The sequence below is a fragment of the Kordiimonas sp. UBA4487 genome, from assembly GCF_002389025.1.
GTDB lineage: Bacteria > Pseudomonadota > Alphaproteobacteria > Sphingomonadales > Kordiimonadaceae > Kordiimonas > Kordiimonas lacus.
In genome coordinates, this window is sequence record NZ_DGNR01000012.1 from 173,015 (window position 1) to 230,685 (window position 57,671).

Genomic DNA, 57,671 nt, shown 5'->3' on the forward strand with positions numbered 1-57,671 from the left:
CAAGGTCGCGGAACGGTATGAGGGATTGAATATCCCAAGCAAGCTGGGGCAACAGTTTCCGGATTTCGGGCGCATGCTCGCCCCCGGTGAATATGACGGCCGGGTATTCCGCCTGAGCCAGGATTATCCGCGCAAAGAGCCGAATATGAAGAAGGACAAGGCGGTCCAGAAAATCCTGAAAATCGATTTCAAGGAAGACTGGTACTCATACGCCATGGCCGTGCGGGACTATGTATTCGAAGGCAATGCCCATGCGGATGACATTGAGAACAGCTTCAACCTTGAAGATAACAAGGTGCGCAACTGGTATCATATCCCCTGGCAGCATTACGGGGTGAATGGCCGCGAAGGTTTTCATGGCCTGACAAAAGAGGGACCGATCCTCAAGCAGATGCTGGCGCCCGAGCAGGTAACCCCCAGCTTTGCCTATGCCGTTGGTTTCTATAATGAGCCAGGCGGTTACACTATCGGGCAGGTGTGGCCGACACCCGCCTATCCTGACCTCTCTTACATGAAGGCCGGCAAGGGGTTTCCGGTTGGCACAATTGTGGGCAAGGTGCTGTTCACCACGCTGGACGCCGATGAAGTGCCGTATCTGGTCGATCCCATCAGTTGGAAAGGCTACATCTATAATACGGACATTCCAGGCAGCACGGGCAAGCAGTGCGGCGAAAACCTGCCGGAATGCCAGTCGGTCACCACGGTCAATCTGATCCAGATGGATATCATGGTGCGTGACCCCCGCGCGGACGATACCGGTGGCTGGGTGTTTGGTACCTTCATCTATAATGGCACGCTTGGGAACGACAACAAGTGGGACAATATGATCCCTGTTGGCCTCATGTGGGGCAATGACCCAGAGTATCGCGAAAGCTCCAACAACCCGACACCCACCAAAACCATCATCAACCCGGTGCTGAAGGAAACGGTGATCAACCAGCGCATGGTCGACGGCAAGCCGGAACTTCCCGCAAGCCACCTTGGTTGGGGCGGGCGCCTGAACGGGCCGGTGGACAACCCGAATTCAAGCTGTATGTCGTGTCATTCCACATCGCAGTATCCAACGATCTCGGCGATTATGCCGTTTCTGAATGAACCGCAGGTGTCTGTGCCGCCGGTGGGCACAGAAGCGCCGGATGACTGGATGATGTGGTTCCGCAACGTGAAATGCACCACGCCGTTCAACGCGGGCGAGGCCATTTCGCTGGATTATAGCCTGCAGCTGTCGCAGGGCATCAACAACTATATGCAATCGCTGGTGACCCGCGAAGATGGCTTGTTCTCCTACGAATATTGGTACAACAGCACCAATGACGGCAACCAGCCGGGGCAGGACGATACCCCGAACGAGAAGAAGGTGTACCCAGTGTTGCGCGGCGCCAAATAACAGTTGCGCGCAGACACCCAAATAACCGGGAACGGGCCTCACCTTGTGGGGCCCGTTTTTCATGAGAAGGCGGAATTGAGCCACTTTCATCTATATTGGCACGCTCGCACCTGCTATCCTGACTGTTCTGCTAAGCAGAAATGTGGGGACTTCAGCTGGCTAGAGAGACATATGCTAATCAGAATTGGATCCAAGATCGGGGCCGCGCGTATGGCGGCCAGGTTCGGTGCGACACATGCCGTGCGCATTGGGCCGACCGCCATGGGCGCCTTGAAGTTCTGGCGCCTTCCTGCCGAAAACATCCTGCTCTTGGATATCGAAAGCAACAAACGGGTGAACCCGAAGCATATTTCGACGCTGCTTGATTTTGTCTATTCGCTGCCGGCGGACGCCCGGCTTTTCATCCACTGTGCGTCCGGCATGACACGGTCTGCCGCTGCCGCGATTATCACAGCCTGTGCACTCGAGCCCGACAAAAGCCCGGCGCAGCATTTGGCTGCCATGCTTGAGGCAAGTCCGCGTATTGTGCCGCAGCGCCGTATGCTGGAAATTGCCGATGATCTTCTGGGCCTGGATGGGGCGCTCAAGAAGGCAGGTGATGACGACTGGAACAGCCGTCTTGAAAACCTTGAGCCGTTTGAGGTTAGGCCTACAGTTAAGGTGGCTGGTCGGCGCATACAGCGGCCCTCCCGGCTGGTCGGCAGATTGAAGCGATTGCTGCATCTGGCAACCAACGCGTCCGTGCCCCGCCAGGATGTCTGCGACCGCTGAATGGGCGTGTCGGGGCCCGAGAGGTAGCCAGGATAGGTTGCGGGGTGACGGTTTTCGATCAAGTCGATAAAATCTTCACTTTTGGGCAAGGACTTGTGGTGCACTATGGGTCCAAGAGGAAAAGGTAATCAGGGGCATTCGTTGAAAGGCGCCATTGCAATCACTGCTGGGATAATGCTGGTCACGATGACTTGCGCTGCATTTTGTGACGACGAGCCGGTGCGCGCAGGGCGTACGAATACAAGCGGGCTGGCCCCTGTGTGGGAAGCCATTGTGGCAGAGGCAGGCATCGATGTTGTTTATGTTAATCTGCCACCCAAGCGTAAGCGCCGGTCTTTTGTAGAGGGGTATCTGACACTGGATTGCTGCCACCCCAAAATTTATCGGGACACCCCCGAAGAACAGATGACTCACCTGTTCTCCGACCCCATCTACTATGCCAGGGCGCACTATGTGTTCCGCAAGGGCGAAGTGGTGCCAATTGAAACAGGGGAAGACCTGCGCCCCTTCAGGGTGGCTGGTATCCGGGGCTTTGACTATCGCTGGCAGGACTATTTCGGTGTTCGTCTGGATGGCCGCGACCATACGGATGTCCTCAACCTGGTGGTAAAGAACCGTGCCGATATTGGCATCATCACAGGCCTTCAGTTTCGTATAGAACAAGCCACCAATCCGCAGCTACTTGAGCTTGGCGGCGTCAGCGCCGAGGGGGCGCTGCTTGCAAGTGTGCATGTCTCCCGGCCCGACTTGCTGCCGCGCCTGAATGCTGCCATCGCCGCCATGAAAGCAGACGGCCGGTTGAATATGCTGTTGCTTCTAAAGGAGCGCGGCGAATGAATTTCCGGCGCATGCTTCACAGCGCCGTTTGGTGCGCGCTGGTCCTTTGGGGTGACCTATATGGGGCAGCGCCGGTCCAGGCAGAAGGTGAACCGATCCGTGCCAGTCGCTTGGAAGCCAGCGTGTTCCGTGATGTATGGCACGCTATCTTGGAGGAATCCGCGATCCCGGTGGAGCTGGTTGAAGTTCCGGGTCATGAAGACCGGCGCCGCCGTTTCGTAACCGGGGAACTGGTGCTTGACTGTTGCTCGATCAAGCAGTGGCGCGATAGCGAAGAAGAAATCGCTGTTCAGCTGTGGAGCCGGCCGGTGTTTTATACAGTAGATCACCTGGTGCTGCAGGACGGCCGTAAATATGATTTGCCTGACCCCACAGATCTGAGAGCCTTCAAGGTCGCGGTTGTGCGCGGCTTCAGTTATCAGGGCGACGATTTGTTCGGGCGCACGGTGGTATTAGCGACGATTGAACAGGTGATGGACGCTGTAGCAAGCGGCGAGGCGGACCTGACGATTGTCAACAGCCAGGAGTTCAGGCGATTACAGAAGCTCAAGCGCCGTCCACTCCAGTTAGGACCGGAGCATAATGAATTGGTGCTGCGGGCGCGGGTGCATCAAAGCCGCCCGGACCTGTTGGCGCAAATCAACGAGGCGATCAAACGCCTGCAGTCATCCGGGCGGATCGCGACGCTGACCGGCGCGCGGTTGCGGTCTGGAAACTAGGGGCGAAGGAGATGCGGTGGTGATCAGTTCTGCATGTGCTCAAGGAGCCAGGAGGTGTCTGACAACAAGGATGTGGCGCTTTTTTATGGCCTTTTGCCTGGTCAGCGCCGTGGGCCTGCCATCTTTCGCCAATGAGGAAGTGAAGGCTGGCCAAAGCGACTCGATCGAATTCGACAGGGTCTGGTCTGCCATCCTGACCGAAGCCGGGCTCGAGGCGGAAATCATCAGTGCGCCCCATGAGCGCAAGCGTGAAATGTTTATCAAGGGCGACATCGTTCTGGATTGCTGCGCGATTCCCGAGTGGCGGCAGCGGCCGGCGGAACAGGCAACACAGCTGTTTTCGGATGTCTTTTTCCAGTCTGCCGAACATTATGTTTTCCGGCGCGGTCACGCGGTCGACCCTGTTGAAAACGCGGCCAAGCTGCGGTTCGTCAAGGTGAAGGGCTTTGTCTATGACCTGAAGGCCCAGTTCGGGACGGTGATTGAAGTTCACGATATCGAGGAGGTACTGGACCATGTCGCCTCAGGCGAGGCGGACATCGCCATCGTCAACAGGCAGGACTATGAGCGCCGCCTGCGGTTGAAGCCAAGACCCCTTGAGCTTGGCCCAGTGCATACGGTCGCAGACCTTCGCGTGCGGGTTCACAAGTCGCGTGCGGACCTTCTGCCTGCCCTTAATGAAGCAATTGCGACGCTCAGGACCAAGGGGCGCGTTGCGGATATCCTGAAGGAGACTGACGCGGAAAAGGCCGGTCGGGGCGAATATGTCGGCGTTTTAATGGTGGGCCGCAGCGATACCATGGGTACGCAGCGCATGTGGCGCGAAATTCTGGCTGAAACCGGGGTCAAAGCGGTGTTTGTGAACGCGCCCCAGGCCCGTAAACGCCGCATGTTTGCAAGTGGGCGCATCTTGCTGGATTGCTGTGCCGCGCCGATCTGGCGCACGCGGGACGAGGAGGTCGCCGTCCAAAGCTGGAGTGATGTATTCTACACCTCGCGTGAGATCTGGGTATTCCGAAAAGGCGAGACCTTCCCGGTTGCAACAGCAGAGGACCGCGGAAAACTCAGGGTCGCTGCTGTTCAGGGATTCGATTTTCACGATCAGGAAAGCTTTGGTATTCGGGTGCCAGGCCAGGATATCGACGATACGTTACGTCTGTTGGCTGCAGGGCGCGCGGATGCGGCGATCCTAGGTGCATTGGATTATGACGTGCGGATTGGCGCCAATTCCACCCTATTTGAACAAGGGCCAGTGCGGGTCGAGGTCGGATTGAGTGTGAGGGCGCACAAGAACGTTGTGCATTTGCTGCCTCAGATCAACGCCGCAATCGCGCGCCTGAGAGAAAGTGGTCGCATCAAGGAGATTATCCGGGAAGTGGCGGCCGAAAGCGGCTCACCCTTCAAGAAACAGGTCCCTTAGCCGGGCTTGACGCATAGGTGTCAGGCCAAGCGTGTCTTCAAGATAGGCATCCACTGACCCGGTAGCCCGCTCAATGCTGGCATAGGCGGCGTCCAGGAACGCGGGCTCAACACCCACAAGCGGATGAACGTCATCGGGTGCGATCGCACGCCCCGCCTTTTCAGACAGGCGCTCCGCAATCATGGCGCTGGTGGCCGGGAGGTCTACGGCATCGTTTGTCATCAAAAAGTCTGCTGTAATATCAGGCTCCGACGCGCCAAGGGCCCGCATCAGCAGGGCACCCGCGATGCCCGTGCGGTCCTTGCCAGCGGTGCAGTGAAACAGCACTCTATCATCGGGCTTGCCTTCAAGAATGATATCGAAAAACCGCTTCAGGCCGTCCGCGTTGGCGACCGGGATGGTCTCGAACGCCAGGATGAACTGATCCCGCAGTTCCTTCGCCGGGAACGGGCTGGTGGACAGGCGCTCATAGAGGTCCTGCACCCAGGCGGCTGCATTGCCGCCAATGGGGGTGGCGTGATAGGCCGGTGCCCAGCCATCCGGCCAACCCACTGGGTGGCGCTTTTTCTCCACGTCAGAGCGGAAATCGATCACGGTGGTGATGCCATATGCGGGGGCCCCGGTCTCTGGGGTTCCGGTGAACTCGGCCCAGTGGCCAGACCGATACAGTTTGTCCCAGCGCATGGTGCGCCCGTCGGCCACTTTGTAGCCGCCCATGTCGCGGAAGTTTTTCACGCCGGGCATGGGGATGATACGGGGCGGTGTGGGCATTAATCGGTCCTAACAGTTGCGGTGTCGAAACGGGTTGTTCAGCTGCGGCGCCCTTTTTGGGCTGCGCGCCTGTACCCTGTTGAATAAGGCGAAGTCGGCCAAGGTCAAGCGAAAGCCCTGTTTGGGTAGCCTCACGAGCAAAGCCATAAAAGCGGCAAGCGGCTGGATTGGTATTTTGGCTTGAGGAATTTCCCTGCCATGCTAGGGAGAAAGGAACACCATCCACGGGCTGGAGACTTTTGTGGCCACAACCGAGACCCCGCTTGAAGCTTACCGCCGCCTGGAAAGCGAGGGCGAAGTACGCGCAGACGATGATCAACTGCGGGTGCTGAAGCATTTCGACCGGCTTTACCAGGATCTGCTGGATTACCCGGAAGTGGCGACGAAATCCCGCAGCCTGTCGATCAAAAGCTGGCGGCTCTCCACCCTGTTCAAGTGGGGCAATAATGAAAAGGGTGTGCCGAAGGGGCTGTATGTCTATGGCGGCGTGGGGCGCGGCAAGTCCATGCTGATGGACCTTTTCTATGAACTGGCGCCGGTGAAAGCCAAAAAGCGCGTGCACTTCCACGAGTTCATGCTGGATATTCATGCGCGGCTCAAGGAATGGCGCGGTATGTCAGCCAAGGAACGCGCCGCACGCGGTGGCCGGGTGGTGGGCGATGACCCGATCCCCCCGGTGGCCCGCCAGATCGCCATGGAAGCAACGCTGCTGTGTTTTGATGAAATGCAGGTGACAGACATTGCCGATGCCATGGTGCTGGGGCGGCTCTATAAGGAGCTACTGGAGCGCGGTGTGGTGATTGTGGCCACATCCAACCGGGTGCCCGACGACCTCTACAAAGGCGGGCTCAACAGGCAGCTGTTCCTGCCGTTTATCGAGATGATCAAAAGCCAGTTCGAGGTGGTGCCGCTGGATGGCCCCACCGACTATCGCTATGACCGCCTTAAAGGTGTGGATACTTATTACACACCCATTGATGAGGTATCGACAGCCAAGCTGTCAGAAGCCTTCTTTCGCCTGACCGACCGCGATGTTGAGAACCGCGACAAGGTGCCGTCTGACGAACTGACCGTTCAGGGTCGCAAGCTTTTCGTGCCCAAGGCCGCGCGCGGCGTGGCGGTGTTCAGCTTCAAGCGGCTGTGCGCCAACGCGCTCGGCTCAGCCGACTATCTGGCGATCGCGCGGGCCTACCATACGGTGATCATGGTGGCGATCCCGCAGATGGGGCCGGAAAACCGAAATGAAGCCAAGCGGTTTGTGACCTTCATCGACGCGCTCTATGAGCACGGCGTGAAATTCCTGTGCTCTGCTGCCGTCCCGCCCGCTGACCTTTATGAAGCGGGCGACGGCCATTTCGAGTTCGAACGCACGGTCTCACGCCTGATGGAAATGCAGTCGGAAGACTATCTGCACCGCGGGCACGGCAAGGTGGCATAGGGCGTCACTTCCTCAGCCACGGCCTGAACAGGCGGATGAGGATAGGCATGATGATATAGACCATTGAGGGCGTGATGATCGCGAGCGATGCCAGCGTGGCCAGCAGCGGTTGGGTAGTGATGTAGGCCTCCACGAACCCCGGGACCAAATAGACCGGCGCGATCAGGCCCAGGAACGTGACGACTGCCATCTTTTCCCGTGACGGCGGTTTGCCCCCATCGCCCGGTGGGAACATGAACTCCAGGCTGCGGTAGCGGCTGATGCGCGGCGGGGCGGCGCAAAAAGCCTCTGCATCTTTAAGAAGCGCCTGCCGTAAATCCGATTTCATCCAGGCTTCCAGATTGCCATAGCTGTCAAATCGAAAAATGCTGATGAATATGCCTTCTTCGTCTTCCGGCCGGATGACCTCCGTTCCCAGATAGCCCGGGAAGGTGCGGCACGCGGCGCGAATGTCGGCGGACCATGCCTCGAACAGTTTCTCTGAGCCCAGCTTGACATGGTGCTGGACGATGGTGGTGACAGTCCCGGTATCGGCAGTGATTGGCGTCGGCATGATTCTGTCCTCTGTCTGCGGTCCAGATGTCTGGACCCATACAGACTATAAGCCTGCCCTTTGGGGCGTCGATGAAAATCACGCCCTGAAATCAGCGGTTTGGTCGCCTTTTAATATATATTAGTTGCTGACGAGGTGATAGTTTGCCCTTATTAATTGAGTGCGCGCAAGTTGGCGGCGATAAAGAGGCGTTTTATGACCCTGAATATTTGTCTGATTGAAGATGATCCAACTATTCGCAAGGCCTTGTCGAAGGTGCTTGAGCGGGAAGGTCATTTTGTCGCCGTTTGCAGCAATGGCCGCGAGGGCCTCAATATTGCGTCAAGCCGCCGGTTTGATTTGGTGATCACTGATATCATCATGCCGGAGGTGGAAGGTATCGAGGTGATCCAGAAGCTGCGCCAGCATCAACCTGACTTGCGGATCATTGCCATGTCTGGGGGCGGCCGTGTGGGCAACACAGATTTTCTGGAAATCGCCAAATCAATTGGCGCGCATGAAGTACTCTATAAGCCGGTGACCCGTACCGAGGTGATGCAGGCAATCGAACGCTGTATGGCACAGTAAGGCCGCGTTAGCTGGACATGCGCCGGCTGTATATGCTTCCAAGCTCGAACGGTAAAATTCCCCAGGGGAAATCAAGCGGTGTGCCGATTGCAGTGCCGCCGATATAGCGCACGCCTGAACCGACGGCGCTGGCCGCCAGGCTTGTGTGGTCCACCCCGCTGACGAAAGTGACCATGCCCGAGCGTTCTGCCTGAATCACCAACCTGTCCAGCTCCTGGAACTTGCTGGCTTCCGTTCCGGCAAGGTCTGGCAGGTGATAGCCGATGGCGTAAACACCGCCGGCCTTAAGGTCTGAGTGGCCCTGGAACTGGCGAGGCAGGCGCACAAGGATGGCGCGACAGAAGGGTTTCAGGTACCCAACATTTTCCAGGATGCGGGATGCCCAGGTATTGTCGGCCACGTCTGTGATTTCGATAATCAGCAGCTGGCGTTCGGCATTACTAAGGCGTCTGAACATATCCCCCAGCACGGAGCGTGTTTTGGGGTTCTGCAAGATGGAATGACGAATGGTGATGCCGAACGTACAGACAATGTCGGACGCGGCCGCTTCCTTGATGTCCAGAAGCGCCTTCTGGGCGGTGATGATATCCAGTCGCTCATACATATAGTTTGGGCAATTGGCCGGCAGCATTGTTCTGAGCTCTCGCGTTACACCGCCCACGGTCAGCGCGACACTGCAGCGATAGGTGTTCACCACATTCAGCTTCACATCCCATACAGGGAAATATTGAAAGCTTGCATCTTCCCCGAATTCGGACAGCAGTTCAGGGTGGCTGGGGAACATTTCCACTTCGTCTGGATCAAGGTCAACGATATTGGCGTTGGCAATCATGCTTTCCTTGATGCAGGCACCATTTTTCAGCGTGGTGATCTCCGCGCTGGTGTCTTTCATGTCTTCCTGCACCTGGTGTAGCTGGCCATTAAGTTGGGCAGACATCTGCTGCAGCGATTCAAGGAACTGCTGCGCCTGGCTTTCAGGGGACAGTTGGAACTGGCCGGTGTTGATTTTCTCGAGATATTCCTGAGAGGTGAAAAAGGCGTAGTTCAGTTGATCCTGCAGTGATTCCAGGACGGCTTCGAAATCTTTCATGTCGCCTGTTTGCCCCAATTCGCCGACAGACTGGGCGATCTTGTCCAGAAGCGCCTGGATCTGGTCCATCATGGCGGTCTCGTCAGGCGTGCCGGGTGCTTCTGCCTCAAAGCCTTCGGCCTTGATGGTTTGCATGTTGTGGCGGGTCGGCGTGGCAAGCGACTCGATGGACCCCAGGAGGTTCGAGACGTTACCGCCGCTACCCGTAAGCTGTTCAGACTCAATAGCCGCGGCAGTCGATTCGAGCTCGAACCCTTCAAGAAGGGCGTCGGTCCCGAAGATGCGCTGGATAATCAGCTTGGAGATATGGGCCAGTTTTTTTGAGGCTTCCTGTTCATCCAGTTCGTCGAAGGCGATGACGTAGTTCAGGTCCTTGTAGTTGAACATTTCGTCATTTGGGCCCAGGTGGTCCTGGATGATTTTTTCCACGTTCATCTGGATCGTGGATTTCAACCGGGGCCACTTTTCGCCGACTTTTACCTTGATCTTTGCAGTGTTGAGGACATGCAGATTCCCTGCGACCACCAGCTCACGCTGTTGGGCCAGGTTTTTGATGGCGTCCTCGAAATTCTGTTCAGGAGAGGTGTCCACCACCTTGCGTGGCTTACGGTGATGCGCGTTACGGGTCAGAGTCTCGGTTGTCTCGAAAAAGCTGCCGAATAGCTTTTGTATCATTTCTGCTGGTTTGGCGAACTGACTCAAAGTGACCCCCTTTCAAATCTTGATGCCATAATCTCTACAATCAGGAAGTGATTTCCTGTCCGTTTTGGCTGAAACAAGAGCAGCGTCAGTTACTTGTTTCATTCGATCTGCCTGAAGTGTCTGGTAAGAACTATCTTAGTCGATAGGTTCCAGACATTTGGTTAACCATAAGATTGAATTATATTTATTTAGATATCGTTAAGGTGGTATTACTATAGTCACAAGCGTGAATTCTTGCGGCCATACAGGCTGTTGCTGGGGAAATGCCCGATGCGTTATGACGCTACTCAAAAATACCATGAATTTCTCAAGGCGATCACGCAGCATTCTGCGGATGGCATCATGGCATTTTCTGAAAGTGGGACGATTATTCTCGCCAATGCCGCTGTCAGCAGCATACTGGGCTACGACAATGGCGAAATGGAAGGGCTGAACATCCAGTGTATTCTGGGAAGCGACCATGTCGATGGCCCAACGCTCTGTCGGCTGTTCGACCAGTTCGAGCCGGATGGCGATCATATGCCGCCACTGACGCTTAAGGCGTGCCAGAAAGGCGGCGGTGAAATCCCGATTGAGATAGCCGTTGGGAACGCCGTCCTGACAGACGGCGAAAAGGTCTATGTCGCCAGTTGTCGGGATATCACCGAACGCCTGCAGATTGAAGGGCAGCTCAAGAGTCAGGCGGAAGTGATCCGCCAGATGAGCGACGGCATGATTGTTTCGGATAGTAACTTCCAGATCACGGAATGTAATCACGCCATTGCAAAGATGCTGGGGGTCAAATCAAGTGAGCTGCTCGGCAGGGCTGTCTATGATTTTATCCAGCTTGAAACGCCTGACCTGATCGATCGCGAGGAAATAAGGCAGATCGCGATGGCGGAAGGGCGCTGGAACGGCATTGTCGATTTCATCAATGTCAGGGGTGAAAAGATCAAGGCCGATGTGGCTGTGTTCCCAATCAATGCGGCCTTTGGCGAAGCTACGGTCTTTGCGTCTGTCATCCGGGATGTGACAGAGAGGGTTGAGGCAGAGGAGCGGATCAACCAAACCCAGAAGATCGAGGCACTTGGGCGTCTGGCGGGCGGCGTGGCCCACGACATCAATAATCTTCTGTTTCCGATTTTCCTGAATCTAGAAGCAGCTCTTGGCGATCTGCAAGGCCGGGAAGACCTGGGCGGTGTGTGTGAGGACCTGAAGGATTCGATGGAGGCCTGCCTCAAGATCAAGACCATGGTTCAGAACATCCTGATGTTTTCGCGCAAAAACTCGATGGATTTGCAGCAGATTGATGTCAGCGAAGAGACCCGGGAAGCGTGGAAACTGGCAAAGCTGATTGTACCGAGTTCTGTGGAATGCTCTGTCGAGATAGAGCCTGAATGTGGCCTGTTCCAGGGCAATTCGGTTCAGTTCAGTCAGATCATGCTGAATCTGGTGTCGAATGCTGTCAGTGCACTTGATAACGGTATCGGGCGCCTTGAGGTGCGTCTGAAGCCTGTGAATGGAGGCACCATTCCGGGGCCGAAATATTATAAACTGCGCCAGGATGAGGCGGTTGAACTATCGATCCGGGATACGGGCTGCGGTATATCCAGCACCCATGTCGACAAGATATTCGACCCGTTCTATACCACCAAGGGGGTTGGGGAAGGTACGGGGCTTGGACTGACTGAGGTGGCCGGGATTGTCAAATCGCTCAATGGGGCGATCGACGTCTCCACCTGTCCAGGGGAAGGCACTGAATTCAAGATCTACCTTCCGGTCACGCGGCAGAAGGCTGTCCAGAACGCCTAGCGTTTCACCCAGCCAAGGAAGCTGGTGCGCCGGTCGCCGGCAAAGGGCGCCACCACCGTTACGGCGTGGGGCTTGGGTACCAGGAAGATATTCAGCGTGTTGAAGGTGGGCTTGAAGCCGCCTTCGATGTTTTCGTCATCATCGAAAAACACCAGGTTGCCGCCCCAGTCGGCCTTCCAGTCTTTGGTCATGGAAATCACATAGGCCGCGACCCGGTCGTCGGTGGCGTGGGTGTCATCATGGCGGGTCAGGAAGTTTCCGGCGACATACTGGCTGGCGAAGCTGTCGATATAGCGCACCTTGGGCTCGCGGGTGAGCGTGCGCATGAATTCGAGAACCGGTTCTGAATTGACGAAGTCATGCATGAAATGCAGGGGGTGGCCGCTTTCGCGCCCATTCTGCACAGCGTCAGAAATATAATATTGCTGGAAGAAATACTGGAACCCCTCGCGCGCACCCTTCTGGATGATCTGCCAGAATTTTTGCTGCTGCGCGGGATTGAGAGCCGCGATCTCAGCCTGTGGCACTTCATAGAAGTTTTCGCCTTCATTATAGGCGGTGAACCATGTTGGGTTGGCGCGTAGTAACGTATACAACTCTTCGGCCACATCATCAGGAAAGAAGTTCGGCACCTGCAGGCGCCCTTCTTTTTGAAGGACTTCGCCCAAAGCTGCCGGGTCGTGACGCGCGTCAATTCTGACATCAACCATGGTTGTCGGTTTCCAATATTGAATTCATCCCCTCCCTCCCTTAGCGGGAGAAATTTCTGTTGGCAATATGGTGCGCTTATTCGTCACAAACAGAGACTCGGGCGGTGCGGGCGCGCAAGATTGTTAAAGATGTGTAAAAAAAGGGTAGTAGCTATGACCACAGCGCATGGCTGGTCATTGAAAAAGGACCACCAATGGGTCCAAAAACTCAATAATGTAACGATTCATAAAGATATAGTGTGGAAGGTTGACCGTAAATGGCTTGTCTGAGCAGGGTAAACGCGCTAGTTACCTCCCAGAATATTCTTTGTTTTTCAGTATGTGGTTACTCTCTAGTGGCCCCCAAAAAAAATTGGCTGGAGCATTCTCATGGCACGTAAAAAAATTGCATTGATCGGCAGTGGCCAGATCGGTGGCACCCTTGCACATCTCGCAGCGCTCAAGGAAATGGGCGATGTGGTTCTTTTTGATATCGCGGAAGGTCTCCCACAGGGTAAAGCCCTTGATCTCGCACAAAGCGCTCCGGTTGAAGGCTATAACGCCTCCCTGAAAGGCGCGAACGATTATGCTGATATCGCAGGCGCCGATGTCGTTATTGTGACAGCCGGTGTGCCGCGTAAGCCTGGCATGAGCCGCGATGACCTACTGGGCATCAACCTGAAGGTAATGAAATCAGTTGGTGAAGGCATTGGCAAATACGCGCCCAATGCCTTTGTTATTTGTATCACCAACCCGCTGGACGCCATGGTTTGGGCGCTGCAGAAATTCTCCGGCCTGCCAACCAACATGGTTTGCGGTATGGCTGGCGTACTGGACAGCAGCCGCTTCCGCACCTTCCTGGCTGAAGAATTCAACGTATCTGTTCAGGACGTGACAGCCTTCGTGCTGGGCGGCCACGGCGACACGATGGTGCCGCTGACCCGCTATTCCGCGGTTGCCGGTATCCCGGTTCCTGACCTCATCAAGATGGGTTGGTCCACGCAGGAGAAAATCGACCAGATCGTTCAGCGCACCCGTGACGGCGGCGCGGAGATCGTTGGCCTGCTGAAAACCGGTTCCGCTTTCTATGCGCCTGCAACAAGCGCGATCGAAATGGCGGAAAGCTACCTCAAAGACAAGCGCCGCCTGCTGCCGGTTGCTGCATACCTCACGGGCGAATATGGCCTCAATGACATGTATGTTGGCGTACCGGTGCTGATCGGCGAGAACGGCGTGGAAAAAGTAGTGGAGATCGAACTGCAGGGCGAAGAAAAGTCCGGCTTCGATCACTCCGTAGATGCAGTGAAGGGTCTGATGGAAGCTTGCATCAACATCGACCCATCGCTCGGCTAACAAGCTGAAACTCTAGAAGCCCCCAAGGAGCTCTTGGACAGATGAATATCCATGAATATCAGGCGAAAGGCCTGCTGAAGAAATATGGCGCTCCCGTCCTTGAAGGCGGTGTTGCCTACACGGCGTCGGAAGCTGTCGACGCAGCGAAAAAACTTGGCGGCCCTGTTTGGGTTGTCAAAGCGCAAATTCACGCTGGTGGCCGCGGTAAAGCGGGCGGCGTGAAGGTTGTTAAATCGCTGGACGATGTAGAAGCCGTTGCCAAGGAACTGATCGGCAAAACGCTTGTAACGCACCAGACTGGCCCAGAGGGCAAAGAGGTGAAGCGCGTTTATGTTGAAGACGGTTGCGCCATCAAAAGCGAATTCTATCTTTCCATGCTCCTTGACCGGGCCTCCGGCAAGCTTGCCATCATGGCGTCCACAGAAGGCGGCATGGATATCGAGGAAGTGGCCGAAAGCACGCCAGAGAAAATCGTGACCATCACGATCGATCCGGCAACCGGCCTGCAGCCTTTCCACTGCCGCAAGGTGGCCTTTGGCCTGAACCTTGAGGGCGCAGCTGCGAAAGAATGCATGAAAGTTGTTAGCTCGCTTTACGCGGCTTACACCGATCTCGATGCGTCGCTTCTGGAAGTGAACCCACTGGTTCTGACCGAAGACGACAAGATGATCGTCCTCGACGCCAAGATGTCCTTCGACGGCAACGCCCTGTTCCGCCATGCGGACGTGCGCGAGCTTCGGGACGAAAGCGAAGAAGACCCCAAAGAGATCGAAGCTTCCAAATACGAGCTGAACTACATCAGCCTCGATGGCTCCATCGGCTGCATGGTGAACGGCGCTGGCCTTGCCATGGCCACCATGGACATCATCAAGCTGAAGGGCGGCGAGCCTGCCAACTTCCTGGACGTTGGCGGCGGGGCTACCAAAGAGCGTGTAACCGAAGCCTTCAAGATCATTCTGTCGGATGACAATGTCGAAGGCATCCTCGTGAACATCTTCGGCGGCATCATGCGCTGTGATGTGATCGCGGAAGGTGTTGTGGCGGCAGCCCGTGAAGTGGCGCTCAGCGTTCCACTGGTGGTCCGTCTGGAAGGCACCAACGTAGAACTTGGCAAGCAGATCATGGCTGATAGTGGCCTGCCAATTATTTCTGCCGACGATTTGAATGACGCAGCCGAGAAGATTGTTAAAGCTGTGAAGGAGGCCGCGTAATGTCTGTACTCGTAGGTAAAGACACTAAAGTTATCTGTCAGGGCTTCACTGGTGCCCAGGGCACGTTCCACTCAGAGCAAGCGATTGCTTACGGCACCAACATGGTTGGTGGTGTAACGCCAGGTAAAGGTGGCATGAAGCACCTGGATCTGCCTGTTTTCAACACGGTTGGTGATGCGCGTGAAGCAACAGATGCCAACGCTTCTGTAATTTACGTACCACCTCCGTTCGCGGCGGATTCGATCCTCGAAGCGATTGATGCCGAAATCGAGCTGGTTATCTGTATCACCGAAGGTATTCCGGTCCTGGACATGGTTCGCGTCAAGCGCGCTCTCAAGAACTCCAAGACCCGCCTTGTGGGCCCGAACTGCCCAGGCGTGATCACGCCGGGTCAGTGCAAGATCGGCATCATGCCTGGTCACATCCACAAGCCTGGCAATGTTGGCATCGTATCCCGCTCGGGTACACTGACGTATGAAGCTGTTGCACAAACAACGGCTGCAGGCCTTGGCCAAAGCACCTGTATCGGTATTGGTGGTGACCCGGTTAACGGCACCAACTTCATCGACTGCCTGGACCTGTTCCTGCAGGACGACGACACGCACTCGATCATCATGATCGGTGAGATCGGCGGCTCTGCGGAAGAAGAGGCGGCCGAGTTCCTGAAGCACAGCAAGGTGAAGAAGCCTGTTGCAGGCTTTATTGCTGGTCGTACCGCGCCTCCAGGCCGCACGATGGGCCACGCTGGCGCTATCGTTTCTGGTGGTCAGGGCGGTGCCGAGGACAAGATCGAAGCCATGAAGTCGGCTGGTATCGTTGTGTCCGACAGCCCGGCTGCGCTTGGTACAACGCTTCTGAAAGCAATCAACGGTTAACCGTTAAAAGAGGGGGCGCGGCCAAAGCGCCGCGCCATTTTGCCCATGGGTGCAGATATGGACCGCATCGCCGCCTTGGAAGGTGTCAGCCCACAGTTTGTGGAATCGCTCTACGAACGATATGCCGCTGACCCATCTTCTGTTGATGAAGGCTGGCAAACTTATTTCGACGCACTTGAATCCGGTGTGTCCAGCTCGGGGCCAAGCTGGGCCCGCAAGGACTGGCCGCTTCGCCCAAGCGATGACCTGACGACGGGCCTTGACGGTTCCGACATGTTCATCGAGGACGTCGGCAAGCCTGCGCCTGCGGGCGCCAAGCTGAGCCAGGAAGACATTCGGGCCGCGACGATTGACAGTATCCGTGCACTGATGATGGTGCGCACCTACCGGGTGCGTGGCCACCTTATGGCCAACCTGGACCCACTGGGCCTTGAAGAACGTCCGCTTCACCCGGAACTGGAGCCGTCCACCTACGGTTTCGGCCCTGGCGACATGGACCGCCCGATCTTCATGGACGGTGTGCTTGGCCTTGAAGTTGGCACCATCCGCGAGATCCTTGAAATTCTGCGCCGCACCTATTGCAGCAACCTGGGCGTTGAGTTCATGCATATCAACGACCCGGAAGAGAAGGCCTGGATTCAGCGCCAGATCGAAGGGCGTGACAAGGAAATCCAGTTCACCGACCGCGGCAAGATCGCGATCCTGAACAAGCTGATCGAATCGGTTCAGTTTGAACGTTTCCTTGGTAAGAAATACACCGGTACCAAGCGCTTCGGCCTTGATGGCGGCGAAAGCATGGTGCCGGCCCTTGAAGCCGTGATGAAAACCGGTGGCCAGTACGGCCTGGACGAGATCGTCATCGGTATGCCGCACCGCGGTCGCCTCAATGTGCTTGCGAATGTGATGGCAAAACCTTACCGCGCCATCTTCAACGAATTCCACGGGGGCTCCTTCAAGCCTGATGACGTGCAGGGTTCGGGTGACGTGAAATATCACCTGGGAACTTCCGCCGACCGTGAATTCGACGGCAACAAGGTCCACCTGTCGCTGAACGCCAACCCATCGCACCTTGAGGCTGTGAACCCGGTTGTGATCGGCAAAACCCGCGCCAAGCAGGAACAGAAGAAAGACACCAAGCGTCACACCACGCTGTCGCTTCTGCTGCATGGTGACGCGGCTTTTGCAGGCCAGGGTATCGTGGCGGAGTGCTTCGGCATGTCCGGCCTGCGTGGCTACAACACCGGCGGTACGGTCCACTTCATTGTGAATAACCAGATCGGCTTCACCACCAGCCCGCAGTTTGCGCGCTCCAGCCCGTATCCATCGGACGTGGCCAAAATGGTGCAGGCGCCGATCTTCCATGTGAATGGCGATGATCCTGAAGCGGTAACCTACGCTGCCAAGATCGCGACCGAATTCCGCCAGACCTTCAAGCGCGATGTGGTGATCGACATGATCTGCTACCGCCGCTTCGGTCACAACGAATCTGACGAGCCGGCCTTTACCCAGCCGCTGATGTATGCCGCGATCAAGAAACACCCAAGCGTGGTCAAGATCTATGCGGACCGTCTGATCGAAGAAGGCGTGATTACGGCCGAGAAGTTCGAGCAGATGGAAAATGAATTCATCAGCTATCTTGAGGACGAGTTTGAAGCGGCCAAAGAATACCGCGTCAACAAGGCCGACTGGTTCGAAGGCAAATGGGAAGGCCTTGGCCTTGCCGACAAGGACCACGAAAAACGCCGCGCCGAAACTGGCGTGTCCGAGATCATGTTGCGCGAAGTGGGCGAACAGATCACCAGCTACCCGGAGAAGTTCAATATTCACCGGACGCTCAAGCGGGTCCTGGACGCCAAACACAAGATGTTCGAGGACGGCGAGGGCTTTGACTGGGCAACAGCGGAAGCGCTGGCGTTCGGCACGCTTCTGCGTGAAGGTTACGGTGTGCGCCTGTCTGGCCAGGACTGTGGCCGCGGCACTTTCAGCCAGCGTCACGCCGTGTTCGTGGACCAGAAAACCGAAGACCGCTACGTGCCGCTTCAGGAAGTCAACCCTGAAGCAGACTTCACGGTGCTCGACAGCCACCTGTCAGAGTTCGGTGTGATGGGCTTCGAGTATGGCTACTCCATGGCGGAACCAAACAGCCTGACCCTGTGGGAAGGCCAGTTCGGCGACTTCGCCAACGGTGCCCAGATCATCATCGACCAGTTTATCTGTTCGGCTGAAGCCAAGTGGCTTCGGATGTCCGGCCTGGTGCTTCTGCTGCCGCACGGCTATGAAGGTCAGGGGCCTGAGCACTCGTCCGCCCGGCTTGAGCGCTATCTGCAGTCTTCTGCCGAGGACAACTGGCAAGTGGCCAACTGCACCACGCCTGCGAACTATTTCCACATTCTGCGGCGCCAGATGCACCGTTCTTTCCGGAAGCCGCTGGTGATGATGACACCGAAATCGCTTCTGCGGCACAAGCGCTGTACCTCGGCGCTTGAGGACTTCGGCCCAGGTTCCCAGTTCCACCGTGTTCTGTGGGACCATGCAGAAAACGAGGCTGGTGGTTCGATCAAGCTGAAGGCGGATGACAAGATCAAGCGCGTCGTGCTGTGTTCAGGCAAGGTTTACTATGACCTCCTGGACGAACGCGACAAGCGCGAGCTGGACGACACATACCTGTTGCGTGTCGAACAGCTCTATCCATTCCCGGCTTCGGCAATCGGTAAGGAAATGAAACGCTTCAAGAATGTCGAGACAGTCGTCTGGTGTCAGGAAGAGCCCCGCAACATGGGGGCCTGGTCCTATATCCACGAACTGCTCGAAGACTTGTTCACAGACATCAAACTGCCCGTGACGCGCCCGGTTTACGCTGGTCGCGCGGCGAGCGCTGCAACCGCCACCGGTCTTGCGTCCAAGCACGCGGCCGAGCAGGAAGCGCTCATCGATCAGGCACTCACGGTTTAATCAGGGTAGGAGCCCCGAAACATGGCAATCGAAGATATTGTTATCCCACAAATGGGTGAATCGGTCGCGGAAGGCACGATTGGTACCTGGCTGAAAAAGGTTGGCGACGCTGTAGCCGCTGATGAGCCGATTGTGGAAGTTGAAACCGACAAGGTCGCAATGGAAGTGCCAAGCCCCGTGGCTGGTGTGCTGGTTGAGATCGTGGCCGAAGAAGGCCAGGATGTCGAAATCGGCGCCCTGATCGCGAAAGTGGATACCGAAGGCAAGGCGTCTTCCGGTGGTTCGGGCGACAGCAAACCTGCCGCCAAGAAGGAAGAGGCCGCAGCCCCCGCTGCCAAGAAAGAGGAAGCAGCACCAGCGCCTTCCCCTGCACCGGCAAGCCAGGGCGCACCAGCCAAAGACCTGATGCCGATGTCGCCTGCTGTGCGCCGCATCGTGCAGGACTATAACCTGGACCCAAGCTCCATCACCGGTACCGGCAAAGACGGTCGGCTGACCAAAGGCGATGTGATGTCTGCGATCGAGTCCGGCTCGGCCCGCACGCTTGACGTTCTGCCAGCGTCTGCGGCTGCCGCACCTGCCGGCCCACGCGAAGAACGCGTGAAGATGACGCGGCTCCGCAAGAAGATCGCCGAACGCCTCAAGGATGCCCAGAACACAGCGGCCATGCTGACCACTTATAATGAAGTGGACATGTCTGCTGTGATGGCGGCGCGGAACAAATACAAAGACCTGTTCGCGCGCAAGCACAACATCAAGCTTGGTTTCATGAGTTTCTTCACCAAGGCCTGCTGCCTGGCGCTGAAGGAAATCCCTGCTGTGAACGCGCAGATTGAAGGTGACGAGATCGTCTACCACAATTTCGCGAACATCGGCGTCGCGGTTTCCAGCCCGAACGGCCTGGTAGTTCCAGTGCTGAAGGACGCGCAGAACATGTCCTTCGCCGACACTGAGCTGTCCATTGCCAACTTCGGCAAGAAGGCGCGCGACGGCAAGCTGACCATTGACGACATGCAGGGCGGCACCTTCACCATTTCAAACGGCGGTATCTTCGGCTCGCTGATGTCCAGCCCGATCCTGAACGCGCCGCAGTCCGGTATCCTGGGCATGCATAAAATTCAGGAGCGTCCGGTTGTTGAAAACGGCCAGGTTGTGATCCGCCCGATGATGTATCTGGCGCTTTCCTATGATCACCGCATCATTGATGGCCGCGAAGCTGTGACCTTCCTGGTCCGTGTGAAGGAAGCGCTTGAAGATCCAACCCGCCTGCTCTTGGACATGTAAGCCAGCCGGGATTGTGACGAGTTACATGGGTGGGGCCGAAATCCCACCCATCTTTATGACAAGAGGGACATAATATGTCTGACGCATTTGACGTTGTTGTAATTGGTTCTGGCCCTGGTGGCTATGTGGCTGCGATCCGTGCGGCACAGCTTGGGCTCAAGACAGCTTGTGTGGAAAAACGTGAAACGCTTGGCGGTACGTGCCTGAACGTGGGCTGCATGCCGTCCAAGGCGCTGCTCCACAGTTCGCACCTGTATCATGAAGCAGGGCACGATTTTGAAGCCATGGGCCTCAGCGTGAAGGGCCTGGATTTCGACATCAAGAAGGTGATGGAATCCAAGCAGAAGATCGTGGACGGCTTGACCGGTGGCATCGAATTCCTGTTCAAGAAGAACAAGGTTGAATGGATCAAGGGCACAGGCCACTTCAAATCCAAGGATACGCTGACGGTTGACCTGAATGACGGCGGCACGCGCGAGGTAAAGGCGAAGAATTTCATCATCGCCACCGGTTCTGACGTTGCCAGCCTGCCGGGCATTGAGATTGACGAAGAAAAGATCGTGTCCTCCACTGGCGCCCTGAGCCTGCCGAAGGTGCCGAAGCACCTGGTGGTCATCGGCGGCGGTGTCATCGGGCTTGAGCTTGGCTCTGTCTGGAAGCGCTTCGGCTCTGACGTGACGGTTGTTGAGTTCATGGATCAGGTTCTGCCGGGCATGGACATGGAAGTCCGCAAAACCTTCGGTCGTAGCCTCAAGAAACAGGGCATGAAGCTGAACCTGTCGGCCAAAGTGACAGCGGTTGAAAAAACCAAGAAGGGCGTCAATGTAACGTTCGAGCCGGTCAAGGGTGGCGACGCCCAGACGATTGAAGCCGACGTGGTGCTGGTGTCCGTTGGGCGCCGACCCTACACCAGCGGCCTTGGCCTTGAAGCCATTGGCGTTGAGATGGACGACCGCTCGCGCATCAAAACAAGCCATGATTTTTCAACCAACGTTCCAGGCATTTGGGCCATTGGCGATGTGATCGAAGGCCCGATGCTGGCGCACAAGGCCGAAGACGAGGGTGTGGCTGTTGCCGAAAATATCGCGGGGCTCAATGGCTATGTGAACCATGATGTGATCCCGGGTGTGGTTTATACCTTCCCTGAGGTGGCATCTGTGGGCAAAACAGAAGAAGAACTGAAGGACGCGGGCGTCGCCTATACGGCCGGCAAGTTCCCCTTCTCCGCCAACAGCCGCGCGAAAGCCAACCTGCAGACGGAAGGCTTCGTGAAGATCCTGGCAGACAAGAAAACTGACCGCGTGCTGGGTGTTCACATCATTGGTGCTGATGCCGGCAACATGATCGCACAAGCCGCCACGGCCATGGAATTCGGTGCAAGCGCGGAAGATATCGCGCTGACGTGCCACGCACACCCGACCGAGACGGAAGCCATGAAAGAGGCCGCCCTGGCGGTTCATGGTCGCCCGATCCATATGTAAGAAAGATCGCCCGCAAGCGATGGAAAAGCCCGGCTTTTGCCGGGCTTTTTTGTTGTCTGTAAACGATTACTTTAATTGATAAAATTTTAACCAAAGTTTGACCTGCGGGTGTTTTGCGCGCTATTTCATTCACTTCAGACAATTTGAATAAAATTAAAGTCATCAGGCATTTTTGACTTCAGGCATGACCAACTGCACTTGGGGGTCCAGTTCATGCAGACCAAAAAAATAGACTTCAGCAAGCTTAACGCGCTTATCGCCATGTCGAACGACCAGCTCGGGCGCAGCGTTTGGCATTTCCTCAGGGACCAGGGTATCGGGTCCTGCATGATGGTGACTTCTGCCAAGGACGCAGTGGCGCGCATGCAGGCTAACCGCTTCAATCTGTATTTTGTGGATTATGACCTGCCGGAGTTCGGCGGGGTGGATTTTATCAAGTTCCTGCGCCTGTGCGATGGCGATATCGCGCAAGCGTTTGCTGTGATGGTCATCCCGTCGCCCGATAAGGAAAAGGTTATGGCCGCGCGGGACGGCGGCTGCCATGAGATTCTTGGCCTGCCACTGACTGCCAAACTCCTGATGACGCGGATGACTCATATGATCGGCAATCCGAAGCCCTTTATTCGGGCTGCAACCTATATCGGGCCATGCCGTAGGCGCGAGGTCGTGCGCATCTATCACGGTACTGACCGGCGGAATCGCAGCCGTTTAGTGAATGCATAATGAAGAGAAATAGGTTCTACAAGTGTTGAAGAATCGTTGGAATATTGGTTAATTTTCTATTCCAGATATAATGAAGGAAACTTGTAGTTTTCCTTCTATTTATCTTGGCTGCATTATTTTGACTATTTTGAAATATTTTACTATTGCTGTATTCAGGGTAGGGGCGTGCATGGGGATGCAGGCCTGAAAATAAATCACGCTGGGGAGCGTGAGTTCGGGAGGAACTGTGTTGAGGGGTGTTACCGGGGTGGATTACCGGGCCATGAAAGTGCTTGTGGCTCTATCGAATAAACAGTTGGGTGAAACTATTTGGCACTATCTGAAGGATAGTGGTGTCGGGCAGGTGCAGCTTGTCGATACAATGAAGGAAGCCGTGCACCGTATGCAGGCTTTTCAGTTTACTCATTTTTTCCTGGATTTTGACTTTGGCGATCATGGCGGGTCTGACTTCGCCAAGTTCATTCGCATGTGTGATGGCACGGTGTCTGAGGCGCCGATCGTCATGATCATGCCGACGCCGAGCAAGGACAAGGTCTTCACGGCGCGGGATGCTGGCGTGAATGAAATTCTGGGCCTGCCATTGACCGCCAAGCAGATGGATACGCGACTGCAGTATATCAGCGCACAACCAAAGCCGTTCGTGCGCGCCGCAACCTATATCGGACCCTGCCGCAGACGTGAAGTGATGCAGGTGTTTCACGGTAAGGACCGGCGCCGGGAGGCGAAAGGGCCAAACGCTGCGGGACCTCAACCGTATAGTCGCCAGATGGCAAATGCCTACTGACAAACCAAAGCCCTGCATCATGAAAGTTGCAGGGCTTTTTCCTTAACGGGGTTAGTCCTGGCGCTTTTTAGCCTTGGCGCGGCGCCGGTGTTCCTTCAGCGCCAGATAGGCAGCTGCCGGCAGCAACACAAGTGCTGCTTCAGGTTCCGGCACGGTAACCACCGGTCCTTCAAACTGCGCAAGCGCAGAGGTCGACAGGCCGAGTACAGCGGTTACGCCCGCCGTAATCAGATTTTCAATATGCTTTTTCATAGTTCCCCACTTTTCATCAAGTAACAGGCGCCGAATTGGCGCTGGTTTCAATGACACCCCAAGGAACTCTAAGGTAAAATCGACTGATCTACTATCCCTGATAGTGACGCTCGTTGAAAATTGTTGGCGGCAGGTTGCATTGATGTGTGCAAGGGAAGGGATTTTCCATCTGCGAAGGCGCTCAGGCACGCTCCACCCGGCACTGATAGCAGTTATATTGGGATGTGCGGACATGCAGATAGGCGACGTTTGGGTCGTTGAGCATCTCCGTGCACTGTGATTCCAGCTCATCCACGGTCACATGGCGTGCGGCCTGATACTGGATGCGGTTGTCGGTGCCGTAGCCACGCACCATCACGGTGCCCCACCGGCTGAACATGCTTGGAAACCCAGCTGCCTCGTCATGGCGGTCGCATTCACGACCGTGCAGAAAAATCGGCCCCAGCTCTGCATAGGGTTGCAGGTCATGAAATGGGCGGTAGGCCAGAACCAGTTTTTCGGCACCCGCTTCAATGGTTTGGAGGCAATGGCGGCAGGGATTGCCAGGCCCTGTGGAGGCTTCCTTTTCGGGCACGCGGCCATTGGCGTCCACGCCGCCGCGCTGGTAGGCGCGGGCTTTACTGGTTGGCATGGCGATGACTTTGAGGGCTGTCATAACGTGGTTCCTTTCTTGTTTTCGACAATAAGCTGGGGTGCGTGCGGCGCGATGCGCCGCCCGTTAGAAGGCTCAAAGGTTTGGTTAGGTAGTTAGAGGGCCAGCAAGGCGCCCTCATGCTTCAGAAGCCACTCCTTGCGCTCAAGTCCGCCCGCATAGCCGGTGAGCGAGCCGTCGGCGCCGATCACCCTGTGACAGGGGTGTATGAGCGCCACCGGATTGCGGCCATTGGCGCGACCGATGGCCCGGGGGCTGGATTTCAGGTCCTGTGCCATGGCGCCGTAGCTTGTGGTGTTGCCCGCCGGAATATCCCTGAGGGCATCCCATACACGCCGTTCATAGGGTGTGCCCATGGGGTCTGTTTCGAGACCATTAAGCGCATCGCGATTCCCCTTGAAATAGGCCTCAAAGGCGTTGACGATAGTGCTGGGTGCTGCTTCTTCTATCGGCGTCTCACCGGGGAAGAAAGTTTCCAGCTGCCGCGTCACGCGCGCTGCGCGGTCGGCGAATTCGCAGATGACGATGGTTTCGCCCCTGAGCACCAGGGTGATGGGCCCAAGGGGGCTAGGTAGGGTCGCTGTCGTGAGCATTTTTTTCTCTCCATTCACTTGGCGTGATGCCAAATTCGGTCTTGAAGGCGTCGTTGAAGCGCCTCAGGCTGCCGAAGCCGGACGCGTAGGCCACATCGGGAATGCTGGCGTCTGGCTCCTTCAATAGCGTCACCGCAAGGCCCAGCCGGTTTTCCTGCTTTACATCCATCGGGCTTTTACCCAGATGCTGCTTGAACAGCCGTCTCAGGTGCCTGTCAGTCACGCCCAGACGGTCAGCCAGCTCTGCAAGGCTGTCAGGGCCTTCGCCTTGTGCCAGCAGCCTCAGTGCCCGGCTGATGGTGGCCTTGGTGCCCTGCCAAGCGGGGCTGCCGGGGCGGGCTTCCGGCCGGCAGCGTTTGCAGGGCCGGAAGCCGGCCAAGGCGGCTGTGTCACTGTCTGAAAAATACAGGACATTTTCCGGCTTCGGTTTGGGTGCCGGGCAAATGGGCCTGCAGTAGATGCCTGTTGATGTAACGCCGAAAAACAGCTTGCCATCATACCGGGCATCCCGGTTCAGCAGTACGTCATAAAGGATATGTCGGTCTTGTTCTGTCATGAGGACAGTGTAGCGGAAGCCTGGGGTGTTGGCTCGCCATTTTCGGACCTCGAGATAACAGGATAGCTAGACGGCTGAGATCATCTCGCTGGCGGCAAACAACGTTAAAACCATCAGGACAAACGGCAATAGGGCCAGTTTGGGTCGTTCACCGCGGCGCAGCTTGCGGTAAAAATCAAGGCTTGAGCGGGTGCTCAGGATAATGGTTGCGGCACCGCATGCGGTCAGGATGAACATGTAAGTTGCGCCGTCGTTCATGGAGGGCCACAAGCGGAAGGCGGCCAGGACAAGCATCGCACCAAGGATTGCCATGGAGGCATACAGGGCCATCAAAGCCCAGCCACGGAAACGGTCGATATCTTTATCCTGCATAGGTCCCCAAGTGGTTCGAAAACATACTGGCCAGCTCTATCGGCGGCGGAAGGCCTTATCATACACATCCTTGAGGCGGGCGCTATCCACTTCCGTGTAAACTTGCGTTGCCTTCAGGTCTGCGTGGCCCAGAAGTTCCTGAATTGTGCGCAGGTCACCGCCGCGAGACAGAAGGTGTGTTGCGAAACTGTGCCTGAGCGCATGCGGCGTCGCGCTTTCCGGCAGCCCAAGGGCGATACGCACCTTCTGCATGGCCGCCTGGATGGTGCGTGGGCTCAGGCGTTTGCCGCGCTTGCCAACAAACAGCGGGCCGTCTGCTGTGATGGCAAAAGGGCATTCAGCCTTATAGGCCGCGATCGCTTCCCTGACAGCAGGCAGCACCGGCACGATGCGTTCCTTATTGCGCTTGCCGATCACCCGCATGGTGTCGCCAGACGGGATATCGTCACCGTTCAGCGACAGCGCTTCCGCGATACGGAGGCCGCAGCCATACAGAAGCGCCACCACGGCCGTGTTGCGGGCGGCAATCCAGACCTCCTCTTCAAACTCGCCCACCGTTTCCATCACTGACTTCGCGGCTTCTTCGGTCAGCGGGCGGGGAACGCGGTGCGGCAGCTTGGGCCCCTGCACAGCCTTGATGGCATCATTTTCAATGCCTTCAGTGCGCGCCAGGAAACGGTAGAAATTGCGGATGCTCGACAGCGACCGGGCCACAGAGCGGGCCGACAGGTTGTCGCCGCGCAAGGACGCCAGAAAGGCGCGGAAGTCACGCACCTCAAGTCCGGCCAGCGTGCGTATGCCCACGCCGCCGCCTTTATAGTCCGCGAGGAAACTGATGAAATCGCCAAAGTCGCTGCCGTATGCGGTCAGCGTGTGGGGTGAAACCCGTTTTTCAGAGGTGAGATATTCAAGCCAGCGGTTCACCAGAACAGCGGCTTCGTCTGTGAGGCCTGCAAGCTCGGTTGTGTCCGTGCCCGCCATCAGGCCCCCGGATAGCGCAGGCGTCCAAGGAAGCTGCTGAGGGTTGGGGCGTTTTCGCAGGCCTTGCGCATCTGGAACTTGGCTTTTTCAATGGCCATGACATTCTCGATACGGCGATCAAGGAAAGCCCAGGTGTCCTCGCATCCTTCCGACTCGTCGTTCAGCCAGTAAAGCAGTACTGAGCTATAGACCGCTGAAAGCGTCGCACGCTTGGTATACCAGTTATGGTCTGTGCTGGTATCACCTGCCGCACGCCACATAACGTCCGCAGTGCGCCAAAGCGCCTTGCTGCCCAGCGCCATATGTTGGGGCAGGGCCAGTACCGCCAGGCCGCGCTTGATGACTTCACGCTCGCTCATGTTAAGTTCCAGCCGTGTACGGATGGCTGTGGTGATGCGGTCGCGAATTTTCATGGAAGCGAGGTCACGTTCCTTGAGCGCGGCTGCCAGCACGCGGTCGGCGTCTTCAAGGTGCAATTCAAGTGCCTCAATGGCACCGCGCGGGAAGGCAAGCTCAGCCATCTCAGGGCTTACGCCCACGTCGGCTGCTGCGTTGGCCAGCGCCTTTTCCGTCCAGCCGTCAAATGCCACATGGTCAGTCATCGCCTCCATCAGGGGAAGGCGGAGTTCCTCAGGCGTGTGGTCATCTGTCTGCTTCTTGGCCATGATCCGTCTCGTGCGTCGCGTCATTTATCCTTGCCCGTTTTCTACCACGGAATGCCGGGGCAGGCGAGGGACATAGTGCCGCAATTTTGCCTTTGGCGCCCAAGTTTGCTATAGTCCACCCATGTACTGACCTTTTGACGGGCTCTAAGCCAGCGCCCGCAAAGGCTTCTGTTGTGGAAATAACTTGTGTGGAACCCAGGGTTTTGCTATATCACGCGCGCCCTGCGGTGTGACCCCGATGTCCCACACCGTAAATTATGGCTATAGAAAGGAAGGTGTAACCCATGGAGGTTACCGTTCGGGATAATAATGTGGACCAGGCTCTGCGTGCTCTGAAGAAAAAACTTCAGCGCGAAGGTGTCTACCGCGAAATGAAAATGCGTCGGTTCTACGAAAAGCCATCTGAGAAGAAGGCCCGTGAACAGGCTGCTGCCGTTCGCCGTGCTCGTAAACTTGAGCGCAAGCGCCTTGAGCGTGACGGTCTGGTAATGAAGCACCGCTAAGCTTTAGCGGGGTTTTCAGACCCACAAAGATCAAACCTCTTAGAGCCTATGCTTTAAGAGGTTTTTCTTTTGCCATTTTGTGGGTGGTGGCGCTTAGCTGTGCGCATCCTCATTGGCCGCTGCAATGGCCTCAGGCGAGGGCAGGGCCAGCAGGGTTCTGGGCTCATGAATGTCGCGGCGCACTGTCAGATAAAATTTATTATAGGGGCTGCGCGCGATACGAAGCGCCTCCCGCTTGTCACCACTTTTTACGTAATAGACAAACCGACCGCAGCGGATGCCGTCGATGGCATCATCAAGGGGAATCGGCAACAGATTGTCGCCATAGCTGCGCACATACAGGTGCGTGATGGCTTCATAAGGGTTTGCGCCGTCGATTTTTCCGACAGCGTCGACATCATATTCGCTCGCCATGCCAGGCCTCTCATAGCAGGGTCAATAAATTACCAGGTGCCTGATGGTACTCAGAACAAGCCTGAAGGCCGGTAGTATAGTGCGCAGACGTTTCTGGCTGGTTACGAACTGGCGGGCATTTGTCTAAAATTGCGCCATAGATAAAAGAAGGGCGACCCCACCAGAACCGGGGCCGCCCTTATCAGTCTCTGTGCGTTTTATAGTTGGTTATTCTTTAGTCCAGATCGAACTTGATGCCTTGTGCCAGGGGCAGCTCGCGGCTGTAGTTCACTGTGGACGTCTGGCGACGCATGTAAGCGCGCCACGCGTCGGAACCGCTTTCGCGCCCGCCGCCGGTTTCTTTTTCACCGCCGAATGCACCACCGATTTCAGCACCGGAGGTGCCGATGTTGACGTTGGCGATACCGGTGTCGGAGCCGCTGTGGCAGATGAAGGATTCGGCTTCACGCACGTCCGTGGTGAAGATGGCGCCCGACAGGCCTTGTGGCACGCCGTTATGCATGGCCATGGCTTCGTCGAAGCTCTTGTACTTCACGATATAGAGGATCGGCGCGAAGGTTTCTTCGCACATGCTGGCGCTTTGCTCAGGCATTTCAACGATAGCTGGCTTCACATAGTAAGCGTCGCTGTATTCGTCTGCCAGCGCACGGCCGCCACCAAATACCTGGCCGCCTTCGCCGCGGGCTGCTTCAAGGGCGCGCTCCATGGCATCAAAAGAGGCTTTGTCGATTAGTGGGCCAACAAGCGTACCAGCCTTGAGCGGGTCGCCAATGCGGATGCCCTCATAGGCTTTCTTCAGGCGAGGCACCAGATTGTCATACACGTCTTCGTGCACGATCAGGCGGCGCGTGGAGGTGCAGCGCTGGCCGGCAGTGCCGACAGAACCGAACACGATGCCCGGGATCGCCATATCCAGATCAGCAGATGGCGTCACGATAATGGCGTTGTTGCCGCCCAGTTCCAGGATCGACTTGCCGAAGCGCTCAGCCACGCGTGGGCCAACTTCGCGGCCCATACGGGTGGAACCGGTGGCAGAGATCAGCGGCACGCGGGTGTCGTCCACCAGCTGCTCGCCGATGTCTTTCATGCCGATGATTACGGAAGACAGGCCTTCAGGCGCGTCGTCGCCGAATTTCTCAACAGCGCGTTCGAAGATTTTCTGACAGGCAAGGGCCGTCATTGGGGTCTTTTCAGACGGCTTCCAGATGCATGGGTCACCGCACGCGATGGCAAGCGCTGTGTTCCAAGACCAAACAGCAACCGGGAAGTTGAAGGCGGAGATGATGCCAACAGGGCCCAGGGGCTGCCAGTATTCACGCATATGGTGGCCAGGGCGCTCGCTTGCAATGGTCAGGCCGTGTACCTGACGGGAAATGCCAACTGCGAAATCGCAGATGTCGATCATTTCCTGAACTTCGCCTTTGCCTTCTTCAAAGATCTTGCCGCATTCAGCGGTTACAAGCGCGCCCAGGGCGTCCTTGTATTTGCGCAGCTCTTCGCCCAGCAGGCGAACCAGCTCGCCGCGACGTGGAGCTGGCACAGCGCGCCACTTTTTGAAAGCTTCAGCAGCTGCTGCGATTTTCGCATCAACTGTTTCCTTGGTGTCCATGGTGACACGGCCCATCAGGCCGCCGTCGATTGGGGAGAAAACGTCAAGATCGCCGTTTTCAAATTCTGCTGGATTGATATCCAGATCCTTCAGGATGTCAGCAACACGTGCCTGCATCGGTACTCTCCTTGGCGTAAATAACTATTTTTGTCTCAGACCCGAAAGCGTGGCCGTGGGGCCGATGGCTTCTGGGTCTATGGTGATTTCAATCAGCGCTGGCTTGCCCGATTTGCGGGCGGCGTCCAGTGCCGGGGCGAATGCGTCTGTGGTGTCCACGCGGGACGCATGAAGGCCGAAGCTTTCGGCCATCGCCACAAAGTCCGGATTCGTCAGCTCAGTGCCTGAAACCCGGTATGGATAATCGCGTTCCTGGTGCATGCGGATGGTGCCGAACATGCTGTTGTTGAACACGAGGAAAATGACATTGGCGCTATAGCGCGCGGCGGTCGCCAGCTCCATGGCGCTCATCATGAAGCAACCGTCGCCTGCGCAGGCGATCACGGTCTTTTCAGGATGTACGATCTTGGCAGCGATGGCTGCTGGTACGCCGTACCCCATGGCGCCTGACGTGGGCGCAAGCTGGGTTGGGAAGGCACGGTAGCGGTAAAACCTGTGCAGCCAGGCGGCATAGTTGCCGGCGCCGTTACAGAAGATGCTGTCTTCCGGCAGCACCTCGCGCATGTGCTCATACAGTTTCGCAACCTGAACGTTACCCGGGTTCTCGTTGGGTGTGGTCCAGGCTTCGAAGTCCGCGCGGGCCTCTGCAGTTTGGCCCGTCCACTTGTCGCTTCCCGCCAGCTCCATGTCTTTCAGGAGCGGCGCAATGGTTTGCGGTGTGGCATTGATGGCCAGGTCCGGCTGGTACACGCGGCCCAGTTCCTCGGCCCCCTGGTGCATATGGATCAGGGTTTGGCTTGGCACAGGAACTGACAGGCGCTCATAGCCGCCGGTTGTCATCTCGCCAAGGCGTGGGCCCAGCACGAGGATCACATCGGCGTCCTGCATGCGTTTCACCAGCTTCGGGTTCGCACCAATGCCCATGTCGCCGATATAATTCGGGTGGTTATTGTTGAACCGGTCCTGGCAACGGAAAGAGACGCTGATGCCCAGGTTGTTCTTTTCAGCGAAGGCCTGCATGTCAGCGACAGACTGGTTATCCCAGCCGCTGCCGCCCAGCATGACGAACGGGCGCTCGGCCCCTTCCAGAAGCTTTTTCAGCTCTGCCATGTCGGCAGTGCCTGGGTGCGCCAGCGCGGGCTTGTAGGGCACGCATTCCTGTGCGTCACACAGTTCGCGCAGCATGTCTTCCGGCAGCGCCAGCGCCACAGGGCCAGGGCGGCCTGATGTGGCTACACGGAAGGCGCGACCGACATATTCGGCCATGCGCGACGGGTCGTTGATCTCGGCCGTCCATTTGGTAACTTCCGAAAGGAAGCGGCGATAGTCGATTTCCTGGAAGGCTTCGCGCTCCACCTGGTCGGCAGCCACCTGGCCGATGAACATGATCATCGGGGTGCTGTCCTGGAAGGCGGTATGGAGGCCGATGGTGGCGTGGGTTGCCCCCGGGCCACGGGTGACGAAACAGATACCCGGCTTGCCGGTCATCTTGCCGTAGGCTTCCGCCATGTTGGCCGCACCCGCTTCGTGGCGCGTGGTGATGAACTTCAGCTTCTCTTCCGCACCGTGGAAGGCGTCAAGGGCGGCCAGATAGCTTTCGCCCGGCACGCCAAAGGCGGTATCCGCTCCGTTTGCGATCAATGCGTCGATCAGCGCCTGGCCACCAGTGATCTGCTTATTCGGCATAGTCGTCATTCCTGGATCTCGACATTTTCAGCACGCAGTGTAACGCCTGCATCCCGCAAGCCGCGTAGCCAGATTTTGGCTTCTTCCGCGTCGGTCAGCGCCGCGTGGACGCCAGGTTCAAATGCCCCGCGCAAGGTGGCCTTGACTGCCTGCGCGACCGTCAGTGAAACGGTGCGTGCCATTGCGGTCTGCCACCCGCTGCCCACTTCGTCAAGGGCCAGCGAACCGGACCAGACAATATTGCCTTCTGTGTCGCGGGCGGTAAGGGCCAGGAACATGACAACGCGGTCTTCTTCGCCGTCGCTGTAGCCATACTCCCGCCAGAGCTTTTCGGACAGCGCCTTCAGGCTATCGGCATCGGATGTCTCGACCTGGGTGAAGATGTGGGCCCAGGCTTTTTTCCAGCCCGCTTGCCTAATTGTGCCGCGAACGAATGTCTTCAGATTTGTCTCTGCATCCAGGCCATATTCCTTCACGTAAGGCAGGCTGTTGCGGTTCGGGTATATCTCGAATTTTTCACCGTGGATATCCAGCTCCGACACAGCATGCCAGACTTTCTCAACCAGCTTTTCCTCGCCGTCTTCAATGCAGCGCGCCGGGTTTGTGAGCGCCTTCAATACGCCAAAGGGCGTCCAGGAGAACTTATAGGTGAAGTCTGTTTTTGCGGCGGGGATGCCACCACAGTGAGAGACGAAGTCGATTTCGTATCCCTTGTCAAGGACGCCAGCCTCGCGTGCAGCATTTACAAGGATATGGGCGAACAAATGGTCAATGCCCGGGTCCAGCCCAACTTCATTGACAAACGACAGGCCGTGGCGTTTCGCAGCGGAATCCAGTGCCGCCATCGCTTCATCTACATAGCTGGAGGTCACAAGGTGAGCCTCGGTTTCCAGCGCGATATCGGCCATGACGATATGCAATGTTGCTGGCAGCATGGAGACGATTACATCGCCTTTGTTCACATGGTTCTTGAAATTTTCAACCGACCCACGGTCGCCCAGATCAAGCGTGCTGAAATCGAAGCTTTTGCCTTCAGGCATTTGGGCCTGCAGCATTTTGGCGCGCTCATCCGACATATCCCAAAGAATGACGCCGTCAAGCTCAGATGCCAGGGCAATAAGGCCGGGACCGGATGCGAGGCCCGCGCCGATCCAGTGAATGTGTTTATGTGCTGTCACGTTAGGAAGCCTTTTTTTTAATCATCGCGTCGCAGGCGCTCTGGAAGGCCGCGTCGCAGTTCCGCCATACTTCATTCTGGTCGCGCTCGGGCAGGGCCTTCAGGTAAGGCAGCAGCAGCCCGGCGAACTCCATGCTTGCCTCTGTTGGCAAGAGGGACGGCAGGTTGTCAATGGCGATCAGGTCCACGCCGTTCACCTTGATGGCGGGGGCAGCCCAGCTTGTGGGCTCGCTATAAAGCGGCAGTGGGTTGAAGTCGCTGAACGGGTCGCAGGACACGTCTGAGATCACGCTCAGGCGGTGATCGCCTTTCAGGTGGTCTTTGGTCAGGAACGCTGGAATTTGGTGGGCTACGAACGCGCAGTTGATCAGGATGTCATGATCCAGGATCGTGTCGCGGTCGAGGTTTGTGGTCTCCTTGCGGCCCCATTTGGTGACCTTCACGCCGTGGCGTTCCAGGATTTCAGTCGCACCCTTGCCGCTGCGGCCACCTGCGCCGATCACCAGCGCAGTTGGCATCGTGCCGCCCGAGGCGCTTTGGCGGATCAGGTTGTCGAGCGCGTCTGCACTTTCAAAGGGCGTCAGGCCCTTGGCAATATTGGACGCCCGCCCAGCCTGTTTGTCATGCCATTCCAGCAGCGCCAGTGCGGCACCCATATAGCCGGCCCAATAGCCGAAGGCGACAACGCGTTTGCCGTCATTCTTGGTCATATATTCGATATCAAGCAGCGATCCATGACCGTTCAGAAAGCGTGTCAACAGCGCCTGCCAGCCGGATTGTTCCTTGTAGGCATGGGCGAAATAAATGTGGGTGTGCGCCAAAACGTCAGGCGTTTTCGGCAGCTCCTTGAGGCCCAGGATCACGGCGTCCTTAGGCGCCTTTTCCCACGCGCCGGGCTCGGCCATGGTACATCCCGCAGCCTCATAGGCAGCGTTATCGATGATGCGTTTTTCGGATTTCTCAACGACAACTTTAAAGCCGACGTCGATCAGTTCCCTTGCCCCCTCAGGCAACAGCGGTGTGCGCCGCTCGGTCGTACGGGCTTCTTCGCGAAGCCACAAAATTTGTTTTCCCATTCCGCCACTCATTTACTGGTTATGGTCTCCCTTTTGACAAGTCTATGCGTGAAAGTGATGGCTAGAAATACCAATACGGTATATACTTTCCGTTAAATTGACGGAAATTTTCAATTTCTTCCGTTAAATCGCCGATTTGCTGGTTTGGACAGGACACATGTCACTCGGTTCCATGCGGGGTCGAAATAAGGGCTGAAGAAATGGATGCAACAGACGAAAAACTGCTGAAGCTTTTAACTGCTGATAGTCGCGAAGGAACATCCTCATTGGCGCGCAAACTGGGACTGTCGCGCTCTACCGTTCAGGACCGTATCAACAAGCTGATCGACCGCAAGATCATCGCCGGCTTCACGGTGAAAACCCACCCGGATTATGAAGGCAAGTTGATCTCTGCGCATGTGCTGCTGTCGATTGACCAGAAATATGCCCAGCAGGCTATCGGGCTGATGAAAACGCGGGCACAGATCAAGACGCTTTATGTGGTCTCCGGCGCCTATGACTTGATCGCCATCGTCAAGGCGCCGACGATGGAAGAGATTGACCAGACCCTGGATTTCATCCTGGCAATCAACGGCGTGAACAAGACCAACACGTCACTGGTGCTGTCGGCAAAAAAAGAAAGCTGACAAGGGTCCGGAATCAGCAGGTGTTGGAGGCGTTTCAGGGGTTTATTGATTTTGGCATCGGGCTGTGCCAAATTGACACAGTTGGGGCAGGAGGCGGCGCATGAAGCCGCTTGCATGAATGAAAACTGGGGGGGTGACGTTGAAGAAAATTATCATTGTGCGTGCGTCGCCTGATTGGGGTGGATTGAGCGCCAAATTGCAGCAGCAGGGTCGACTGGCACCTTCTGACTACCTACCCACCCCCTTGCCTGCGGGTTTCCCCCCAAATGTGCCCGATATTCTGGATCTGTGGAACAGCTCTCTGGCGAGGGATTTTTTCAGTGTCCGCGCCGCCGTGGGGGCAATTGCGCAAAAGACATGGCAAAAAACCGGGGCAGACTACATTATGTCGGTGCCTGACTTCATACAGTGGGCCGCTACCCATCCGGATGAAGCTGTTTGTCTATTCCCAACCGACGATGATGATTTTTTTGCCCCTCATCTGTTCGAGGGCCTGGCGGTAGCCGACCGCCCCTATATTCGGCGGTTTCCTTCGCCTATTTATGTGGACATGCTGTTCAATCGCCCGCTCGACAGCCGGTTCCCGCGGTTGATGCCACGGCTGAGGCGGCTTTATGGCCGGTATCCCCGCAAGCTAGCGCTGTTCGCGCCGCTGGTACGGCCCGGCCCCGATATTGACGGCCTCCAGACCTTGGCTTGCGATTATTTTTGCCAGACTAACAATTATGCCTTGATGGGGCGCGGCAGTGACTGGGGGTCGAAGATGCACGAGGTCGCCGACCATATTGATGTATCGCGGGTGCTGGACCGATTCAAATATCGCTGGGACGATGGGCCTGCGAAACAGATTGCTCTGACGAACAAGCACCCCTGTTCCATCTCGCGCCTGATGATCATGCTTCGCGAGGGCTTTAAAGGCGCCACGCTTCGGAGAGGGCTTGAAGAGTATGTTCGGTCGTTTGACCACCTGACATTGCCAGCAGACATGGCCTGGATGCAGACACCGCTTTTCCAGCTGCGGGATTTGTTCGCCAACCTGCTGGATGCGAAATCGGCAGAAGTTTATGCAGAGACGCGTCGGTACAATGCTGGACTGTAAACACTCAGGTCTCAATCAAACGCGTAGATCTGGTAATGGTGGCTTAAGGCGCAGGTCTGACCACGGCACCAAGCTTGCTCCGGAACACTCAAGCTGAAGAAACAATATTGAACGCAAGCTCGCGGGTGGTAATCTACCCTGCAGGCCTAATGAAACGCGGGGGAGGCGGTTCTGAAACAGGCTTATTGTAAAAGCTGTGGAGCGGTCCTTTCAGGGCAGTTTTGCAGCACTTGCGGGGAACGCCAGCTGGACGAAAGCCAGCGCAGGCTCAGCCTCTTGTTCGGGCAGCTTCTCGAAGAAGTTTCATCGCTAGACAGCAAGCTGTTTCGCAGTTTTCGGGCGTTCCTGTTTTCGCCGGGCCTGCTTGCGTATGAGCACTGGCGGGGGGCACGAAAGCCCTACCTGAAACCAGTGACCCTGTTCCTGATCGTCAACGTTATCTATTTTCTGGTATCGCCAATCACCGATTTTGCCTTGCCGCTGAATAATCAGGCCATTCAGCCATACGGGGCATGGGTAACAAAGGTGATTGACGGCTATGTCGCCTCAAGTGGTGAAAGCTTCGATCAGGTCGCTGCCCGGTACGATGCGTTGACGCAGGTCGTTGCCAAATCCATCGTGATTGTCAGCGTGCCCTTTCTGGTGCCGTTTGTGTGGATATGTAGCCCGTTTCGGCGGTTCTACTTGCTTGATCACACTGTATTCGCCCTGCATCACTATGCCTTTGTCTTGATCTGGCCTGTGGCGGCATCGGGCATCGGCTACAGCCTGCATGCCCTTGGGCTTGAGGCTTTCCTGCCTGGCTGGACCAATGCTGCCTTGTTGTTCCTGCCGCTTTATGCATATGGCGTTGTTGGTGTGAAGCGCGCTTACGGGGGTGGCTGGATTGGCGCGCTTCTGAAAGGCATTGTGTTATTTGTCGGCGTTGCGGTGTCGCATTTTATATACAGGCTGATCCAGTTCTGGGTGGTCTGGTGGCAGGTTACATAGGAACACAAGCCTCTCACCCAAGCGTGAAGATCAGTGAATGGCGGCCAGTAGGGCACAGTGTTAGAGAAACGACTGGACATAAAAATCACTAACGGAATACGCTCGCATCAATGACCGGAAAACGCTCTTTCATTCCAAGCCCTCAGGTGGCACTCAAGCTTCGGGAACAGGCATCATATGGCGTGCCGCATGCGGTTGCGCCGGGCGTGACCATGGTGCTGGCGGACAATCCGAAAGATTACACGGGCCCAGGTACCAATACCTATATCGTGGGGGACGACCGTGTCTGGATCATTGATCCGGGACCGGACGACGTGGACCATGTTCGCGCTGTATTGAAGGCCGTGGGTAAGCGCCAGGTGGCGGGCATTTTTGTTACCCACACGCATCAGGATCATAGCCCGGCTGCAAACCATCTGGCGCGCATTTCGGGCGCCAGGACTTACGGCTTCGGCGCGTTGCCGAAAGACATATTGGGCTTCACGGACGAAGCCGTGGATGCTGAGTTTATTCCCGATGTGACGCTGGCGTGTGGCGGCGTGGTGGGAGACGACGACTGGCAGATCATGGCCATTCACACGCCGGGACATTTCCCCAATCACCTGTGTTATGCGCTGCCGCACAAAGGCATGCTGTTTTCAGGCGATCACGTGATGGGTTGGTCCACGACTGTGGTGGTGCCGCCCCTGGGGAACCTTTCGGAATATATGGAAAGCCTGGACAAGCTTGAGGCTGGTGGTGCCCGCCTGATGCTGCCAAGCCATGGCCCTGTGGTGGAGGACGCGCCGGCGCGCATTCGGGAAATCCGCGAACACAGGATTGAGCGCCACGAGCAGGTGGCGGCCTGCCTCAGCCGGGGTATCCGCTCTCCTGCCGCAATTGTGGGTGAGATTTATGAAGGCCTGACGCCGGGCCTGATGGACGCAGCGGAAGGCTGTGTGCGCGCACACTTGGAACTGATGGTGCGTGACGGCGAAAAGCTGCTTTCCGAAGCGCGTGAGGGTACGGCTTATCAGGCAATTCACCCGGCCTGATCGGGGCTGGTTATTTCGTGAATTTGAAGATGAAGCGGTTGGTCCGCCCATAGCGCGCCGGGTCATAGGGTGAGCTGAGCGGGTTGTCTTCAGGGTTCGCCAGCAGGTCGCTTTTTGCCGCAAAAATGAAGCCCGCCGCTTCAAGTTGCCCGCGCACCATTTGGGGGTCGACGCGGTGGTATTGGTTGATGTCTTCAGCCGTACTGCGCGGCTTGCCAACATGATCGATAACCAGGAGCGTGCCGCCGGGCTTCAGAGCCTTGTGGAAGGACGCCAGGATCGCGGGAATGTCTTCAGCTTCCTTGCGCGCAGCATGCTTGAACCAATAGTCATGGTAGGCAAGGGCGATCATCAGCATGTCAACGCTGGCTTCCGGCAGGTCTACTTCCTCGCGGCCATTATGGATTGGGGTGACGTTCAGAAGCGGGCCACGATAGCGGCGCTCTGCCGCGTCCTTGACGAAGCTCCAGTTCACAGCGCCATTATGAGCGTAAACTCGGCCGTCCGGGCCTACCACGCGCGCCATAATTTCGGTGTAGTATCCGCTACCGGAGTTCACATCCAGCACATGCATGCCCGGCTCCAGCCCCGCGAACAACAGAACGTCCAGGGGGCGCCGGAAGGGATCGACGGCCTTGTCGTCTTCCGGGCGTGCGGGATGAACCAGCGCGCGCCGGATGGTGTAGCCCGAATGGTCGGATTGCGCTGAAAGAGGTATGGGGACTGTGATCAGGACCGCACAGCCAACTAGCATCAGGGCAAGCTTTTTCAACATACTTAAACACCCACATCTTTCTCGCCCCACGGGCAGCAGCCTACACGGGCTGCCGCCGTTTGTGCAACAGATACGGCGTCCCCTAGAATGTCAGGGTGAAGCGGGCGCCGCCGCCCTCGCGCTCGTCCAGGCTGACGGACCCGCCGTGGGCGATCATTACCTGGCGCGTCAGCGCAAGCCCAACCCCACTGCCTTCCCGCTTGGTGGTGAAGAATGGCACGAAGATCTTCTTGGCGATATCCGCGGGTACCCCCGGGCCATTATCTGACAGTTCAATCACAATATGACCGCGCCTGTTCAGCCGGGCTGACATCCACACCGTAGCGTCTTCCAAGCCTGCCAGCGCCTGCTCGGCATTCTGCAGCATGTTGATCAGAATCTGTTCGATCATGTCGCGGTCGGCGGTGACATCCAGCTGGGAGGGTTCGACCTCCGTGATGATTTTCAGGCCTTTTTCCTCCCAGGCCTGGGTCGATAGGCTGCAGACGTCCCTGAACAGCGCATCGATGCGGATCAGTGATTTTTCGGGCGGGGGCAGGCGTGTCAAACGCCGGTAGGAGGAAACGAATTGCATCAGCGCGTCTGATCTGCGCGCAACGGTATTGACCGCATCGCGTACGTCGCCCAGTTCATCTACCACATCCGGGTTGTCGGTTACCTTACCGGCCGCGTCCTCCACCAGGTCCACGGCGGTTTTGGCAAGGCTGGCGACCGGAGTGATGGAGTTCATGATCTCGTGCGTCAGCACCCGCACCAGGTCTTGCCAGGCCTGCAGTTGGGCCGTGTCCAGTTCGCTCTGAATGTCCTGCAGGCTGACAAGTTTTTCCGCCCGTCCGCGCACGATGATCTGGGTGGCGGCGACCGCCAGCTTCTGTTCGGTGCCGTCTGCCTTGAAACAGGTCAGGCGGCGCTGCCCCGCGCCCAGCTCGACGATTTCCTTCTCGAATTCGTCGCCGAACTGACGAAGGTCCGCGATTTTGCTTACGTGGGTGCTGCCCAAAAGGCGCCTGGCGGCATTGTTCCAGATGGTCACCACCCCGTCGCCATGCAATGACAGCAGCGGTACCGGTACGTGTTCCACCAGCGCCTTCAGGTGCCTCAGCTCCTCTTCCTGGCCTGCCCGCACCGCCTGAAAGCGGCCCAGGATGTCGGTGAAGGTGTCACCCAGTTCGCCGAAGCCTGCGCCAAGGCCGTGCAGGTTGAAGCGCTGGCTGAAGTCAGCATAGCGGGCGGCTTCCAGAAATCGGCTGATTTCAGCGTTCGTTTTGGAAACGAAACGGAAAACTTCATAGGTCAGGAAGGCGACGATCAGCGCCGCCAAAAGGGTGGCAGCATGAAAACCGGGCATGGTGATCAGGTACGTGAGCAGGATCAGCATCAGCATGATCAGGACCAGCCGACCTGCCAGCAGCAGGCTGAATTTCTTAAAGCCCATGCTTTTCCATCCTTCTGTAGAGCGCCGCGCGGGTCAGGCCCAGGTCCTTGGCTGCGTGGCTGATGTTATAGCGGTGGATTTTCAGGGCTTGCGCAATGGCGTTGCGCTCAAGCCGCTCCAGGTTCAGGTCGTCTGCTGATTCCGCAGGTTCTGCGCTTGGCGCTGGGGCTGTGCTGCGTTCCGCCACTGCCCCCGGTTGGTTGGGCTGGGCTTCAAACTGGAAGTCATTACCGGTAAAGGCATCTGCTTCGCTCAGGATCACAGCGCGCTCAAGCGCGTGCCTGAGCGCCCGCACGTTGCCGGGCCAGCTGTAGGCCTTGATGGCTGCCATGGCGTCATCGGTGAATGTTTTTTCCGCCCTTCCGTATTTGCGGCAGTAAAGCCCGGCGTAATATTGGGCTATTTCCGGGATGTCCTCCGGCCGGTCTCTAAGCGGCGGCAGGTGGATTTCCACCGTGTTCAGGCGAAAGAGCAAATCCTGCCGGAACACCTCTTCACTGCGCAACTTATCAGGGGCCACATTGGTCGCGGCAATGACCCGTACGTTGATCGGCACCCGTTTGTCCGACCCCACTGGCGTGACATAGCGCTGCTCGAGCACCGTCAGCAGTTTGGCCTGAAGGTGAAGGGGCAGGTTGCCGATTTCGTCCAGGAACAGGGTACCCCCTTCGGCGGCCTGCAGCCGTCCGATACGGTCATCGCGGGCGTCCGTGAAGGCGCCTTTCTTGTGGCCGAACAGCTCGCTTTCAAACAAGCTTTCCGTTACCGCACCCAAATCTACAGACATGAAAACCTGGTCTGCCCTGTTTGACTGGCGGTGCAGCTCGCGCGCCACCAGTTCCTTACCGGTTCCATTTTCGCCCAGGATCAACACGTTGGCATCCGTGGGCGCGGCGCGTTCAATCATGGACAGAACATCGCGCATGGGTTTGCTGTCACCCAGGATGGGTTGTTTGGGTTCGCTGACGGCTTTGGCCAGCGTGCGGTTGGTTTTCTTGAGGGCGTCAGCTTCCGAGCGGCTTTGCCTGAGCTTGACGCTGGCCGACAGGGTGGCGACCATCTTTTCATTCTGCCAGGGCTTGGCGACAAAATCGGTGGCGCCCTGTTTCATGGCTTCAACGGCCACACCGACACCACCATGGGCTGTGATCATCACCACCACGGCCTGTGGGTCAATCTCCAGGATTTTCTTGAGCCAGACAAATCCCTGCGCGCCTGACGATTCCCCTGGCCCGAAATTCATATCCAGCAGAATGGCATCGAAACTGTCGCTTGCCAGCAAATCCGGGATGCACTCGGGGTTATTACAGGTCTCCACCGAAGCATAGTGGCGCTTCAGCAACAATTTGCCTGCAACCAGAATGTCTTCGTCGTCATCGACGATCAGGATTTTCCCTTGTTTTTCACTCATATAACCTCGCCTTGCTCTCTCCGGTCTTTGTTCGGAACCGTACACATAGTGTTCGAATTCGTACAGTCAAAAGTGTTCGAAAGTGAACAGTTTCATTCTGCTTTGGCAGAAAACGGCGGCTTTCCGCGTCTGGCACAATGCTTGCGCATAAGTCATGCCAGAAAGGCGCGAGGCCTTCGAACCGGGCACGACAGCCAACGGGTAGATGGAATAAAAAAATGGGTACAGTGACAGACATGGAACAAAAAAAAGAAACCGCTAAAACCATCTCCATGCAGGGGGGATCAACATCAGGAACACGGGGAGCATCCGGCGCTGTATCTGGTTCCGGCATGGACCGCCGCGTTGAAAAGAAGAAAACACCCTGGAAAACGGTGGGCATCGCCGCTGGCGCGCTTGCCGTTATTGCCATTCTGGGCTCCATGGTGATGGACGCTTCGGGCGGTCGCAGCTTCCGGGTGGATCAGGACCGCATTGTGGTCTCCACCGTCAGCACCGGCACCTTTGAGGATTTCATTCCCGTGCGTGGCCGTGTGACACCGCTCAAGACCGTCTTCCTGGACGCCATCGAAGGCGGCCGGGTTGAGCGCGTTCTGGTGGAAGACGGGGCGATGCTGAAGGCAGGCGACATGATTGTTGAGCTGTCAAACACTGGCCTGCAGCTGGACGTGACGCGCAATGAAGCACTGGTGACAGAGCAGCTTAACAACATGCGCACAATCGAGCTGCAGTTGGAGCAGAATCGCCTGGATCATAAGCGCAATATCGTTGAAATGAATTACCAGATCAAACGGCTTGAGCGCCAAGTGGAGCGTGAGCGCGAGTTGATCAAGACCAACGCCATTTCCCAGGCCCAACTGGACCAGACGGAAGATGAGCTTGAATACTATAGGAACCGCCTTGCGATCACGCTTGAGAGCCAGAAGACAGACGCCCAGATGCAGGAAACCCAGTTGGCCTTCCTGAAGGAAAGTGGGGAGCAGCTTGAGGTTAGCCTGAAGCTGGCCCGCAAGAACCTGGACGCCCTGAATGTGCGCGCGCCGGTTGACGGCAAGCTTTCCGGCTTTAACGTTGAGATTGGCCAGAGCATCAACCGTGGTGGCCGTCTGGGCCAGATCGATGACCCGAACCGCTACAAGCTGACCGCCTACATCGATGAGTTCTACCTGGGCCGCGTGGATCTGGGGCAGGAAGCGACGTATGAGCGCGGCAGCGACAGTCACAAAATGACCATCGCCAAGATTTACCCGCAGGTCCAGAACGGCCAGTTCGAGGTGGATTTTGTATTCGAGGGCGAAGAACAGCCTGACGGCATCCGCCGCGGCCAGACCCTGCAGACCAAACTGACATTGGGCGACGCAACCGACGCCATTCTGATCCCGAACGGTGCCTTCTTCCAGGACACGGGCGGCAACTGGGTGTTCGTGGTGTCGCCGGACGGCAGCCAGGCGATCAAGCGCACTGTGCGTTTGGGGCGCCGCAACAGCCGCTTCATCGAGGTTCTCGAGGGCCTTGAGGTTGGCGAAAGGGTTGTCACCTCACCTTATACCAGCTTTGTGGATATGGACCGCCTGAAGCTGTCTGGCGAATAAGCCAGCAGGCGAATAAGCCAAAAAAGAACCAGGTCCGAGTTACGACAGTTGAGGAAACGCCCACACATAAGCCTGAAAACAGGCAGGGCGGAAGCAAACGAGGAAAGGATATATAATGCTCAAGCTTCACAATCTTTCTAAGGTTTACCGTACAGACGAGGTGGAAACCGTGGCGCTGAACAGCGTCAATGTGGAAATCGCGTCCGGCGAGTTTGTCGCCATCATGGGCCCGTCGGGCTGCGGTAAATCCACGCTTCTGAACATCATCGGCATGCTCGATAGCCCGTCTTCAGGCGACTATATTTTCATGGAAGAAAATGTGGCCGGCTATAACGAGGCCAAGCTTTCGAACATCCGCAAGCAGAACATCGGCTTCATCTTCCAGAGCTTCAACCTGATCGACGAACTGACAGTTGAAGAGAATATCGAACTTGCGCTTCTCTATCACAACATCCCGGCCTCCGAACGCCGCGAGCGCGTGGCGCACGTGATGGACAAGGTAGGCATCGCACACCGCGCCAAACATATGCCAAGCCAGCTTTCCGGCGGTCAGCAACAGCGTGTTGCCGTGGCCCGTGCGGTTGTGGGTGACCAGGCGATGATCCTTGCGGACGAGCCGACCGGTAACCTTGACAGTGCACACGGTCAGGAAGTCATGGAAATGCTGCAGCAGCTGAATGAAGAAGGCACCACGATTGTGATGGTAACGCACAGCCCGGCCCATGCCGACTATGCCCGCCGCACCATCAACCTGTTTGACGGTCATGTGGTTACTGAGAACTTGCGCGCTGCTGAATAATAACAATAAGAAAAACAAAAAACGACAGCGGGAGAAAAACAATGTTTCAGAACTATATCAGTGTCGCGCTCAGGAACCTGATCAAACACAAGCTATATAGCGCCATCAACATCGTCGGCCTTGCCGTCGGGTTGGCGGCCTGTGTGATGATCATGCTTTTTGTCCGGGATGAACTGTCCTATGACAAACAGTGGGCGAACGCGGACAAGCTACACCGCCTGCATGTGACCTTTGCGGTTCCAGGCCGCGAGCCATTCGTGACCGTTTCGGCACAGGGCCCCACGAAGGCTGCCCTTCAGAATTTCTTCCCGGAAGAAATTGAACGGGTAACGCGCTTCAACGGCATGAATCCTGTTTTGCGCTATGGTGACGCGGTCTTCTCTGAGAGCATCATGTGGACGGACTCGGAAACCGTGGACATGTTTGATTTCAATGTCGTCGCAGGTGATCTGCGCGCGGCCCTGAATGACAACGCAAGCCTCGCGATCAACCAGTCATTCGCCAAAAAGCATTTCGGCGACACCGACCCGATCGGCCAGGTCATTACCATCAATAATTATGACCTTGAGCGCGACTACCGCATCGCCGCCGTTTTTGAAGACCTGCCGCATAATACGGTGCTGGACTTCCAGGCAATGGCAATGATCGACGAGCAGGATTTCGTCAATCAGGGCTGGGAGTTCGCCCAGTGGTTCAGCGTGAACAACTATGTTTATTTCCAGCTGAAGGATGGTGCCTCGATCGACACGATCAACAGCCGCCTTGACGATTTTGCCAATGCCAACATTAGCATCCCGGGCCAGTTCACGGGCGGCCGCGAAGTGCAGGCATCTGACTTCATCGAATATACGTCGCAACCAATGCCGGAAATCCAGTTGGATCCCCGCGCACCATCTGGCGGCGAGATGAAGGCCACGGGCAGTATGACAACGGTGCTGACCTTCACGGCCATTGCGGGCCTGATCCTGTTGATCGCCTGCATCAACTTCATGAACCTGGCAACGGCGAAATCCACGCAGCGGGCGCGTGAAGTGGCAATCCGCAAGGTCATGGGCGCCCGCCGGGGGCAGCTGATCACACAGTTCCTGGGCGAATCCATTCTTCTGGCTTTGATCGGTCTCACACTGGGTGTTGTCCTGGTTGAGCTGTTCCTGCCGTCCTTCGGTGAGTTCCTCGGCAAGGAACTGGTGTTCGACTATGCCGATGGCGTGACCCTGAGCATTCTGGTTGGCCTTGTTGTGGCCGTTGGGGTGCTGGGCGGTGTCTATCCGGCGCTTATCCTTTCGGGCTTCCTGCCATCGAGGGTTCTGAAGGCGAACAAGTCGGCTGAAACAAGTGGGTCGGCGGCGCTGCGCAACGTACTGGTGATCTTGCAGTTCACCATTTCGATTGCGCTCATCGTTGCCACCAGTGTTGTTTACGGCCAGAAATTCTACGCCACCAACATGGACCCGGGCTTCAACAAGGATAACCTGATGGTTATCAACAACGTTGGGCGCGCGGGTGCTGTGGACAAGCAGCAAGCCTTCAAGGAAGAGGTCTTGCGCCTGCCGGGTGTTGTTGGGGCATCCTATTCAAGTGACGCGCCTGCAAGCGGCAATGAAAGCAACAGGTCGGTTGAAATTCCGGGCAGTGAAGCCGGCTCGATTTTGATCGGCACTCAAAGCATCGACTATGAGTTCCTGGACACCTACCAGATTCCGCTTGTAGCAGGCCGTAACTATAGCCGGGATTTCGCAACCGACATCCTGCCGAAGGGCCAGAACAATGTTGATGGTGAAATCCAGAACGGGGCGATCATTGTCAATGAAGGGGCTCTGCGCCGCTTCGGTTTCGGTACGCCTGAACAGTCCGTTGGCAAGGTGATCCAGATTGGTATCAGCGATGAAAATCTGGCACAGCTGGAGATCATTGGCGTTATCCCTGATACGCACTTCCAGTCGCTCAGAAGCGTGATGCGCCCGGAAATGTATTTCCTGGAGCCTGACCAGTATCGCAGCCTAACCATTCGCTTCCAGGGCAATGGCTCCGAGCTCGCAAGCCGGATTGAAGGCGTCTGGAAATCCATGGTGACGACTGTGCCATTCGACTATCAGTATGTCGATGAGCGCATGGCACGGGAGTTCACGGAAGAAGCCAACCAGTCGGTCCTTCTGGGTATCTTCTCGGCCCTTGCTGTGATCGTCGCCTGTCTTGGCCTCTATGGGCTTGCGTCCTTCACGGCGGAACGTCGCACCAAGGAAATCGGCATCCGCAAGGTGTTGGGGGCCAGCGTGTTTGACATCATTCGCCTGCTGATCTGGCAGTTTTCCAAACCGGTGCTTGTTGCCAACCTGATTGCCTGGCCGCTGGCGGTCTGGGGCATGATGTCCTGGCTGGAGAATTTCCCGTACCGGCTGGATACCTGGATATTGCTGCCGCTTTGCCTATTCGCCGGCTTCATCGCGCTGATGATTGCCTGGGGCACCGTGGGCGGCAACGCGGCCAAAGTGGCGCGCTCCAACCCGATCAAGGCGCTTCGCTACGAGTAGAGCATACGATCAAGACAAGGGGGCGGGCCTGCGCCTATTGGGCCCGCCACCCCAAAAATATAAAGACCGCGAGAGACGGCTTTAACGACAGCATATCGAGGAAACGATGTTTAAGAATTATATGACGACAGCGATCCGGAACCTGCTCAGGTACAAGCAATATACGCTGATCAATGTATTTGGCCTGGCCGTTGGATTGGCCGCCTGCATGATGATCCTGTTGTATGTGAATTTCGAGCTGTCGTACGACCGCTGGATCCCGGAAAACGACCGCGTGATGCGGGTTGAAGTTTACACTTATGACCGGGACGGCAACTTTACCAATAATGACGAATCCATCCCGCCTGTGACGGCCCCCCTGTTCGCGGAGCAGGTTGATGGCATCGAACAGTTTTCACGCCTCCTCGGTGACGGGGTTGCGCTGTCGGTTGACGGCCAAGCCTTTGAACAGGAAATCTCAATCGCGGATCCCGGTATCTTCGACCTGATGGGCATCACGCTCATCGAAGGGGACGTGGCAACCGCGCTGGGTAGCCCCGACGCTATTGTGCTCAGCCAAAGCGATGCCCGGCGCATCTTCGGTGACCAACCGGCGCTTGGACGCGTGGTCAAGATTGACGGCGAACATACCCTGAAGGTTACCGGCGTGATGCCGGACTGGCCGAAGGCATCCGACATGGAGGTGCATGCCTTCCTGCCCGCCACAACCCCTGTGTTTGACCACATGCCCTGGCGGCTCACAAGCTGGGGGTCGTTCTCGGGCCCCACATATATGCGCCTCAGGGAGGGCGTGAACCCGGATGATGTCGCGAAGGCCATGAACGAACTGGCGCTGCGCATCGGCCCAGCCAACCGGTTCAAGGACCGGGTAGAAAAGGGTATGAAGCCCCAGTATGAATTTCACCTGACGTACGCTGTGGACGCACACCTCAAAAGTGATGTGCGTGGAGGCAATGGACGCAGCAGTGTTTCTGCGCTGATCACTGCCGGCGTCATTGCCTTCCTGATCCTGGCGATCGCTGTGATCAATGTGGCAAACCTTGGCACCATGCTGGCAATGAAGCGGGTGCGTGAGATCGCCATTCGCAAGTCGCTGGGCGCCGAGGCGCGGCACCTGACAGTTCAAGTACTGGTGGAATCCGTGGCGCTGACATTCCTGTCGATGCTGATCGGGATTGTTCTGGCGGAAGCCCTGTTGCCCATCTTCAGCGGCCTGATGAATCGCCCGCTTACCAGTGGTTTGATCTACGAGCCTGGCACGCTTGCAATCCTGCTGGTTGGCACTGTTTTCGTGGGCATTGTCTGTGGCCTGTATCCTGCCATGGTCGCGATCCGCTTCCGTCCGGTTGACTATCTTTCCGGGATCAAGCCAAAGCTTGGCAGCCGCTTCCGGAACGGCCTGATCGTTGCACAGTTCGCGGCCACCATCGGCCTTCTTGCCACCTGCCTCGTGGTGTTCATGCAGGCGGAATTTGCAAAAAGCAAAGACACGGGGTTCGACAGCGCACAGCTCCTGGAGATCAGCGGTATCTCCCGGCCTGTGGTGCTGCAACGTCAGGAGGCGTTCAGGGAAGCGTTGGCACGGCTTGAGGGTGTCGAAGGCGTTGCCGCTTCTCACGGCATGCCCGGCCACGACTATAATAACTGGAACGGTGTGCATCTGGCCAACGGCGTGTCGAAGGACATGCGCCGCTTTGCCATGTCGGAGGAATTGTTGCCACTGCTTGGCGTCAAGCCAATCGCGGGTCGTTTGTTCGACAAAAACCGTCCTTCTGATTCCCGCACGAGCACCGACCAGGGCGCTTCGGGGGCCATCATCCTCAATGACATTGCCGCCCGTGAATTGGGTTTCACCAACCCTGAGGATGCAATCGGCAAGGATGTGAGCACCTGGGACGATTTCCACTCCACCATCATCGGGGTGGTCGAAAATCTGCGCACACGGTCTGCCCGGTCCGAACCCAGCTCGACCTATTATTGGATCGGCCCGCACGAATTCCGTCATGTGGTGGTCAAGGTGAAGCGCGAGGGCATGGCTGACACGCTTGCGGCGATCGACAGCGTCTGGCGCGAGTTCTTCCCGGATCTGCCGATCCGTCGCCAGTTTGTCGATGATGCTTTCGCTGAATATTACGACACCGAACGGCGCCAGGGGTGGCTTCTGCTGTTCAGCGCGGGTGTGATGACCGTGATCGCCGTGATGGGTCTCTATGGCCTGGCGGCACTGGCAACCGAACGCCGCGCCAAGGAGATCGGAATCCGCAAGGTGCTGGGTGCCCGCAGCCGCAATATTGTGAGGCTTCTGGTGTGGCAGTTCTCGCTGCCGGTGCTGGTTGCCAACCTGATTGCCTGGCCGCTGGCATGGTGGGGGCTCAGCCGCTGGTTGGAGAATTTCATCGACCGGATCGGCCTCACGCCTTGGCCGTTCCTGGCAGCGGGCCTGTTGGTGTTGGGTGTCGCCTGGGTGACAATCATTGGCCATACCCTGCGTGTGGCCCGTGGCAGCCCGATCAAGGCGCTCCGGTACGAATAGAGCCATACCGACCAGAACCCCCGGGCAGGCACAGCAAGATGCCTCCCAAATGGAAAAGACAGCAAGGAAAGTGGTGACATTCATGTTTTTCAACTATTTCAAAACGGCGCTCAGAAGTTTGATGCGGCACAAGCTGTTTTCCAGCATCAATATCCTGGGGCTGGCCATGGGATTAGCTGCCTTTATCCTGATTATCCTGTTCGTGCGTGATGAATTCAGCTGGGATAGTCATTGGGACCGAGCCGAAGATATCTACCGGCTGGAAAACACCTATGTTCGGGTAGGGCAACCAGATAGGCCTACGCCAAACGCTGTCGAGCCGCTGAAACAGGTCTTCTTCGACACCTTCCAGGAAGTTGAGGCCATCGCGCGCTATATAGATGGCGGTGTGACGCTGAGGCATGATGGTGAGCTGTTCTCGCAGCAGGTTCATTTCGCAGAACCGGGCTATCTGGATTTTTTCGGGGTCGATGTCCTGAAAGGCGGTTTTGATGCCGCATCTGTAAAACTGTCGGACCTTGCGATCAGTGAACGCACGGCCGAGAAATATTTTGGTGACGCACCGGTACTTGGGCAGAAGCTGACACTGCGGATCGGCGGTGAGTTCCGCGACTTCTATGTCAGTGCCATTATCGCTGACCCCGAGGTGCATTCGGTGGTGCAGCATGACTTTGTCGTTCCGTTCAACCGTGAATATTTTGCGGGCGCACGCTGGTTCTCTAAAGACTGGCGCTTTGCCTACTGGCAAACCTATGCCCGTTTTGCACCGGGCACCGACATGGCCCTGATACGGGCTGAGCTGCCCGCGATCGTAGACCGCTTTCTGCCCAAGAACCAGCAAGGTCAGGAAAATGGCCGCAACTGGTCAATGACCCTTGGGCTCGTGAACATCGGTGATGTGCACCTTTATGGTAACGGCACTAACGCAAAGCCTGATGTGCTCTATGGTTTCACGGGGGTGGCGTTTCTGATTCTGTTGATTGCTGTGGTGAATTTCCTGAATCTTTCGATGGCACGGACGGCCCACCGGGCGCGGGAAGTGGCCGTACGCAAGGTTTTGGGGGCGAGCCGCCGCCAGGTTGTGCAGCAGTTCCTGGGGGAAAGCATTTTGCTCGCCTTCGGGGCGCTTCTGCTGGCGCTGACGATGGTCGAGATTGCCCTTCCTTATTATAACGAGTTCCTGTCTTCGATCATCGAGATGAACCTCTTGGGCGAGCCAGCCATGCTGGGCGCGCTTGTGCTTCTGGGTGTGGGTGTTGGTGTCAGTGCCGGCAGTTTCCAGGCCACTTATTTCGCCATGCTGAAGCCGCACGATGTGCTGTATAGCAATACGGCATCCGACAACGGCACCTCGAAGCTTCGGCAGGGGCTTGTGGTGGCGCAGTTCAGCATTTCTGTGGCACTGATGATCATTGCTTTCTTTGTCCATAAGCAGACGGAGTTTGCCCGCCAATTGGATCTGGGCTTCACCGCGGACAATCTGATCGTGCTGTCGGGCACTAATAACGAGCGCTCGAATGAGATCAAACAACGCCTTCTCGAAAGCCCATTCATCGAAGCTGTTGGCCGCTCCTCTGATGTGCCAACGGAAGGCAGCGAAGACAGGCTGCATATTCGCCCGGTCACGGGTGGTGATCCGGTGATGCTGGACGGGCTGCCCACAGGGCCGGACTTCTTCAAGGTATATGAAATTCCGCTACTGGCTGGCCGGTATCTGACCGACGCAGGCGCTGATGTGCTTCGCGACCGCGTCGAGGATGCTGAATATGCAAGTGCTGCCAATATCGTAGTCAACGAAATGGGTGCGAAGCTTCTTGGCTTTGAGACACCTGAGGCGGCCATTGGCCAACAGGTGTCGGCGGACCTTTCCAGCAGCCTGCGGGTGGACGCAACGATTGTTGGCGTGGTGGAAGACTTCCATTTCGACAGCGCCCGCGACGTGATCCGGCCGGGTATCTATTATATCGATTTCATCCGCAATTCCGACATGAGCGTGCGCATCGACGGCAAAAACCGCGATGCGGCCATTGCGGCCATCGAACAGGCTTGGCACGCCACCTATCCAGACAGCATACTGCGGTACCGCACCATGGATGAGATGGTTGAACGACAGTATCAAACCGATGACCAGTTGAGCAATATTCTGGCGGCCTTCACCCTGCTGGCTGTCCTGATTTCCTGTATGGGGCTCTATGGCCTGGCGTCCTTCACGGCGGAACGCCGGACGAAGGAAATCGGCATCCGCAAGGTGCTGGGTGCGCGGCTTGCGGATATTGTCGGCCTGATGCTGTGGCAGTTTTCCAAGCCCATCCTGATCGCCAATCTGATTGCCTGGCCTGTTGCCTTCTATTTCCTGAACGATTGGCTGAACGGGTTCGCCTACCGTGTTGAATTGGGTGTTTTGCCGTTTCTGGTGATGGGAGCCGGGGCCCTGTTGATTGGGTGGCTGACTGTGGCAGGTCACGCACTTGCTGTGGCGCGGTCGAACCCGATCAATGCCCTGAAGCACGACTAGGATCATAAAGCCCCACGGGCACGGACCTGTGGGGCGCATGCGAAAGCGAGGAGACGAACATGTTTAGAAATTATCTGCTGACTGCTTGGCGGCATATCATGAAGAACAGGCTGTTTTCGGCCATCAACGTGTTCGGTCTGGCCATCGGTATGATGAGCTGCATTCTCATCCTCCTGTTTGTGCGGGACGAGCTGACCTACGATCAGTGGGTACCTGAAGCGGACAAGGTTGTGCGCATCCATTCGGCTTTCTACCCGCAGGAGCGTCCTCCGTTCCTGACAGTCAGGTCTGCGGGCCGCATCATGGGGGCCTTGAAGGCCTACGCCAGCGCAGAGGTGGCAGAAGGTGTTCGCCTGGTCAACAACACGACCACGATCATCAAGGACAATAATGCCTTTACCGAGCAGGTGACGTTTGCAGATGGCACCTTCTTCGACGTGCTTGACCTGCCGTTTGTCCATGGTGATGCGTCCTCAAGCTTCAGCCGTCCGCTGGACATGTTGCTGACCGAAGAACTGGCGATCAAATATTTCGGGCGTACGGATGTGGTGGGGGAAACCCTGACGGCCTGCTGCCTGCGGGGACAGCCAATGACGTTGCCGATTGCCGGCGTGCTGAAGGACATTCCTGGCAATTCGCACCTGCAGCTTGGCTTCCTGGTGCGCATGGAGCCTTCCATGTTCGATTTCGCGCCCAACATCTTGAACACCTGGACCAGCGTGAATGTCTATACCTATTTCAAGCTGAAGGACGGCGCGACAGCGGCAGACCTGCAGGCGCGCTACGACACATGGCTGGATAATGAAAGCCCTTTCAGCGAGCGTACGGACATGCCGGGCAAAGTGACAGATTTCGTCAAGCCGAATGTCATGCCGCTTCTTGACCTGCATCTTCATGCCCGCCGTGACGCTGGCAACATGGGAGACCTGTCGCCCATGGGCGATATCAATATGGTCTATACCTTCTCTGGCGTGGCGCTTTTGATCCTGTTGATCGCGTCGATCAACTTCATGAACCTGTCGACCGCCAAGGCGTCCAAGCGGGCGCGGGAAGTGGCGCTCAGAAAAGTCATGGGGGCAACCCGGCGCCAAGTGGCGCTGCAGTTCCTGGGTGAAGCCGTGGCGATCGCGGCCCTCGGGCTTCTATTCGCCTTTGTCGGCGTTGAACTGGCCCTGCCACTTTATAATGACGCCATCGACAAGGATCTGGTGTTTGATGTGCTTCAGGACCTGCCGCTTCTGCTCTCCCTCGCGGGTGTTGCCATTGTGGTGGGGCTGCTGTCCGGCAGCTATCCGGCAGCGTTCCTGTCCCGCTTCCTGCCAGCGCGTATCCTGAAAGCCAACAAATCGTCTGATGTGGGGGGTGCTTCCACCTTCCGTTCGGCGCTCGTTGTGTTTCAGTTTGCAATTTCCATTGGCCTTGTGATGTGCACCGCCGTCATCTATGGCCAGACCACCTACGCCAAAAGCATGGACGTGGGCTATGTGCACAGCGGCAAGCTTGCAATTACCAACCTGGGGAACGCCGCGGGTACGCCGCAGGCTGAGACCATTCGTCAGGCTCTCGAGCAGTTGCCCGGTGTCTCGAAGGCGGTGCTGTCATCCGAAGTGCCAAGCCAGGACAATGAAAACAACACCGGCTTCACCGTGCTGGATAACACTGGCGCTGACATGCAAGGTGACCAGGTAGTCGTCAACTATCATTCTGTGGGCTATGACTTCTTCGAAGCTTACGGCATTAGCCCAATTGCCGGTCGCACCTTCGATGAAGCTTTCGGCACAGATGCCATCAACCCCATCCCCGACGGCGAAGATCGTATCGGGACGGCTTCAGTTGTGCTGAACGAAGCGGCGGTTCGGTCGCTTGGCTTCGCTTCGCCTGCTCAGGCCCTCGGCAAAACATTGCGGGCTGAAGTGTTCCAGTCGGGCCGTCATGATTTCACTATCGTAGGCGTGGTGCCGGATATCTATTTCCGATCGCTCAAGTTCGGTGTGCGGTCGACCGCCTACTGGATCAACCCGCCAGCCCTTGATTCCATCACCCTCACGCTGAATACCGATAATATCCAATCGGTTACAACCGGTATTGCAGGCATCTGGCGTGATCACCTGCCGATGACGCCACTTGGCCATCAGTTTGTGTCGGATATGCTGGCTGCCCAGTATGCCAGTGAGGAAGCGCAGGCAAAACTGTTTGCTGCCTTCTCAGGCCTGGCCATCATCGTGGCGTGCCTGGGGCTCTATGGCCTTGCGGCTTTTTCTGCCGAGCAACGCACCAAGGAAATCGGCATCCGCAAGGTACTTGGCGCCCGGGTTGTGGACATTGTCAAACTGCTCGTGTGGCAGTTCTCGCGCCCTGTGCTGATCGCGAATGTCATTGCCTGGCCCGTGGGCTGGTATGTGATGTCTGGCTGGCTGGAAAGCTTCCAGTACCGGCTGGATAGTACCTTCGTCATCGCCATGGCGTTGGCGGCAGGTATGGTGGCCTTGTTGATTGCCTGGCTCACGGTTGCGGGGCGCGCAGCCCATGTGGCGCAAGCCAACCCGATCCAGGCGCTCAGATACGAATAAAAAGCCGGAAAGTCGGCAGCGAGGAAAAAGATGATTGTAAACTATTTTCTGGTGGCGCTCAGGCGGTTGCTCCGTAACAGGATGCTGTCCGTGATCAACATCGGCGGGTTGGCCATCGGGTTCGCCGCGGTGACGCTGATCGGGCTCTATGTAAATTATGAACTGAGCTACAACCGGTGGCTGCCGAACGTGGATGCGCTCTATAAGGTTGAGTTTACCGAGACCGAGCCGGGGCACGCACCCATCCCGTCTGCCATGACACCAGCCCCCCTTGCGGCGGCTCTCGTGAAGGATTTCTCCGGCATTGAGGATGCGACGCGTCTGAAGACACGGAAATTCACAGTTCGCAGCGGGGCAAACCAGTTCACTGAGGAGCTCTATTTCGCGGACCCGAATTTCTTCGCTCTATTTGATTTGCCTGTGGTTCTGGGCCAGCGGGCCGATATTCTGAAAAACACCGGCAATATCGCGCTGTCCGAGACCGCGGCGAAAAGATTTTTCGGTGACAGAAACCCCATCGGGCAAATCCTGAATATCGGAGGTCGGGAAGACAGAACGGTCGTTGCTGTGCTGAAGGATCTGCCAGCCAATACACATCTGGATATCCAGCTCCTGACGCGCATTTCCGCCGACGAAAACGGATTGCTTGGTTTTCGTGATACCTGGGGGTCGGATCAGGCTCATACCTATATCAAGGTGAACGAAGGCTTTGATCCAATTGTCCTTGAGCAGAACGGGCGGGCATTTGCCGAGCGCAACATCACCCTGACATGGACCAAACTCCCCCCCGCAGACCTTCACCATTATAATGCTGTGGCGGTTGCTGACCTGCACCTTTATTCAGACAAGGATAACCATGAAGGCTCGGTGGGTGATATTGACACGGTCGTCACTTTTGCCCTGATTGCCTCTCTGGTGCTGGCATTGGCAGTGGTTAACTTCGCTAATCTTTCGACGGCAAACGCGCTTCGGCATGCACGCGAGGTGGCACTCAGGAAAGTACTGGGTGCCTCATCGCGGCAGATCATGGTTCAGTTTTTGGGGGAGGCGGTGCTCACGGCCTTTCTGGCGCTGCTCCTCGGGCTTGTCCTGGCGGAGCTCACCTTGTTCAGCTTCGGTAATTTCCTGGGCAAAGACATCAGCCTTGCGCCGCTTTACAGTATTCCTGCGGCTTCCCTGTTGGGCGGTACGGCGGTGCTTGCCGGGGTATGTGGTGGGTTTTATCCGTCCTTCGTTCTGTCCCGCTTCAGGCCGACAAGCGTGCTTTCGGCAAACAAGTCGACAAGCGATGGCGTTCCCTGGCTTCGCAACAGCCTTGTGGTGCTGCAGTTTTCTGTGTCTGTCGCCCTGATCGCGTCTACCGCTATCATTTACCGGCAGACGGATTATGTCAGAACTGCTGATCTGGGCTTCGACCCCGCCGGCAAGGTTATCGTGCCGATCAGCGAAAGCGAAGTGCGGCCCGTTGCCTTGGCGCTCAAGAACAGCTTTTCCCAGCTTTCGGGTGTGCGCTCCGTTGCCATGACAACGGCGCCCCTGCCTGAGGCGCCGCACGGCTTGGGCGTTTTTGTACCTCAGCATGCCAGCCGAGATGAAGCCCGCAGCATTACACAGGTGTGGGTTGATGCCGACTTCTTCCCCTTGATGGGCCAAAGCCCACTGGCAGGGCGACTGTTTGCGGCTGACCGACAGGCCGACCTGACACACACACCGACAGACCCGGCCTTGCCCCGCACCCGCGGGATCGTCCTGAACCAGTCGGCGGCAACGCTGTTGGGATATGGCAGTGCCGACCAGGCCATCAACCAGCAGATCATCACGCCGACGGGCAGGCAAACTGTTTCCACGGTTGTTGGGGTGGTGCCGGATATTCACCTTGGCAGTCTCTACAAGGAAATCGAACCCATGGCCTTCTTCGTCTCTGATCGGCCGCTCTATTATATGATTGTGGAGCTGCAACAGGGAGCAGAGCGCCAAACCCTGGCTGAACTTGAATCCATTTGGAACAATCTGGTGCCGGGCGTGCCGATGAGCCCAACCTTCCTGGAGCAGGCCTACAGGGGCCTTTATCAGGATGCCGAAAGGCAGGCCCAGCTGTTTGGCGGCTTCAGCCTGTTTGCTGTGCTGGTCGCCTGCCTAGGCCTCTATGGGCTGGCTTCATACGCTGCGGTGCGCCGCATCAAAGAGGTTGGCATTCGCAAGGTGTTGGGGGCCCGGGTTCTGGATATCGTGTTGCTCCTGACGTGGCAGTTCAGCCGCTTGGTAGCACTTGCCATTCCGATAGGTGTCCTTGTGTCCGCGTCGGGCATGAGTGCCTGGCTTGACGGATTTGCCTACAGGATATCCCTGTTGGGCAACAGCTGGGTATTCCTGTTGGCTGCCTTGGCTGCTTTCATGATTGCCTGGCTCACCGTTGGCGGGCAGGCCGCATCCGTCGCGCGGCGTAACCCGATCCGGGCGCTCAGGTACGAGTAACGAAATCTCTCGCGTCTCGAAAGCCGCTGGCTTTCGTTCGCAATTTAACTGGGGAGCCGTCTGGCTCCCCTTTTTTTTGACGATATGTGGGCTATGGGGCGCGCAAGGACAGGAGACGAATCGGTATGCGGGATGTCATGGTGGTAGGGCGAAAGCAGCCTCAACCCCGTTAAACGTTGGTGTGAAAGGGCAAAAAATCTTCATCATCAATTGCTTGGGAAGCTTTTGCTTTATTGCCATGTGGATGCTGTTTCAGCCGCAGTAACTGGGTGGTCTTGTGGCCGCACACACATTGTGCCGACCGATGACGACCATACTGGTTTTTCCTGGTTGCTTGACTGCCCCGTTGCGGGTTTTGCTGTAGGATGTATAGAAAATAGTATGTTTTACAAAGACTTATGCATTGAAGGCATCAGTCGTTAAAGCATGATGCCCGGTATGGTGTGTCCGGTTCGTGGTCGGTCGCTCACGTGCCAGCACTGGTGCAGAGGCACAGGAAAATCTGACCGGGGAGTTTTCCGGATGAAGTCCGCCAAAGCCCTGAAAAATCGATACAATTTTAGCTAACCTTTCCCCATTCGTTGACGAAATTCTCACCCCCATATGACATTGTGACAGGCATCAGGCGTGTGTTGATACCGGTTTTAATCAGGCCCGGTTAACGGATCAGGCAGGATTGGAGCCTCAAGAATGGACTTTAATGCCGTGACATTAGTGGATGCAGTGCAGCTCGAGAAAATCGTTCTCGCCAAGCGCGTTGGCCAGTTTCTGGTCAAGGAGCAGGCTGAGGAAGAGCGCGCGACTGTTGAAAATGTGGCGCGTGTGTTGGCTCAGGACGTCTCCCCACAGGTTCGGGAGGTTTTGGCGTTTGAGCTCAGGAAATGTAAGGTCCTCGCGCACGATCTGGCGGACAAAATTGCCCGCGATGTGGAAATGGTGTCCGGCCCGTTTCTGGGCGAAACCAACGTATTTACCGACAAGGAATGGATGCGGCTGATCCCGGCGCTTGAAGAACATGCGCTGATCACGCTGGCCCGCCGGTCGGACCTCTCGGAAACAGTTTCAACAGCTGTTGCGACCTACGGCAAAGAGCGCAGCGTGACAACACTGGTCCGTAATGACCGGTCGGAAATGCCCGAAAAGGCGTCCGGCAAGGTGGTTGACCGCTTCAGCGACAATGTTCGGATGATGGACCATTTGAGTGCCCGTCACGATCTGCCGCTGAGCGTGGTTGA

Annotated in this window: 48 protein-coding genes (2 of these 48 running past the window's edge); 29 read left to right on the plus strand and 19 right to left on the minus strand. The window is 56.9% G+C overall.

The window, feature by feature from the left end; genetic code table 11:
* The 5 genes from B3Z17_RS10265 to B3Z17_RS10285 all read left to right on the plus strand — a co-directional run.
* Positions 1–1,387, plus strand: partial view of a hypothetical protein gene (locus B3Z17_RS10265; protein ID WP_286829722.1) — the 3' portion only. 95 nt of this gene lie to the left of the window's left edge; only the last 1,387 of its 1,482 coding nucleotides appear in the window; the start codon falls outside the window, past its left edge; it ends in the stop codon at positions 1,385–1,387.
* A gap of 171 nt (positions 1,388–1,558) precedes the next feature.
* Positions 1,559–2,158 (plus strand): hypothetical protein, encoded by a 600-nt coding sequence (locus tag B3Z17_RS10270; protein WP_139167557.1) that lies wholly within the window; start codon positions 1,559–1,561, stop codon positions 2,156–2,158.
* Between the two features lie 186 nt (positions 2,159–2,344).
* The gene (locus B3Z17_RS10275) at positions 2,345–2,995 is read left to right on the plus strand and encodes a substrate-binding periplasmic protein (RefSeq protein ID WP_286829723.1); all 651 of its coding nucleotides are present in this window, start codon (positions 2,345–2,347) and stop codon (positions 2,993–2,995) included.
* Positions 2,992–3,714: a substrate-binding periplasmic protein gene (locus B3Z17_RS10280; protein WP_286829724.1), complete on the plus strand. Its 723-nt coding sequence runs from the start codon at positions 2,992–2,994 to the stop codon at positions 3,712–3,714. The genes B3Z17_RS10275 and B3Z17_RS10280 overlap by 4 nt, the downstream gene beginning before the upstream one ends.
* Before the next feature lie 85 nt (positions 3,715–3,799).
* The gene (locus B3Z17_RS10285) at positions 3,800–5,134 is read left to right on the plus strand and encodes a substrate-binding periplasmic protein (RefSeq protein ID WP_286829725.1); all 1,335 of its coding nucleotides are present in this window, start codon (positions 3,800–3,802) and stop codon (positions 5,132–5,134) included.
* On the opposite strand, the gene B3Z17_RS10290 is transcribed toward B3Z17_RS10285, so the two are convergent.
* Entirely contained in the window at positions 5,108–5,905 is a 798-nt protein-coding gene (locus B3Z17_RS10290) for a tyrosine-protein phosphatase (protein ID WP_286829726.1), read from the minus strand. The genes B3Z17_RS10285 and B3Z17_RS10290 overlap by 27 nt on opposite strands.
* Before the next feature lie 241 nt (positions 5,906–6,146).
* Between B3Z17_RS10290 and zapE the strand changes: the two genes are divergently transcribed.
* Positions 6,147–7,343, plus strand: a complete 1,197-nt coding sequence (gene zapE, locus B3Z17_RS10295; protein ID WP_286829727.1) for a cell division protein ZapE — start codon at positions 6,147–6,149, stop codon at positions 7,341–7,343.
* Between the two features lie 4 nt (positions 7,344–7,347).
* Here the strand turns inward: zapE and B3Z17_RS10300 are convergent, their stop codons facing one another.
* Complete coding sequence (locus B3Z17_RS10300) at positions 7,348–7,896, minus strand: antibiotic biosynthesis monooxygenase (RefSeq protein WP_286829728.1); 549 nt, start codon at positions 7,894–7,896, stop codon at positions 7,348–7,350.
* A 195-nt stretch (positions 7,897–8,091) separates the two neighbouring features.
* On the opposite strand from B3Z17_RS10300, the gene B3Z17_RS10305 reads away from it, so the two are divergent.
* Complete coding sequence (locus tag B3Z17_RS10305; RefSeq protein ID WP_286829729.1) at positions 8,092–8,463, plus strand: response regulator; 372 nt, start codon at positions 8,092–8,094, stop codon at positions 8,461–8,463.
* A 7-nt stretch (positions 8,464–8,470) separates the two neighbouring features.
* On the opposite strand, the gene B3Z17_RS10310 is transcribed toward B3Z17_RS10305, so the two are convergent.
* Positions 8,471–10,255, minus strand: a complete 1,785-nt coding sequence (locus B3Z17_RS10310; protein WP_286829730.1) for a hypothetical protein — start codon at positions 10,253–10,255, stop codon at positions 8,471–8,473.
* 270 nt (positions 10,256–10,525) lie between these two features.
* Here B3Z17_RS10310 and B3Z17_RS10315 point away from each other — a divergent pair, with 270 nt between their 5' ends.
* Entirely contained in the window at positions 10,526–12,046 is a 1,521-nt protein-coding gene (locus B3Z17_RS10315; protein ID WP_286829731.1) for a PAS domain-containing sensor histidine kinase, read from the plus strand.
* On the opposite strand, the gene B3Z17_RS10320 is transcribed toward B3Z17_RS10315, so the two are convergent.
* The gene (locus B3Z17_RS10320; RefSeq protein WP_286829732.1) at positions 12,043–12,756 is read right to left on the minus strand and encodes a 2OG-Fe(II) oxygenase; all 714 of its coding nucleotides are present in this window, start codon (positions 12,754–12,756) and stop codon (positions 12,043–12,045) included. The two genes, B3Z17_RS10315 and B3Z17_RS10320, sit on opposite strands and share 4 nt — an antisense overlap.
* A gap of 369 nt (positions 12,757–13,125) precedes the next feature.
* Between B3Z17_RS10320 and mdh the strand changes: the two genes are divergently transcribed.
* The 8 genes from mdh (at position 13,126) to B3Z17_RS10360 (ending at position 23,398) form a co-directional block, all read left to right on the plus strand.
* Positions 13,126–14,088: a malate dehydrogenase gene (gene mdh / locus B3Z17_RS10325; RefSeq protein WP_068304326.1), complete on the plus strand. Its 963-nt coding sequence runs from the start codon at positions 13,126–13,128 to the stop codon at positions 14,086–14,088.
* Between the two features lie 41 nt (positions 14,089–14,129).
* Positions 14,130–15,299 carry an ADP-forming succinate--CoA ligase subunit beta gene (gene sucC / locus B3Z17_RS10330; RefSeq protein WP_068304324.1) on the plus strand — a complete coding sequence of 390 codons (1,170 nt, stop codon included), beginning with the start codon at positions 14,130–14,132 and terminating at the stop codon, positions 15,297–15,299.
* Positions 15,299–16,174 (plus strand): succinate--CoA ligase subunit alpha, encoded by an 876-nt coding sequence (gene sucD / locus B3Z17_RS10335; RefSeq protein WP_286829733.1) that lies wholly within the window; start codon positions 15,299–15,301, stop codon positions 16,172–16,174. Before sucC ends, sucD begins: the two co-directional genes overlap by 1 nt.
* A gap of 57 nt (positions 16,175–16,231) precedes the next feature.
* Positions 16,232–19,126: a 2-oxoglutarate dehydrogenase E1 component gene (locus tag B3Z17_RS10340; RefSeq protein WP_286829734.1), complete on the plus strand. Its 2,895-nt coding sequence runs from the start codon at positions 16,232–16,234 to the stop codon at positions 19,124–19,126.
* Between the two features lie 21 nt (positions 19,127–19,147).
* Positions 19,148–20,410 (plus strand): 2-oxoglutarate dehydrogenase complex dihydrolipoyllysine-residue succinyltransferase, encoded by a 1,263-nt coding sequence (gene odhB, locus B3Z17_RS10345; protein ID WP_068304316.1) that lies wholly within the window; start codon positions 19,148–19,150, stop codon positions 20,408–20,410.
* Positions 20,411–20,484: 74 nt separating this feature from the next.
* Positions 20,485–21,891, plus strand: coding sequence for a dihydrolipoyl dehydrogenase (gene lpdA, locus B3Z17_RS10350; RefSeq protein WP_068304313.1), 1,407 nt, complete (start codon positions 20,485–20,487; stop codon positions 21,889–21,891).
* A gap of 213 nt (positions 21,892–22,104) precedes the next feature.
* Complete coding sequence (locus tag B3Z17_RS10355) at positions 22,105–22,614, plus strand: hypothetical protein (RefSeq protein WP_286829735.1); 510 nt, start codon at positions 22,105–22,107, stop codon at positions 22,612–22,614.
* A 226-nt stretch (positions 22,615–22,840) separates the two neighbouring features.
* Positions 22,841–23,398, plus strand: a complete 558-nt coding sequence (locus B3Z17_RS10360) for a hypothetical protein (protein ID WP_286829736.1) — start codon at positions 22,841–22,843, stop codon at positions 23,396–23,398.
* Positions 23,399–23,449: 51 nt separating this feature from the next.
* Here the strand turns inward: B3Z17_RS10360 and B3Z17_RS10365 are convergent, their stop codons facing one another.
* The 7 genes from B3Z17_RS10365 to B3Z17_RS10395 all read right to left on the minus strand — a co-directional run bounded on the left by B3Z17_RS10365 (position 23,450) and on the right by B3Z17_RS10395 (position 27,493).
* Positions 23,450–23,650 carry a hypothetical protein gene (locus B3Z17_RS10365; protein WP_286829737.1) on the minus strand — a complete coding sequence of 67 codons (201 nt, stop codon included), beginning with the start codon at positions 23,648–23,650 and terminating at the stop codon, positions 23,450–23,452.
* A gap of 181 nt (positions 23,651–23,831) precedes the next feature.
* Positions 23,832–24,305, minus strand: a complete 474-nt coding sequence (locus B3Z17_RS10370) for a DUF1203 domain-containing protein (protein ID WP_286829738.1) — start codon at positions 24,303–24,305, stop codon at positions 23,832–23,834.
* A 92-nt stretch (positions 24,306–24,397) separates the two neighbouring features.
* Positions 24,398–24,895 (minus strand): methylated-DNA--[protein]-cysteine S-methyltransferase, encoded by a 498-nt coding sequence (locus tag B3Z17_RS10375; protein WP_286829739.1) that lies wholly within the window; start codon positions 24,893–24,895, stop codon positions 24,398–24,400.
* Entirely contained in the window at positions 24,870–25,451 is a 582-nt protein-coding gene (locus tag B3Z17_RS10380; protein ID WP_286829740.1) for a bifunctional transcriptional activator/DNA repair enzyme AdaA, read from the minus strand. Before B3Z17_RS10380 ends, B3Z17_RS10375 begins: the two co-directional genes overlap by 26 nt.
* A gap of 66 nt (positions 25,452–25,517) precedes the next feature.
* Entirely contained in the window at positions 25,518–25,823 is a 306-nt protein-coding gene (locus B3Z17_RS10385) for a hypothetical protein (RefSeq protein ID WP_068304297.1), read from the minus strand.
* A gap of 36 nt (positions 25,824–25,859) precedes the next feature.
* Positions 25,860–26,804: a tyrosine recombinase XerC gene (locus tag B3Z17_RS10390; RefSeq protein ID WP_286829741.1), complete on the minus strand. Its 945-nt coding sequence runs from the start codon at positions 26,802–26,804 to the stop codon at positions 25,860–25,862.
* Positions 26,804–27,493 (minus strand): COQ9 family protein, encoded by a 690-nt coding sequence (locus B3Z17_RS10395; protein WP_286829742.1) that lies wholly within the window; start codon positions 27,491–27,493, stop codon positions 26,804–26,806. Before B3Z17_RS10395 ends, B3Z17_RS10390 begins: the two co-directional genes overlap by 1 nt.
* Positions 27,494–27,753: 260 nt before the next feature.
* Here B3Z17_RS10395 and rpsU point away from each other — a divergent pair, with 260 nt between their 5' ends.
* A complete protein-coding gene (gene rpsU, locus B3Z17_RS10400; RefSeq protein ID WP_068146241.1) occupies positions 27,754–27,972 on the plus strand; it encodes a 30S ribosomal protein S21 in 219 nt (72 codons plus the stop codon).
* A gap of 93 nt (positions 27,973–28,065) precedes the next feature.
* Here the strand turns inward: rpsU and B3Z17_RS10405 are convergent, their stop codons facing one another.
* The 5 genes from B3Z17_RS10405 to B3Z17_RS10425 all read right to left on the minus strand — a co-directional run bounded on the left by B3Z17_RS10405 (position 28,066) and on the right by B3Z17_RS10425 (position 34,051).
* Entirely contained in the window at positions 28,066–28,386 is a 321-nt protein-coding gene (locus B3Z17_RS10405; RefSeq protein ID WP_286829743.1) for a hypothetical protein, read from the minus strand.
* Positions 28,387–28,600: 214 nt separating this feature from the next.
* Positions 28,601–30,112: an aldehyde dehydrogenase family protein gene (locus tag B3Z17_RS10410; RefSeq protein ID WP_068304286.1), complete on the minus strand. Its 1,512-nt coding sequence runs from the start codon at positions 30,110–30,112 to the stop codon at positions 28,601–28,603.
* Between the two features lie 24 nt (positions 30,113–30,136).
* Positions 30,137–31,807 (minus strand): thiamine pyrophosphate-binding protein, encoded by a 1,671-nt coding sequence (locus B3Z17_RS10415; protein WP_349680319.1) that lies wholly within the window; start codon positions 31,805–31,807, stop codon positions 30,137–30,139.
* Positions 31,804–32,976 carry a saccharopine dehydrogenase family protein gene (locus tag B3Z17_RS10420; RefSeq protein ID WP_286829745.1) on the minus strand — a complete coding sequence of 391 codons (1,173 nt, stop codon included), beginning with the start codon at positions 32,974–32,976 and terminating at the stop codon, positions 31,804–31,806. The genes B3Z17_RS10415 and B3Z17_RS10420 overlap by 4 nt, the downstream gene beginning before the upstream one ends.
* 1 nt (position 32,977) lies before the next feature.
* Complete coding sequence (locus B3Z17_RS10425) at positions 32,978–34,051, minus strand: saccharopine dehydrogenase (RefSeq protein ID WP_286829746.1); 1,074 nt, start codon at positions 34,049–34,051, stop codon at positions 32,978–32,980.
* A 200-nt stretch (positions 34,052–34,251) separates the two neighbouring features.
* Here B3Z17_RS10425 and B3Z17_RS10430 point away from each other — a divergent pair, with 200 nt between their 5' ends.
* The 4 genes from B3Z17_RS10430 to B3Z17_RS10445 all read left to right on the plus strand — a co-directional run bounded on the left by B3Z17_RS10430 (position 34,252) and on the right by B3Z17_RS10445 (position 37,800).
* Positions 34,252–34,677, plus strand: a complete 426-nt coding sequence (locus B3Z17_RS10430; protein ID WP_068304276.1) for an Lrp/AsnC family transcriptional regulator — start codon at positions 34,252–34,254, stop codon at positions 34,675–34,677.
* A 385-nt stretch (positions 34,678–35,062) separates the two neighbouring features.
* Positions 35,063–35,776 (plus strand): hypothetical protein, encoded by a 714-nt coding sequence (locus B3Z17_RS10435; protein ID WP_286829747.1) that lies wholly within the window; start codon positions 35,063–35,065, stop codon positions 35,774–35,776.
* Between the two features lie 276 nt (positions 35,777–36,052).
* Entirely contained in the window at positions 36,053–36,766 is a 714-nt protein-coding gene (locus B3Z17_RS10440; RefSeq protein ID WP_286829748.1) for a DUF3667 domain-containing protein, read from the plus strand.
* Between the two features lie 110 nt (positions 36,767–36,876).
* Positions 36,877–37,800, plus strand: coding sequence for an MBL fold metallo-hydrolase (locus B3Z17_RS10445; protein WP_286829749.1), 924 nt, complete (start codon positions 36,877–36,879; stop codon positions 37,798–37,800).
* Between the two features lie 10 nt (positions 37,801–37,810).
* On the opposite strand, the gene B3Z17_RS10450 is transcribed toward B3Z17_RS10445, so the two are convergent.
* The 3 genes from B3Z17_RS10450 to B3Z17_RS10460 all read right to left on the minus strand — a co-directional run bounded on the left by B3Z17_RS10450 (position 37,811) and on the right by B3Z17_RS10460 (position 41,421).
* Positions 37,811–38,575 carry a class I SAM-dependent methyltransferase gene (locus B3Z17_RS10450; protein WP_286829750.1) on the minus strand — a complete coding sequence of 255 codons (765 nt, stop codon included), beginning with the start codon at positions 38,573–38,575 and terminating at the stop codon, positions 37,811–37,813.
* 82 nt (positions 38,576–38,657) lie between these two features.
* Positions 38,658–40,010, minus strand: coding sequence for a sensor histidine kinase (locus tag B3Z17_RS10455; RefSeq protein WP_286829751.1), 1,353 nt, complete (start codon positions 40,008–40,010; stop codon positions 38,658–38,660).
* On the minus strand, positions 40,000–41,421 hold the full coding sequence (locus B3Z17_RS10460) for a sigma-54-dependent transcriptional regulator (protein ID WP_286829752.1): 1,422 nt from the start codon (positions 41,419–41,421) through the stop codon (positions 40,000–40,002). The genes B3Z17_RS10455 and B3Z17_RS10460 overlap by 11 nt, the downstream gene beginning before the upstream one ends.
* Positions 41,422–41,639: 218 nt before the next feature.
* Here B3Z17_RS10460 and B3Z17_RS10465 point away from each other — a divergent pair, with 218 nt between their 5' ends.
* The 8 genes from B3Z17_RS10465 to B3Z17_RS10500 all read left to right on the plus strand — a co-directional run.
* Entirely contained in the window at positions 41,640–43,013 is a 1,374-nt protein-coding gene (locus tag B3Z17_RS10465; protein ID WP_082714520.1) for an efflux RND transporter periplasmic adaptor subunit, read from the plus strand.
* 115 nt (positions 43,014–43,128) lie between these two features.
* Positions 43,129–43,812 (plus strand): ABC transporter ATP-binding protein, encoded by a 684-nt coding sequence (locus B3Z17_RS10470; protein ID WP_068304256.1) that lies wholly within the window; start codon positions 43,129–43,131, stop codon positions 43,810–43,812.
* A gap of 41 nt (positions 43,813–43,853) precedes the next feature.
* Positions 43,854–46,343: an ABC transporter permease gene (locus B3Z17_RS10475; RefSeq protein WP_286829753.1), complete on the plus strand. Its 2,490-nt coding sequence runs from the start codon at positions 43,854–43,856 to the stop codon at positions 46,341–46,343.
* A 106-nt stretch (positions 46,344–46,449) separates the two neighbouring features.
* A complete protein-coding gene (locus B3Z17_RS10480) occupies positions 46,450–48,876 on the plus strand; it encodes an ABC transporter permease (RefSeq protein ID WP_286829754.1) in 2,427 nt (808 codons plus the stop codon).
* A gap of 49 nt (positions 48,877–48,925) precedes the next feature.
* The gene (locus B3Z17_RS10485; RefSeq protein WP_286829755.1) at positions 48,926–51,391 is read left to right on the plus strand and encodes an ABC transporter permease; all 2,466 of its coding nucleotides are present in this window, start codon (positions 48,926–48,928) and stop codon (positions 51,389–51,391) included.
* 59 nt (positions 51,392–51,450) lie between these two features.
* A complete protein-coding gene (locus tag B3Z17_RS10490) occupies positions 51,451–53,961 on the plus strand; it encodes an ABC transporter permease (protein WP_286829756.1) in 2,511 nt (836 codons plus the stop codon).
* A gap of 30 nt (positions 53,962–53,991) precedes the next feature.
* Positions 53,992–56,436: an ABC transporter permease gene (locus B3Z17_RS10495; protein ID WP_286829757.1), complete on the plus strand. Its 2,445-nt coding sequence runs from the start codon at positions 53,992–53,994 to the stop codon at positions 56,434–56,436.
* Between the two features lie 690 nt (positions 56,437–57,126).
* Positions 57,127–57,671, plus strand: the 5' portion of a protein-coding gene (locus tag B3Z17_RS10500) for a DUF2336 domain-containing protein (protein WP_286829758.1). The gene runs 472 nt beyond the window's last position; the window shows 545 of its 1,017 coding nt (coding positions 1–545); the start codon lies at positions 57,127–57,129; the stop codon falls past the right edge of the window.

Excerpts from the sequence above, each read along its gene's own strand:
- B3Z17_RS10270 (WP_139167557.1), top strand. The coding sequence starts at position 1,559 with ATGCTAATCAGAATTGGATCCAAGATCGGGGCCGCGCGTATGGCGGCC.
- B3Z17_RS10275 (WP_286829723.1), top strand. The coding sequence starts at position 2,345 with ATGACTTGCGCTGCATTTTGTGACGACGAGCCGGTGCGCGCAGGGCGT.
- B3Z17_RS10280 (WP_286829724.1), top strand. The coding sequence starts at position 2,992 with ATGAATTTCCGGCGCATGCTTCACAGCGCCGTTTGGTGCGCGCTGGTC.
- B3Z17_RS10285 (WP_286829725.1), top strand. The coding sequence starts at position 3,800 with ATGGCCTTTTGCCTGGTCAGCGCCGTGGGCCTGCCATCTTTCGCCAAT.
- B3Z17_RS10290 (WP_286829726.1), bottom strand. The coding sequence starts at position 5,905 with ATGCCCACACCGCCCCGTATCATCCCCATGCCCGGCGTGAAAAACTTC.
- B3Z17_RS10300 (WP_286829728.1), bottom strand. The coding sequence starts at position 7,896 with ATGCCGACGCCAATCACTGCCGATACCGGGACTGTCACCACCATCGTC.
- B3Z17_RS10305 (WP_286829729.1), top strand. The coding sequence starts at position 8,092 with ATGACCCTGAATATTTGTCTGATTGAAGATGATCCAACTATTCGCAAG.
- B3Z17_RS10315 (WP_286829731.1), top strand. The coding sequence starts at position 10,526 with ATGCGTTATGACGCTACTCAAAAATACCATGAATTTCTCAAGGCGATC.
- B3Z17_RS10320 (WP_286829732.1), bottom strand. The coding sequence starts at position 12,756 with ATGGTTGATGTCAGAATTGACGCGCGTCACGACCCGGCAGCTTTGGGC.
- mdh (WP_068304326.1), top strand. The coding sequence starts at position 13,126 with ATGGCACGTAAAAAAATTGCATTGATCGGCAGTGGCCAGATCGGTGGC.
- sucC (WP_068304324.1), top strand. The coding sequence starts at position 14,130 with ATGAATATCCATGAATATCAGGCGAAAGGCCTGCTGAAGAAATATGGC.
- sucD (WP_286829733.1), top strand. The coding sequence starts at position 15,299 with ATGTCTGTACTCGTAGGTAAAGACACTAAAGTTATCTGTCAGGGCTTC.
- B3Z17_RS10340 (WP_286829734.1), top strand. The coding sequence starts at position 16,232 with ATGGACCGCATCGCCGCCTTGGAAGGTGTCAGCCCACAGTTTGTGGAA.
- odhB (WP_068304316.1), top strand. The coding sequence starts at position 19,148 with ATGGCAATCGAAGATATTGTTATCCCACAAATGGGTGAATCGGTCGCG.
- lpdA (WP_068304313.1), top strand. The coding sequence starts at position 20,485 with ATGTCTGACGCATTTGACGTTGTTGTAATTGGTTCTGGCCCTGGTGGC.
- B3Z17_RS10355 (WP_286829735.1), top strand. The coding sequence starts at position 22,105 with ATGCAGACCAAAAAAATAGACTTCAGCAAGCTTAACGCGCTTATCGCC.
- B3Z17_RS10365 (WP_286829737.1), bottom strand. The coding sequence starts at position 23,650 with ATGAAAAAGCATATTGAAAATCTGATTACGGCGGGCGTAACCGCTGTA.
- B3Z17_RS10370 (WP_286829738.1), bottom strand. The coding sequence starts at position 24,305 with ATGACAGCCCTCAAAGTCATCGCCATGCCAACCAGTAAAGCCCGCGCC.
- B3Z17_RS10375 (WP_286829739.1), bottom strand. The coding sequence starts at position 24,895 with ATGCTCACGACAGCGACCCTACCTAGCCCCCTTGGGCCCATCACCCTG.
- B3Z17_RS10380 (WP_286829740.1), bottom strand. The coding sequence starts at position 25,451 with ATGACAGAACAAGACCGACATATCCTTTATGACGTACTGCTGAACCGG.
- B3Z17_RS10385 (WP_068304297.1), bottom strand. The coding sequence starts at position 25,823 with ATGCAGGATAAAGATATCGACCGTTTCCGTGGCTGGGCTTTGATGGCC.
- B3Z17_RS10390 (WP_286829741.1), bottom strand. The coding sequence starts at position 26,804 with ATGGCGGGCACGGACACAACCGAGCTTGCAGGCCTCACAGACGAAGCC.
- B3Z17_RS10395 (WP_286829742.1), bottom strand. The coding sequence starts at position 27,493 with ATGACGCGACGCACGAGACGGATCATGGCCAAGAAGCAGACAGATGAC.
- rpsU (WP_068146241.1), top strand. The coding sequence starts at position 27,754 with ATGGAGGTTACCGTTCGGGATAATAATGTGGACCAGGCTCTGCGTGCT.
- B3Z17_RS10405 (WP_286829743.1), bottom strand. The coding sequence starts at position 28,386 with ATGGCGAGCGAATATGATGTCGACGCTGTCGGAAAAATCGACGGCGCA.
- B3Z17_RS10410 (WP_068304286.1), bottom strand. The coding sequence starts at position 30,112 with ATGCAGGCACGTGTTGCTGACATCCTGAAGGATCTGGATATCAATCCA.
- B3Z17_RS10415 (WP_349680319.1), bottom strand. The coding sequence starts at position 31,807 with ATGACGACTATGCCGAATAAGCAGATCACTGGTGGCCAGGCGCTGATC.
- B3Z17_RS10425 (WP_286829746.1), bottom strand. The coding sequence starts at position 34,051 with ATGGGAAAACAAATTTTGTGGCTTCGCGAAGAAGCCCGTACGACCGAG.
- B3Z17_RS10430 (WP_068304276.1), top strand. The coding sequence starts at position 34,252 with ATGGATGCAACAGACGAAAAACTGCTGAAGCTTTTAACTGCTGATAGT.
- B3Z17_RS10435 (WP_286829747.1), top strand. The coding sequence starts at position 35,063 with ATGTCGGTGCCTGACTTCATACAGTGGGCCGCTACCCATCCGGATGAA.
- B3Z17_RS10445 (WP_286829749.1), top strand. The coding sequence starts at position 36,877 with ATGACCGGAAAACGCTCTTTCATTCCAAGCCCTCAGGTGGCACTCAAG.
- B3Z17_RS10450 (WP_286829750.1), bottom strand. The coding sequence starts at position 38,575 with ATGTTGAAAAAGCTTGCCCTGATGCTAGTTGGCTGTGCGGTCCTGATC.
- B3Z17_RS10455 (WP_286829751.1), bottom strand. The coding sequence starts at position 40,010 with ATGGGCTTTAAGAAATTCAGCCTGCTGCTGGCAGGTCGGCTGGTCCTG.
- B3Z17_RS10460 (WP_286829752.1), bottom strand. The coding sequence starts at position 41,421 with ATGAGTGAAAAACAAGGGAAAATCCTGATCGTCGATGACGACGAAGAC.
- B3Z17_RS10465 (WP_082714520.1), top strand. The coding sequence starts at position 41,640 with ATGGGTACAGTGACAGACATGGAACAAAAAAAAGAAACCGCTAAAACC.
- B3Z17_RS10470 (WP_068304256.1), top strand. The coding sequence starts at position 43,129 with ATGCTCAAGCTTCACAATCTTTCTAAGGTTTACCGTACAGACGAGGTG.
- B3Z17_RS10475 (WP_286829753.1), top strand. The coding sequence starts at position 43,854 with ATGTTTCAGAACTATATCAGTGTCGCGCTCAGGAACCTGATCAAACAC.
- B3Z17_RS10480 (WP_286829754.1), top strand. The coding sequence starts at position 46,450 with ATGTTTAAGAATTATATGACGACAGCGATCCGGAACCTGCTCAGGTAC.
- B3Z17_RS10485 (WP_286829755.1), top strand. The coding sequence starts at position 48,926 with ATGGAAAAGACAGCAAGGAAAGTGGTGACATTCATGTTTTTCAACTAT.
- B3Z17_RS10490 (WP_286829756.1), top strand. The coding sequence starts at position 51,451 with ATGTTTAGAAATTATCTGCTGACTGCTTGGCGGCATATCATGAAGAAC.
- B3Z17_RS10495 (WP_286829757.1), top strand. The coding sequence starts at position 53,992 with ATGATTGTAAACTATTTTCTGGTGGCGCTCAGGCGGTTGCTCCGTAAC.